Raw genomic sequence first — 57,671 nt, 5'->3', positions numbered from 1 at the left:
CAGCGAAATGGCGCGTAACAAGATCGCACTCATTGGTTCTGGTATGATTGGTGGCACGCTGGCGCATCTCGCCGGCCTGAAGGAGCTGGGCGATATCGTCCTCTTCGACATCGCCGACGGCATCCCCCAGGGCAAGGGTCTCGACATCGCACAGTCCTCTCCGGTCGAAGGTTTCGACGCCAATCTGACCGGCGCCAGCGACTATTCGGCGATCGAAGGCGCTGACGTCTGCATCGTCACCGCCGGGGTCCCGCGCAAGCCGGGAATGAGCCGCGACGATCTTCTCGGCATCAACCTTAAGGTCATGGAGCAGGTCGGCGCCGGCATCAAGAAATATGCGCCTAACGCTTTCGTCATCTGCATCACCAACCCGCTCGACGCCATGGTCTGGGCGCTGCAAAAGTTTTCCGGCCTCCCGGCGAACAAGGTCGTCGGCATGGCAGGCGTTCTCGATTCCTCGCGCTTCCGTCTCTTCCTCGCCAAGGAATTCAACGTCTCCGTTCAGGACGTGACGGCCTTCGTTCTCGGCGGCCACGGCGACACGATGGTGCCGCTCGCCCGTTACTCGACGGTCGGCGGCATTCCGCTCACCGACCTCGTCACCATGGGCTGGGTCACCAAGGAGCGCCTCGAAGAGATCATCCAGCGCACCCGTGACGGCGGCGCCGAAATCGTCGGCCTCCTGAAGACCGGCTCGGCCTATTATGCGCCGGCCGCCTCGGCGATCGAAATGGCCGAATCCTACCTCAAGGACAAGAAGCGCGTCCTGCCTTGCGCTGCTCATCTCACTGGCCAATACGGCGTCAAGGACATGTATGTCGGCGTTCCCACCGTCATCGGCGCCGGCGGCGTCGAGCGCGTCATCGAGATCGACCTCAACAAGACCGAGAAGGAGGCCTTCGACAAGTCGGTTGCCGCCGTCGCCGGTCTCTGCGAGGCCTGCATCAACATCGCGCCTGCCCTGAAGTAATTGGCGCTGAAGTAATCGAAACAGGGATAGACCCATGAACATTCATGAATATCAGGCCAAGGCTCTGCTGAAGGGCTATGGCGCGCCAGTTGCCGAGGGTGTGGCAATTCTCAAGGTTGAAGAAGCGGAAGCGGCCGCCAAGTCGCTTCCCGGCCCGCTTTACGTAGTCAAGAGCCAGATCCATGCGGGTGGCCGCGGCAAGGGCAAGTTCAAGGAACTGTCGGCGGAAGCCAAGGGCGGCGTACGTCTCGCCAAGTCGATCGAAGACGTTGTTGCCAACGTCAAGGAGATGCTCGGCAACACGCTGGTGACCGCGCAGACCGGTGAAGCCGGCAAGCAGGTCAACCGCCTCTATATCGAGGACGGCGCCGACATCGAGCGCGAACTCTACTGCTCGCTGCTGGTCGATCGCTCGGTCGGCAAGGTCGCCTTCGTGGTCTCCACCGAAGGCGGGATGGACATCGAAGCTGTCGCCCACGATACGCCCGAGAAGATCCAGACGATCGCCATCGATCCGGAAGCCGGCGTGACGGCGGCCGACGTCGCCAGGATCTCCGCCGCCCTCGAGCTCGAAGGTGCAGCCACAGAAGACGCCAAGTCGCTCTTCCCGCTGCTCTACAAGGCCTTCAACGAGAAGGACATGTCTCTTCTCGAAATCAACCCGCTGATCGTCATGAAGAATGGACATCTGCGCGTCCTCGACGCCAAGATGTCGTTCGATGGCAATGCGCTCTTCCGTCACGACGACGTCAAGGCGCTGCGCGACGAGACCGAGGAGGACGCCAAGGAAATCGAGGCCTCCAAGTGGGATCTCGCCTATGTCGCGCTCGACGGCAATATCGGCTGCATGGTCAACGGTGCCGGCCTCGCCATGGCGACGATGGACATCATCAAGCTGTACGGCAAGGAGCCGGCCAACTTCTGCGACGTCGGCGGCGGCGCCGGCAAGGAGAAGGTCGCTGCGGCCTTCAAGATCATCACCGCCGACCCCAAGGTCGAAGGCATCCTCGTCAACATCTTCGGCGGCATCATGAAGTGCGACGTCATTGCCGAGGGCGTCATTGCCGCGGTCAAGGAAGTCGGTCTCAAGGTTCCGCTGGTCGTGCGCCTTGAAGGCACCAATGTCGAGCTCGGCAAGAAGATCCTGAACGAGTCGGGTCTCGCGATCACGGCGGCTGACGACTTGGACGATGCGGCCAAGAAGATCGTCGCAGCGATCAACGGCTAATTTGAGGGATCGAAAGAATGTCCATTCTCGTCAATAAAGACACCAGGGTCCTCGTTCAGGGTCTGACCGGCAAGACCGGAACCTTCCACACCGAACAGGCGCTCGCTTATTACGGCACCCAGATGGTCGGCGGCATCCACCCGAAGAAGGGCGGAGAAACCTGGACCGGCTCCAAGGGCGAAAGCCTGCCCATCTTTGCAACCGTTGCAGAAGGCAAGGAAAAAACCGGCGCCGACGCGACCGTCATCTACGTTCCGCCGGCCGGCGCCGCCGACGCGATCATCGAGGCGATCGACGCCGAGATCCCGTTTATCACCTGCATCACCGAAGGCATCCCCGTCATGGACATGGTGCGCGTCAAGGCTCGCCTCGACCGTTCCAAGTCGCGCCTGCTTGGGCCCAACTGCCCGGGCATCCTGACGCCGGAGGAATGCAAGATCGGCATCATGCCGGGCTCGATCTTCCGCAAGGGTTCGGTCGGCATCGTGTCCCGCTCGGGCACGCTGACCTATGAAGCCGTTTTCCAGACCTCCAATGAAGGCCTCGGCCAGACGACGGCTGTCGGCATCGGCGGCGACCCGGTCAAGGGCACCGAGTTCATCGACGTGCTGGAGATGTTCCTCGCCGACGAAGCCACGACCTCGATCATCATGATCGGCGAAATCGGCGGCTCCGCCGAAGAAGACGCAGCCCAGTTCCTCAAGGACGAGGCCAAGAAGGGCCGCAAGAAGCCGATGGCCGGCTTCATCGCCGGCCGTACGGCACCGAAGGGCCGCACCATGGGCCATGCCGGCGCCGTGGTATCGGGCGGCAAGGGCGACGCTGAATCGAAGATTGCGGCGATGGAATCGGCAGGCATCAAGGTGTCGCCGTCTCCGGCTCGCTTGGGCAAGACGCTGGTTGAAGTCCTGAAGGGCTAAAACCACCTATGGACCGGGCGGAGGAACGGCATCTGCGCCTTCCGCCCGGCTCGCATACGAGACCAGCAGATGCGTCGCGGACAGGCGGCGATCGGAATGCGGCGGCCGGCAATCGATCCGGCAAATTCATCAAAGTCAGGAGGCGGACCGAAGCGTCCGCATATCACCATGGCACGGCAAGAAGCCAACGAGCAATTTCAGATCACCTCGTTTCTGGATGGCGCCAACGCGGCCTATATCGAGCAGCTCTATGCGCGCTACGAAGAGGATCCGGCGTCGGTCGACGATCAATGGCGCACCTTCTTCAAGGCGCTGGAAGACGATCCGAGCGACGTGAAGAAAGCGGCCAAGGGTGCTTCCTGGCGCAAGAAGAACTGGCCGCTTCCGGCCGGCGGCGACCTGGTGTCGGCTCTCGACGGCGACTGGGGTATCGTCGAGAAGGTGATCGAGACCAAGGTGAAGGCCAAGGCCGAGGCTCAGGGCAAGCCCGCCGACACCACCGACGTGCTGCAGGCGACGCGCGATTCCGTGCGCGCCATCATGATGATCCGCGCCTATCGCATGCGCGGCCATCTGCACGCCAAGCTCGACCCCCTCGGCATCGCCGCTGCCGTCGACGACTATCGCGAGCTGTCGCCGGAAAATTACGGCTTCACCGCTGCCGATTACGATCGCAAGATCTTCATCGACAACGTGCTCGGCCTGGAATATGCGACCCTTCGCGAGATGATCGAGATTCTCGAGCGCACCTATTGCTCGACGCTCGGCGTCGAGTTCATGCATATCTCCAATCCTGAGGAGAAGGCGTGGATACAGGAACGCATCGAAGGTCCGGACAAGGGTGTGGCCTTCACGCCTGAAGGAAAGAAGGCGATCCTTTCCAAACTCGTCGAAGCCGAAGGCTACGAACAGTTCCTAGACGTCAAGTTCAAGGGCACGAAGCGTTTCGGCCTCGACGGCGGTGAATCACTGATCCCCGCATTGGAGCAGATCCTGAAGCGCGGCGGCCATCTCGGTCTCAAGGAGGCGGTGTTCGGCATGGCCCATCGCGGCCGCCTGAACGTGCTCTCCCAGGTCATGGGCAAGCCGCACCGCGCGATCTTCCATGAGTTCAAGGGCGGCTCCTACGCCCCTGACGAAGTCGAAGGCTCGGGCGACGTCAAGTACCATCTCGGCGCTTCCTCCGACCGCGAATTCGACGGCAACAAGGTGCACGTCTCGCTGACGGCGAACCCGTCGCATCTTGAAATCGTCGATCCCGTCGTCATGGGCAAGGCCCGCGCCAAGCAGGACATGAGCGCCACCGTCTGGGAAGGCGACATCATTCCGCTTTCCGAACGCGCAAAGGTTCTGCCGCTGCTGATCCATGGCGACGCGGCCTTTGCCGGCCAGGGTGTCATTGCCGAAATCCTCGGCCTGTCGGGTCTGCGCGGCCATCGCGTTGCCGGCACCATGCACGTCATCATCAACAACCAGATCGGCTTCACCACCAATCCGGCCTTCTCGCGCTCGTCACCCTATCCGTCCGACGTCGCCAAGATGATCGAGGCGCCGATCCTGCACGTCAACGGCGACGATCCCGAAGCTGTGGTCTATGCGGCCAAGGTCGCGACCGAATTCCGCATGAAGTTCCACAAGCCAGTGGTGCTCGACATGTTCTGCTATCGCCGCTACGGCCACAATGAAGGCGACGAGCCGTCCTTCACGCAGCCGAAGATGTACAAGGTGATCCGCGGCCACAAGACCGTGCTGCAGCTCTATGCGGCGCGCCTGGTCGCCGAAGGCTTGGTCACCGAAGGCGAAGTGGAGAAGATGAAGGCCGATTGGCGCGCGCATCTCGAGCAGGAATTCGACGCCGGCCAGCACTACAAGCCGAATAAGGCCGACTGGCTGGACGGCGAGTGGTCGGGCCTGCGCACCGCCGACAATGCAGACGAACAGCGCCGCGGCAAGACTGCAGTGCCGATGAAGACGCTGAAGGATATCGGCCGCAAGCTCTCGGAAATCCCCGCTGGCTTCAATGCGCACCGCACGATCCAGCGTTTCATGGAAAACCGGGCCAATATGATCGCCACCGGCGAGGGCCTCGACTGGGCGATGGCCGAAGCGCTCGCTTTCGGCGCGCTTTGCCTAGAAGGCCACAAGATCCGCCTGTCCGGTCAGGATTGCGAACGCGGCACCTTCTCGCAGCGTCATTCGGTTCTCTACGATCAGGAAACCGAGGAACGTTATATACCGCTCGCCAATCTTTCACCGACGCAGGCCCGCTACGAAGTCATCAATTCGATGCTTTCGGAAGAGGCTGTGCTTGGCTTCGAATATGGCTACTCGCTGGCCCGCCCGAATGCGCTGACGCTCTGGGAAGCGCAGTTCGGCGATTTCGCAAATGGAGCACAGGTGGTCTTCGACCAGTTCATCTCGTCGGGCGAACGCAAGTGGCTGCGCATGTCCGGCCTCGTCTGCCTGCTGCCGCACGGCTATGAAGGCCAGGGTCCGGAGCACTCTTCGGCTCGCCTGGAGCGCTTCCTACAGCTTTGCGCGGAAGACAACATGCAGGTCGCCAATGTCACGACGCCGGCGAACTACTTCCATATCCTGCGCCGTCAGCTGAAGCGCGACTTCCGCAAGCCGCTGATCCTGATGACGCCGAAGTCGCTGCTGCGTCACAAGCGGGCGGTTTCGACGCTTGCCGAATTGGCCGGCGAATCGGCTTTCCATCGCCTGCTGTGGGACGATGCCGAGGTGATCAAGGACGGCCCGATCAAGCTGCAGAAGGACAACAAGATCCGCCGTGTCGTCATGTGCTCCGGCAAGGTCTATTACGATCTTCTGGAGGAGCGTGAAAAGCGCGGCATCGACGACATCTATCTCCTGCGCGTCGAGCAGCTCTATCCGTTCCCGGCAAAGGCGCTCATCAACGAGCTGTCGCGCTTCCGCAACGCCGAGATGGTCTGGTGCCAGGAAGAGCCCAAGAACATGGGCGCATGGTCGTTCATCGACCCCTTCCTCGAGTGGGTGCTTGCCCATATCGACGCGAAGTACCAGCGTGTCCGCTATACCGGCCGTCCGGCCGCCGCCTCGCCGGCGACGGGCCTGATGTCGAAGCATTTGTCACAGCTCGCCGCATTCCTCGAGGACGCATTGGGCGGCTGAAATCAAGGGGGGCGCAATGGCTTACTTCTTTATGAGACTGCTGCCGCCGCGCCCCACTTTCCCGCATGATGGGACGGGGGAGGAAATCGCGGCGATGAAACGCCACGTCGAATACTGGCATCGGCACGCCCTTGCGGGATCGGCAATCGTCGTCGGTCCGGTGTTCGAAGGGGAAGGCGCTTTCGGCATGGCAGTGGTCGAGGTCGAAGATCAGGCGGCGGCGCAAGCTCTTGCCGACGGCGATCCGATCATCGCTTCCGGTCTCGGGTTCCGTTTCGATGTCCTGCAGATGCCCTCAATCATTTTGCGGCCGCCCGCCGTCTGAAACGCATAAACGAAAACACACGAAATCAGGATTTGAACAATGGCCACAGAAATCCGCGTTCCAACTCTCGGTGAATCCGTCAGCGAGGCAACCGTCGGCACCTGGTTCAAGAAGGTCGGCGACGCCATCAAGGCCGACGAGCCGATTCTGGAGCTTGAAACCGACAAGGTGACCATCGAAGTTCCCGCACCCGCTTCCGGCACGCTTTCGGAAATCGTCGCCGCTGCCGGCGAGACCGTCGGCCTCGGCGCGCTGCTTGGCCAGATCGCCGAAGGCGCCGGCGCAGCCGCCGCACCGGCAGCAGCTGCACCGGCCGCCGCTCCCGCTCAACCGGCCCCGGCTGCTGCCGCCCAGCCGGCTGCCGCTGCTGCTGCATCGTCGTCGAGCGCCTCCGTCTCCACCATGCCGCCGGCACCGGCGGCTGCGAAGATGCTGGCTGAAAGCAATCTTTCCGCCGATCAGGTCGACGGCAGCGGCAAACGCGGCCAGGTGCTGAAGGGCGATGTCATTGCCGCCGTCGCCAAGGGCATTTCCGCTCCCACCGCGGCACCGGCTGCAGCGCCTGCGGCTGCGCGCGGGCCTTCGACGGTCGAGGATGCCTCGCGCGAAGAGCGCGTGAAGATGACGCGCCTGCGCCAGACGATCGCCAAGCGCCTCAAGGACGCCCAGAACACCGCCGCCATGTTGACCACCTATAACGAGGTGGACATGAAGGCGGTCATGGATCTGCGCAACAAGTACAAGGACGTTTTCGAGAAGAAGCACGGCGTGAAGCTCGGCTTCATGGGCTTCTTCACCAAGGCTGTGACGCATGCGCTGAAGGAACTGCCGGCGGTCAATGCCGAGATCGACGGCACCGACATCATCTACAAGAACTACTGCCACATCGGCGTCGCGGTCGGCACGGACAAGGGTCTCGTGGTTCCGATCGTTCGCGACGCCGACCAGATGTCCATCGCCGAGATCGAAAAGGAAATCGGCCGCCTGGGCAAGGCAGCCCGCGACGGTCAGCTCTCGATGGCCGACATGCAGGGTGGCACCTTCACCATCTCGAACGGCGGCGTCTACGGTTCGCTGATGTCCTCGCCGATCCTCAACGCGCCGCAGTCTGGCATCCTCGGCATGCACAAGATCCAGGAGCGGCCGGTCGCGATCGGCGGCCAGGTGGTCATCCGTCCGATGATGTATCTGGCGCTGTCCTACGATCACCGCATCGTCGACGGCAAGGAAGCGGTGACCTTCCTCGTGCGCGTCAAGGAGAGCCTGGAAGATCCGGAACGCCTGGTTCTCGATCTCTAAGGGAGCTTTTCGATGCGGAAGCGGATCATGCGAGCGGCGCGCCTTCTCCTTTGCGCTGCCGCCGCGCATGCCCCGGTCCTCGCATCGGCCGCCGGCTGGGATGTCAGCAAGGCCAGCAGCAATTTCGAACTGGTGACGCTTGATGATGCCGAACTCTCCAGCCGGTCGATCGACGTGGTCCATATGGGCGATGTCGAGCTGACCTCGGGGCGCATTGTCGCCGCTGATCCGCTTGCCCAGCCGGATCGTCCGGCGCTGGCAAGAACAGTTGCGCCGGGCGACTATCCGGTGACGCTCTACCGTGCCTTCGGGCGCATCGCGGCGGCCAGCATGCGGTTTGCCGAGGGCAAGCCCGATCACTGGGAACTGGCCGTCCTCCCCGGCCAGGACCCGGCGACACTGAAGGACGACGAGATCTTCGGCTATCCGGTCGATGCCGGCGTCGGCTGCTACATGGACGCCGATACGCTGGGGCGGATCGATGAGCGCGAAGCGCAGGTCCAAGCGCAGAAGCCGGATGCCGATATCAATTATTACGATGACGTGCTGGCGTCGGAGCTTGACGCCAATAAGCGCCACTATGCACTGCACCGGCCGGTTGCCGGCAAGAAGGGCAATGTTGCGGTGTTCTGGAGCGGTTGGGGCGACGGTTTCTATCCTGTCTTCTGGGGCCTCGACAAGGATGGCCACCCGCTGGTTCTGTTGACGGATTTTGGTGTGATCGAGAATGCCGACGGGCGGCGAGAGCCGAAGGTGCAATGAGCGGGGCGGTCGGGATCATGGCAGGATGGAGTGGCGTGGCTGCGATTGCAGCTGCCGCGTTTTTCGCAGTTCCGGTCGCCGCGTTCGCCGTCGATTGCAAACAGGAGCAGGCCGTCTACGTCGACCGTGACGGCGCCTATGAACTGCGTTTTGCACCGCTGAATTCTCCCTCGGCTGCCGCCAGCAATCAGTTCAAGGTCAGTGCGCTCAAGACATCCGTGGTCATGGAAGGCTATGTGATGCCATCGGAAGATCCGGTGCGCGCGATCGGCATCCTGATGTTCAACTGCCCGGAGGGAGACGCGACCGGCGCCGATCTCGATGCCTGCACCGTCTGGCAGGGCGCCGTCTACGGCATGAATGTCAAAGGCGAGGTCGACAATCTGCAGCCGGAGGGTGCCGCGGCGGCCGAAAAGATCGTACTTCCCGGCCTTGGTCCCGCCATCCGTGAATCGAGCGCCTGGGGAGAGGGCAAGGCTTCGGTGGCGCCTTGGGACGTGCTGACTTTCAAGGAGTGTGCGACATGAATGATGCACCTGTTGTTCTCGTGACCGGCGGCAGCCGGGGTATTGGCGCCGCGGTCTGCCGGCTCGCCGCGCGGCAGGGCTGGCGCGTGGCGGTTAATTATGCCTCCAGCCGACAGGCGGCCGAGGCTGTCGTCGCGGCGATTGCCGGAGAGGGCGGCGAGGCGGTGGCCATCCAGGGCGATGTAGGCAAGGCTGCCGACATCGCTGCGATGTTTGCCGCGGTCGATCGCCATTTCGGCCGGCTCGACGGGCTCGTCAACAATGCCGGCATCGTCGACTATCCGCAGCGGGTCGACGAGATGTCGATGGAGCGGATCGAAAGGATGCTGCGCGTCAATGTGACGGGCTCCATCCTCTGTGCGGGGGAGGCCGTTCGCCGCATGTCGAGCCGTCACGGCGGACAGGGCGGTGCGATCGTCAACATCTCCTCAATGGCCGCGATCCTCGGCTCGGCGACGCAATATGTCGATTATGCCGCCTCGAAGGCCGCTATCGACACATTCACGGTCGGGCTTGCGCGCGAGGTCGCAGCCGAGGGCATTCGCGTGAATGCCGTCAGACCCGGGATCATCGAAACCGATCTGCATGCTTCGGGCGGACTGCCGGACCGGGCGCGCGAAATGGCGCCGTCGGTCCCGATGCAGCGTCCGGGCACAGCCGAGGAGGTGGCGGACGCTATCCTCTATCTTCTTTCTCCTTCCGCCTCCTATGTAACGGGCGCGATCCTCAACGTGAGCGGCGGTCGCTAGAAGGACACGGCGAAAAACAGCATGCCATATATTCTCGAATTCCTCGGCCTGATGGCTCTCGCGCTGTCGCGCGCAGCCGCCTAAACGAAAAATCCAAAGGGAAAGAAGCAATGTCTTACGATGTGATCATTATCGGAACCGGCCCGGGCGGCTATGTCTGCGCCGTCAAGGCGGCCCAGCTCGGCCTTAAGGTCGCCGTCGTCGAAAAGCGCGCGACCTATGGCGGCACCTGCCTGAACGTCGGCTGCATTCCGTCGAAGGCGCTGCTGCATGCTTCCGAAATGTTCCATCAGGCGGGCCACGGGTTGAGTGCGCTCGGCATCGACGTTCCCGCGCCGACGCTGAACCTTGGCAATATGATGGCCCACAAGGATGCGACGGTGAAGGCGAATGTCGACGGCGTCGCCTTCCTGTTCAAGAAGAACAAGATCGATACCTTCCAGGGCACCGGCAAGGTCGTTTCGGCAGGCAAGGTTTCCATTGCCGCCGAGGACGGAACGGCGCAGGAGATCGACGGCAAGAACATCGTCATCGCCACCGGTTCGGATGTCGCCGGCATTCCCGGCGTGCAGGTCGAAATCGATGAGAAGACCATCATCTCGTCGACCGGCGGCATTGCGCTGGAAAAGGTGCCGGAAACGCTGATCGTCGTCGGCGGCGGCGTCATCGGCCTTGAACTCGGCTCCGTCTGGTCGCGTCTTGGCGCAAAGGTCACCGTCGTCGAATATCTCGACACCATCCTCGGCGGCATGGACGGCGAAGTCGCAAAGCAGTTCCAGCGCATGCTCGCCAAGCAGGGCATCGATTTCAACCTTAGCGCCAAGGTCACCGGCGTCGAGAAGGGCGGCAAGGGCGCCAAGGTGACGTTCGAGCCTGTTAAGGGCGGCGACAAGGTGACGCTCGACGCTGAAGTCGTGCTGATCGCCACCGGCCGCAAGCCCTACACCGCAGGCCTCGGCCTGGAAGAGGCGGGCGTGGCGCTCGACAATCGCGGCCGCGTCGAGATCGACGGCCACTTCAGGACCAATGTCGCCGGCATCTATGCGATCGGCGATGTGGTCAAGGGCCCGATGCTGGCCCACAAGGCGGAAGACGAGGGTGTCGCGCTTGCCGAAATCCTCGCGGGGCAGCATGGCCACGTCAATTACGACGTGATTCCGAGTGTCGTCTATACCCAGCCGGAAGTCGCTTCGGTCGGCAAGACCGAGGAGGAACTGAAGGCGGCAGGCGTCGCCTATAAGGTCGGCAAGTTTCCGTTCACCGCGAACGGCCGCGCCCGCGCCATGCTGGCGACCGACGGCTTCGTCAAGATCCTCGCCGACAAGGAGACCGACCGCGTGCTCGGCGGCCACATCGTCGGTTTCGGCGCCGGCGAGATGATCCACGAGATCGCCGTGCTGATGGAATTCGGCGGATCGTCGGAAGATCTCGGCCGCACCTGCCATGCACATCCGACGATGTCGGAAGCGGTCAAGGAGGCCGCGCTCGCAACTTTCTTCAAGCCGATCCATATGTAGGTTGTCGGCAGCCCTACGAAAATGCGCAGCCGCTTGCCGCGAGGCGAGCGGCTATTTTATTTGCCGCGCATCGGTCCTTTTCCGAGTAGCCTAATTGACAGCGGTCACCGTAAAACCCTGCTTGCGCAGCAGCTCGATGACGCCGTCCTTGCCGGGCAGGTGCAGGGCGCCGACGGCCATGAAGACATTGCCGCCGTCGAGGATCGGGACGGCACGCTCGGCCATCACCTTGTTGCGATCGAGAATGACGCGCTGTTCGAATGCGGCGTAGTCGCTGGTCTCGTCGACAGTTGCCGGCGTCACTGTCTTCAGCATCGGCATGGTCATGCCGATATCGCCGGAGAGGTAGAGATCGGTCATCGTTTCGACGACGTCGTTCATCTTGGCTCCGAGTTCCAGCGTCTCGATCAGCGACTTCATATGAAATTCGACCGGCAGATCGGCCATGGCCTGGATCTGCTCGGCAAGGGTTTCCAGCCCCTTGACCTCCTTGCCTTCGGCAACGGCGTCGCTGGCGATTTTCTGGTCGAGAAATTGCACGCCTTTGGCCTTGCGGGCGAGCTCGCAGGCCGGAAGAGCGACGGCGCTGGAGATCATCCATGGTCGCATCCGGGAAACGGCGCTGAGCGGGATACCACGCTGCTTCAGGCCGGCTTCCAGGCGCTTGTAATCGTCGGCAGAGAGCAGCTTGTCGATCGTCGTGCCGTCGGTGAACATCGTCAGTTCCGGTCGTGCGAGCAGGGCGGCGGTCGCCTTGCGCTCATCGAGGATCTCGTCGGATTCGATGATGATCGTATTGGCTGTGTCATGGGCGATCTGGGCGCGCGACGGCAGAGCAAGCACACGGGGATCGGTCACATGCATGCTGCCCAGCAGCCATGAAGGGGCAAGTCCAGGCTTCTCGATCTTCCAGAAGATGCCCTTGCCGTTCGGCGTTGCCTCGGCTTCCTTTAGCGCCTCGGCATATCGGGCGGGGTCGTTCTGCTGCAAATCGACCATGAGATTGCGGCCGGTGCAGGCTGCGTCCTCGGCCGCCGCCGGCCTTGCAGCCAGGAAGGCGACAAACAGCGCTGCAACAAGCAGCATGTGGAAGGCTGCAATCAGCCAGAGCAGCAGATTGCCGGGTACTGCGAGGAAAAAAGCCCGGCGGCCGATTGAAGTCGTCATCTTGATGTTCCGGTCAAATGCCCTATCGCTTCTGCTCTACGCCTGGCTTGCGCATAATCCTTTAAGAGAATGCGTTAACGAACACTTAGCGCATCTCATCGGGGCGGATTCATGGGCGCTGAGGATGTCGGATGCCGTCGTCACATGCGCTGCACATTCTGCACGAGATGCATCAGGCGCGCGGATGGGCTCGGTCATACACCTCGAGCAGCCGGGAAGCATCGACGCCGGTATAGACCTGCGTTGTGGAAAGGCTGGCGTGGCCGAGCAGTTCCTGAATCGTGCGGAGATCGCCGCCGCCGGCAAGCAGATGGGTGGCGAAGGAGTGGCGGAGCGCATGCGGCGTTGCCGTCTCCGGCAGGCCGAAGGCGCCGCGTAGCTTCTGCATTGCGCGTTGGATGATCGCCGCCTGCAGCTTGCCGCCGCGGGCGCCGCGAAACAGCGGCTCACCGCTTTCGAGATCATATGGGCAGAGCGCGCGATATTTCTCGACCGCGTCGAAAACCACGGGCAGAAGCGGCACGAGCCGCGTCTTGTTGCCTTTGCCGGTGATGCGCAGCGCTGTGGCGCTCTTCGGCAAGTCGGCGGGAACGAGATTCAGCGCCTCGGAAATGCGCAGGCCGCAGCCGTAGAGCAACGTCATGACAGCTGCATCGCGCGCGGCGATCCAGGGTTCGTCATGCAGTTGGGCTTCATCGCTGACGATGGTGATCGCCTGCGTGTCCGACAACGGCTTGGGTAGCGACTTCGGCTGTTTCGGCGAACGGATCGCCCCGGCGCCGGCGGCATTGACCAAGCCCTTCTTTTCGAGGTGGCGCAACAGGGAACGAAGGCCGGCGAGATTGCGGCCGAGCGAACGGGCGCCGGAGCCTTGCCTGCGCCGGGCGGCCAGGAAGGCGCGGAAATCGGCGGGGCGCAATTCCCTGATATCGGCGAGGGTCGCCGGGCCGGCGAGATGACCGGTCAGGAAAGTCAGAAACTGGCGGGTGTCGCGCTCATAGGCATCGAGCGTATGTTCGGAAAGACGGCGTTCGCGAGCGAGGTTTTCGAGCCACGCAGCGCGTTCCGCCATCAGGCGCGGGTCGGCGATTACAAGCAGTTCATTCACGTCGCTGGCCTTGAATTTGCCTTTAAGTCCGCCAATTTGAAGCAGGAACGGTTATGGAATTGCTAATGCCGGCAAGCCTTTGTCACGCTTCGATCATATTGTACTGCGATAGCTTATAGCCCACAGACAGGATCTTTCATGGCCCGGCGCGATTCCATGACGGCTTTCGGACAACTCGCGGAAGCGATCGCACTTGTTTCACAGGGAAAGCCCGGTCATATCGTCGATACGCTGATTGCCGAACGCGGCCAGAGGATCGTAAAAAATCCATTCTGGCCGGTCATGCGGCCGTTCCTCTACACGCTTCTGCGCTACAACAAGGCGATCGAATTCGCCAATGCGGTTGCCAACATGCCGGGTTTCCAGTCGTTCGAATATCTGAGCGGCGTACTGAAGCTCGACATCGGCGTCGCCAACGGCGAACGCATCCCTGATAGCGGCGGTTTCATCCTCGTGAGCAATCACCCCACAGGCATTGCCGACGGCGTCGCTGTATTCGACCTCCTGAAAACACGCCGGCCCGATATGATGTTCTTTGCCAATCGCGATGCGATCCGCGTCAACCCGCGTTTTGCCGAGATGGTCATCCCGGTCGAATGGCGGGAGGAGCACAAGAGCAAGCTGAAGGCGCGCGAGACGCTGCAATTGACGAACCACGCGGTGCGGGAAGGCAAGGCGACGGTACTCTTTCCATCAGGCCGGATCGCCTATTGGGCGAACGGCCGGCTCAACGAACGTCCCTGGAAGACCTCGGCGGTCGGGCTGGCGCGCAAGTATAATCTGCCGATCCTTCCCGTCCACATGAGGGCGCGCAATTCAGGCCTTTTCTACTGGCTGGCGAAGTGGTCGACGGAGCTTCGCGACATGACGGTATTCCACGAACTCTTGAACAAGCGTGGCGACCGCTTCGATTTCGTGATCGGCAATCTCATTCCCGCCGAACATCTGGACGGCGACCTCTACGAGGTGACGAAGGCGCTGGAGAAACATACGGTGCACGACATGGCGCGCGATGGCGACACGATTTTCATACCGGTCGGCGGCCCAACCGCGGCGACGCCGCGCGAGATACCGGTTCTTGCCGTCTAGTTGCGTTGACATCGCCGTGACGATCTAAATCCGCAACTTCCGTGACCGTTTGCCGGAGGCGATGGCGGGGCTTGCGCGCGACGCCCGGCAGGAAGGTTATTTCCATATCGGCCGGCTTATCGATGAGTGGGCAGTTGGCGATATCCGTTTCGCGCGTGACGGCGAAAGGCTGCTCGGCGCCTTTGCGGGCGCAGCACTCGTTGCTGTCGGCGGCATGACCATCGAACCCGCCATGCGGGAAGCGTTGCGGATGCGGCGTTTCTACGTTCGCCCTGGGATGCGCGGTCGCGGCGTCGGCCGGATGCTTGCCCTGGCTCTTCTGGATCACGCGCGGCTCTTCTGCCGCTGTGTCACCGTGCACGCGGGAAATGATGGTGCAATGAAGTTCTGGGAGTCGCTTGGGTTTCGTCCCGTTAAACAGGATAGCTATACCCATGTTCTCGAGCTGCGCGGTTGAGGCCAGATGGTACGTCATCATTGGTAGTCCTCGGCAATCATGCTTGCCGCCTTCGATCCGATCGCCATTGCCGGTGCGTTAGTATTGCCTGACGGGATAAAGGGAATGATGGAGCAATCGATCACCCTCAGCCCGTCCACGCCGCGCACGCGCAGCCTGCCGTCGACGACCGACATGGGATCCGTCTCCGGTCCCATCCTCAGGCTGCCGGCAGGATGGTAATTCGTCTTGACCGTCTGGCCGGCGAATTTCGTGAGCGACGCCTCGTCCTGGAGCGATCGTCCCGGGAGGATTTCCTCGGCGATCTTGCCCTTGAAAGGTTCCGTCTCCAACAGCCGGCGTGCCGTCTTCAGAGAGGCGAGCGTCAGGCGCAGGTCGTCGGGATCACCGAAGAAATTGCAATCGACGAGCGGTTGGTCTGCGGGGTTCGGCGAGCGCAGCTTCACACTGCCACGCGCCTTCGGTCTCAGCAGGCAGGATGTGAACGTCACTCCGTAGGTCGACTTGGCCGATGAGACGTCGCGGTCGAGATAGACGATCGGCGCGCAATAAAGCTGGATCGTCGGGCGGTCGCCGCCATCTGGATCGTAGAAGAGGCAGGATTCGATGCCCGTCGTGGTGACGGGACCGGTATTGAACAAGAGATATTGCAGGCCGTTTCGGATCATCGGCCAGCCGCGATCCTCGCCGAAATAGCCGGATTTCGATTTCGTCGAGGCGATGACGGGCACTTCGTGATGGTCCTGGAGATTGGCGCCGACACCGGGAAGATCGGCGGCAACGGCGATGCCGTGTTCGCGAAGGTGGTCGGCCGGGCCGATGCCGGACAGCATCATCAGCTTGGCGCTGTTGTAGGTGCCGGCGGCGACGAGCACCTCGCGTGTGGCCAATACCCTGCGGCTCTCGCCATTGCTGGTGTAAACGACGCCGACGGCCCGTCCGCTTTCGATCAGGATGCGATCGACACGGGCCCGCGTCACGATCTTCAGTCGGCTGTCGCCGCCAAGAGGATCGAGAAAGGCTTTCTTGGCATCCGATCGCTCGATGCGCCTGCCCCATGACGCAAAGGTGTGCTGCATGATGCCGACGCCGTTCTGCCGCGCGCCGTTGAAGTCCGGATTATACGGATGGCCAAGTCCCTGGGCCGCCAGGATGAAATCTTCCGTCGTATCGGAGATATGGCGCGGCTCCGATACACGCAGGTTGCCCGAAATTCCGTGATAACGGTTGTTGAAGCGGCTATTGGCCTCGATGCCCTTGAAGTGGGGGAGCATGTCCTCGTAGGACCATTCACTTCCATTGCCGAGATGGGCGGCCCAGCCGTCGTAATCTTCCTTCTGGCCGCGCATATAGACCATGGCGTTGACAGCGCTGCCGCCGCCGAGAGCGCTGGCGACCGGCACGATCGGCCCCCGCCCGCCGAGCTGGGGTTGCGGCACCGTATGGTGCATCTCGAGAAAATCGTCGCGGGCGAGATATTTCATATAGCCGGCGGGAAAGGACATCAGCCTTGCCGTATCGCGCGGTCCGCGCTCGATGATAAGAACGGAAAAGCCGAAGTCGCGCACCAGCCGCATGGCGGCAACGCATGCCGCGGATCCGCCGCCTGCTATGACGAAGTCGAAATTCCTGTCGGCCGTCATGCGCCGATCTCCTTGAGATGGACGGCCTGGCGCGCCAAAAGGCGCTCGACATCGGCAATGTCGAGCGCCGAAAGCCTGGGGCCCGGCTTCCGCAAGGCGGGGGACTTGATGACGCCGCGCTTGGCAAGGACATATTTGCGGCAGGCAAGACCTATGCCTTGCTGCTGTTCGTAGCGGGCGAGCGGCAGATAGGCATCGAAGATTTCGTGGGCGCGATCGGGATTGCCGGCGCCATAGGCCTCGACGACGCCGACCATCATCTCGGGATAGCAGAAGCCGGTCATGGCGCCGTCGGCGCCGCGGCCCATCTCCTCCGGCAGGAAAAGTCCGCCATTGCCGCAGAGGATGGAGATGCGCCGCATGCTGCCTTTGTCGCTGGCCGCGCGAAGCCTGGTGATTTTCGACAGGCCCGGCCAATCCTCATGCTTGAGCATGACGCAATTGGGCACCTCCCTGACCACGCGCTCGATGACCGCGGGTGCGATCGTCACATTGGTGGTGAGCGGATAGTCCTGCAGCACGAAAGGCGTATCACCTAGGGTTTCACCAACCGACTGGTAGAAGGCGAAGACCTGGTCGTCGGTTCTGACGGTCCAGGGCGGGGCAACCATGACGCCGGCAGCACCTTCGCCCATGACGGCTTTGGCGAGCTCGCCCATCGGAGCAAGTCCGGGCGCCGACACGCCGACGACCACCGGCAGGCGCCCGTCAAGGCGCTTCAGCACACGCTCGACCACGGTTCGCGATTCCTCGGCGGTCAGCTTTGGTGCCTCGCCGAGTTGGCCGAGCACCGTCAGGCCGGTGACGCCGGCGCCTTCATAGAAATCGACCATGCTGTCGATGCTTTCGAGATCGAGCGCGCCGTCATCGGCAAAGGGAGTTACGGCGATAACGTAAACGCCCTTGGCGTCCTCGGTCAGTCTGGCCATTCGTGCTCTCCGATTCAGCTGTCGAACAAATCTTCCGGCAATCTATGCGGCCAATCGCTTGCCCGGCAACCTTTTCGTCAAGGCGTGGCCCAAATTGGCGAGTCTTCGCAATCCACATTCCCGGCCGATCGGCCACCACGTCTTTGCGGTTCCAATTCCATCGATTTGCGGGCATGGTCTCGCGCGATGAGCATAGATTCGTCCGATCTCTTTGGCGCCCTTTTTGAAGCACCGCCCGCGAACCGAACGGTTCCGGTGCTGGTGCCGATGCCGGCGCCGAAACCCTATTCCTACTCGGTGCCGGAGGGCATGGCGGTCGAGCCCGGCTCGGTCGTGCAGGTGCCGCTTGGGCCGCGGCAGGTGATCGGCGTCGTTTGGGACGGCGGCGAAGATGGCGTCGATCCGAAGAAGCTTCGGCCGATCAGTCATGTCTTCGATTGCCCGCCGCTTTCCAAGGAGATGCGGGATTTCATCGATTGGGTGGCGAGCTATACGCTCTCCCCGCCCGGCCTCGTGGCGCGCATGGCGCTCAGGGCGCCGAACGCCTTCGAGCCGGAGCCGATGGTGGAGGGGCTGAAACTCGCTGGCGGCGAACCGGAGCGGATGACGCCGGCGCGCGCGCGCGTGCTCGCGGCCGCTTCAGACGGCCTGTCCTGGACGCGCAGCGGTCTGGCGCATGCGGCAGGCGTTTCGACCAGCGTCGTCGACGGACTGATCACGCTCGGCATTTTCGAGACGGTGTTTCTGCCGCCGCCGCCCGTTGTGGCGATGCCAGATCCTGACTTTGCCGCCGCACGCCTCGAAGGACCGCAGAAAGAGGCGGCGGCGGAGATCGTCTCCGACATCCGCAGGGGCGAATTTTCGGTGTCTCTGATCGATGGTGTGACCGGCTCCGGCAAGACCGAAGTCTATTTCGAGGCGATCGCCGAGACGCTGAAACGGGGCAAGCAGGTGCTGATCCTGCTGCCGGAGATCGCGCTGACGGCGAGTTTCCTGGAGCGGTTTCAGGATCGCTTCGGGGCAAAGCCCGCCGAATGGCATTCCGACCTCGCCCCGCGCATGCGCGAAAAGGTCTGGCGCCAGGCGGTGACCGGCGAAGTGCGGGTCGTGGCTGGGGCCCGCTCGGCGCTCTTCCTGCCTTTTGAAGATCTTGGCCTCATCATCGTCGACGAGGAGCACGATCCTGCCTACAAGCAGGAGGATCGCGTTTTCTACAATGCCCGTGACATGGCCGTGGTGCGTGGCCGCATCGGCGATTTTCCCGTCATCCTGGTCTCTGCGACACCGTCAGTTGAAAGCCAGGTCAACGGGCAGATCGGGCGCTACAGCACCCGCCACCTGCCCACGCGTTTCGGCGACGCGGCGCTGCCGGACCTGCATCTCATCGATATGCGCCGGCACGCGCCGGAGCGCGGCGGCTTCCTGTCGCCGGTGCTGATCCGGGCGATCGGAAAGACCGTGGAGAGGCGCGAGCAGGCGCTGCTCTTTCTCAATCGTCGCGGATATGCGCCGCTGACGCTCTGCCGGGTCTGCGGTCACCGCTTCCAATGCCCGCAATGTTCGAGCTGGCTGGTCGAGCATCGCTTCCGCAAGCAGCTGCAGTGCCATCAATGCGGCCATGCGGAGCGCACACCGGAGGCGTGCCCGGAATGCGGGACGCTTGACCATCTGGTCGCCTGCGGGCCCGGCGTCGAGCGTATCGCCGAAGAGGTGGAGCGGCATTTCCCGGAGGCGCGGACGATCGTCCTCTCCTCGGATATGTTGGGTGGGGTGAAGCGGCTGCGGCTGGAACTGGATGCGATCGCCAAGGGTGAGGCCGATATCGTCATCGGTACCCAGCTCGTTGCCAAGGGCCATAATTTTCCGCTGATGACGCTGGTCGGCATCGTCGATGCCGATCTCGGCCTTGCCAATGGCGATCCGCGCGCGGCCGAGCGCACCTTCCAGCTTCTGTCGCAGGTGACGGGGCGCGCCGGGCGCACCGGTCTCAAGAGCCATGGGCTGCTGCAGACCTACCAGCCGCAGCATCCGGTCATGCAGGCGATTGTATCCGGCGATTCCGACGCCTTCTACGAGCGTGAAATCACCGAGCGCGAAAGCGCGGCATTGCCGCCATTCGGCCGGCTCGCCTCCATCATCGTTTCGGCCGAAACGCGCCACGACGCGGAAAATCATGCGCGCGGCATGCGCAACGCGGCACCCCAGGTCTCCGGCATCTCAGTGCTCGGCCCGGCGGAAGCGCCGCTTGCCCTGGTGCGCGGCCGCCACCGCTTCCGCCTTTTGGTCCACGGACGGCGCAACTCCGACATGCAGGGGTTTCTGCGGGCGATGTTGTCGCAGTCGCCGAAGGAGCGCGGATCGGTGCAGGTACAGCTCGACATCGATCCCCAGAGTTTTCTCTAATGGCGCCATTTCCTCCTTTTCCGGCCCATGTCATAAAACACCGATTCTTCGGGGTGATTTGAGGCTGATGCATGGAGTTTTATTTTCCGACCGAGCTCGGCGAGCAGCTGGCTTTCTGCTCTGCCGCTTTTACGGCGCTGGCCGGCTTCATCATGATGTTTGCGCCGGGCCACGCCTTCCGTCTTCTTGGCCTGCAGGTGCAGGAGGGGCGGCCGGAAGGATATGGCGAGGGGCGGTCGATGGGCGGCTTCTATCTCGGCTTCGGCCTTTCGGCGATCCTGCTTGCACAGGACTGGATCTATATGGCGCTCGGCGCCTCTTTCAGCATGGCTGCCTTTGCGAGGATCATATCCATCCTGTCCGATAAGGGGAGCAATTTGGTCAACTACTTACTTCTGGTTGTGCAAGTCGCGCTGGCTGCGCTGCCGATGCTCTATGTTTTCGGCTTCATTCAAACGTGAGTTTCACCGGCGGCGGACGGCTTGCTCGGCCTGTCCGCAAGCCGTTGCGCAATTTTGCGGACAGAAATTCATGTGAAAGGCGTATTCGGGCATTACGCGTGTTGCGAGTCCGAACATCCTATGTTAGACGGACCCCGAATTTCGGAAGAAGCAAGAGGCTTCTCTTGTGATTTCTGGGGGAAATCAAAACGAATTCAAGATCATAGGTTCGGCGCCCGCCGAAAGCCGGATTTTGGATTGAAATCAGGGAAATTTGTGCCAGTGGCAGACACGTCCCAGCTTACTTCTGGTGTTGCAGAGCGCTATGCCTCGTCGCTTTTCGAGCTGGCGCTCGAAGAGAACGCCGTCGGTACCGTCGCTGCAGACCTTGACCGTTTCCAGACGATGCTGGATGAGAGCGACGACCTGAAGCGCTTCATCCTGAGCCCTGTTTTCTCTGCCGAGGACCAGTTGAAGGCGATTATCGCCATCAGCGAGAAGGCAGGCATTTCGGGCTTCTTCGCCAATTTCCTGAAGGTCGTGGCGCGTAACCGCCGCCTGTTTGCCCTGCCGGGCATGATCAAGGCCTTCCGGCTGATCGCCGCCAATCATCGCGGCGAAATCTCCGCCGATGTCACCTCGGCCCACGCTCTCTCCGCAGAGCAGGAAAATGAATTGAAGGTGGCGCTGAAGGGCGTCACCGGCAAAGACGTGGCGATTGCCGTCACGGTTGATCCGTCAATTCTTGGTGGTCTGATCGTCAAGGTCGGGTCCCGTCAGATTGATACGTCTCTTCGTACCAAACTCTCTACCCTTAAGCTTGCATTGAAAGAGGTCGGCTGATGGATATCCGCGCCGCGGAAATTTCCGCAATTCTCAAAGACCAGATCAAAAATTTCGGCAAAGAGGCAGAAGTCTCGGAAGTCGGCCAGGTTCTCTCCGTCGGTGACGGTATTGCTCGCGTTTACGGCCTGGACAATGTCCAGGCCGGTGAAATGGTCGAGTTTCCCGGCGGCATCCGCGGCATGGCCCTGAACCTTGAATCCGACAATGTCGGTGTCGTTATTTTCGGCTCCGACCGCGACATCAAGGAAGGCGACACCGTCAAGCGGACCGGCGCCATCGTCGACGTTCCGGTCGGTCCGGAACTGCTCGGCCGCGTCGTCGACGCTCTCGGCAATCCGATCGATGGTAAGGGCCCGATCAATGCGACCCGCCGTTCGCGCGTCGACGTCAAGGCCCCGGGCATTATTCCGCGCAAGTCGGTTCATGAGCCGATGTCGACCGGTCTCAAGGCAATCGACGCGCTGATCCCGGTCGGCCGCGGCCAGCGCGAGCTTGTCATCGGCGACCGCCAGACCGGCAAGACCGCCATCCTGCTCGATGCCTTCCTCAACCAGAAGGCCATTCACGACAACGGTCCCGAAGGCGAGAAGCTTTACTGCGTCTACGTCGCCGTGGGCCAGAAGCGCTCCACCGTCGCTCAGTTCGTCAAGGTGCTCGAAGAGCGCGGCGCACTGAAGTATTCGATCATCGTTGCGGCTACCGCTTCCGATCCGGCGCCGATGCAGTTCCTGGCCCCGTTTGCCGGCTGCGCCATGGGCGAATATTTCCGCGACAACGGGATGCACGCGCTGATCGGTTACGACGACCTGTCCAAGCAGGCCGTGTCCTACCGCCAGATGTCGCTGCTGCTGCGCCGTCCGCCGGGCCGCGAAGCCTATCCGGGCGACGTTTTCTACCTGCATTCGCGTCTCCTCGAGCGCGCAGCGAAGATGAACGACGACAAGGGCGCCGGTTCGCTGACCGCTCTGCCGGTCATCGAAACGCAGGGCAACGACGTGTCGGCCTTCATTCCGACCAACGTGATCTCGATCACCGACGGCCAGATCTTCCTTGAGACCGACCTGTTTTATCAGGGTATCCGCCCGGCCGTTAACGTCGGTCTCTCGGTTTCCCGCGTCGGCTCTTCGGCGCAGATCAAGGCGATGAAGCAGGTCGCCGGCTCGATCAAGGGCGAACTTGCTCAGTATCGCGAGATGGCCGCTTTCGCTCAGTTCGGTTCGGACCTCGACGCCGCAACGCAGCGTCTCTTGAACCGCGGTGCACGCTTGACCGAACTCCTGAAGCAGCCGCAGTTCTCGCCGCTGAAGACGGAAGAGCAGGTCGCCGTGATCTTCGCCGGCGTCAACGGCTACCTCGACAAGCTGCAGGTCGCTCAGGTCGGCAAATTCGAGCAGGGCCTGTTGTCCTATCTGCGTTCGGAAGGCTCCGCCATCCTCGATGCGATCCGCACGGAAAAGGCTATCAGCGACGATACCAAGGGCAAGCTTACGGCTGCTCTCGATAGCTTCGCCAAGTCTTTCCAGTAATCGGGCCCTAAGTTAGGACGGATCACGGATGCCTTCACTCAAGGATCTGAAAAACCGGATCGCCTCCGTCAAGGCGACGCAGAAGATCACCAAGGCGATGAAAATGGTCGCCGCGGCGAAGCTTCGGCGTGCGCAGGAGGCGGCCGAGGCCGCCCGGCCTTACTCGCAGCGCATGGGTGCGGTTCTGGCGAACATTGCCAAGGCCGTCACCGATGCGGATGGCGCACCGGCGCTGATGACCGGCACCGGCCAGGACAAGGTCCATCTTCTGGTGGTCTGCACGGCCGAACGCGGTCTCTGCGGCGGTTTCAATTCGCAGATTGCCCGCTTTGCCCGCGACCATATCCGCAAGCTGCAGGCCGAAGGCAAGACGGTGAAGATCTTCACCGTCGGCAAGAAGGGTTACGACATCCTGCGCCGTGAATACGCGTCGCTGATCATCGAGCGCAAGGAATTGCGCGAAGTCAAGAAGATCGGTTTCGAGAATGCCGACCAGATCGGCAAGCGCATCATCGAGATGTTTTCCGCCGGCGAGTTCGACGTCTGCACGCTGTTCTACTCCGAATTCAAGTCGGTGATCAGCCAGGTTCCGACCGCGCAGCAGTTGATCCCGGCCAGGGCTCCGGAAGCCGTCGCCGAAGATGCCGCCCATGCCGGCGCCGTCTACGAATACGAGCCGGATCCGGCGTCGATCCTCGGCGATCTGATCCCGCGCAACATCTCCGTCCAGGTCTTCCGCGCGCTCCTTGAGAACGTCGCAGGCGAGATGGGCGCCAAAATGAGCGCCATGGACAATGCGACGCGCAATGCCGGTGAGATGATCAACAAGCTGACGCTGAACTACAACCGTCAGCGTCAGGCTCAGATCACCAAGGAACTGATTGAAATCATTTCGGGCGCGGAAGCGCTCTGAGTTAGGGAAAGAGGGTAAGAAAATGGCTGAGGCAGCTACCCGCTCTGTCGGCAAAGTCACCCAGGTTATCGGCGCCGTCGTCGACGTTGCTTTCGAAGGCGAACTGCCGGCGATTTTGAACGCGCTTGAAACCGACAACAACGGCAACCGCCTGGTTCTCGAAGTCGCTCAGCATCTGGGCGAGAACGAAGTGCGCACGATCGCGATGGATTCGAGCGAAGGTCTCGTTCGTGGCCAGCAGGTTATCGATACCGGCGCTCCGATCTCGGTTCCGGTCGGCGATGAAACGCTCGGCCGCATCATGAACGTCATCGGCGAGCCGGTCGACGAAGCTGGCCCGCTGAACACCGCTCACAAGCGCGCCATCCACCAGGACGCTCCAGCTTACGTCGAGCAGTCTACCGAAGCGCAGATCCTCGTCACCGGCATCAAGGTCGTCGACCTTCTCGCCCCTTATGCGAAGGGCGGCAAGATCGGTCTGTTCGGCGGCGCCGGCGTCGGCAAGACCGTTCTGATCATGGAACTGATCAACAACGTCGCCAAGGCGCACGGTGGTTACTCGGTGTTCGCAGGCGTGGGTGAGCGTACCCGCGAAGGCAACGACCTTTACCACGAAATGATCGAATCGGGCGTCAACAAGCACGGCGGCGGCGAAGGCTCCAAGGCTGCGCTCGTTTACGGCCAGATGAACGAACCGCCGGGCGCCCGCGCTCGCGTCGCCCTGACCGGTCTGACCGTCGCTGAGCATTTCCGCGATCAGGGTCAGGACGTTCTGTTCTTCGTCGACAACATCTTCCGCTTTACCCAGGCTGGTTCGGAAGTGTCGGCTCTGCTCGGCCGTATTCCTTCGGCCGTGGGTTATCAGCCGACGCTCGCAACCGACATGGGTCAGATGCAGGAACGCATCACCACGACGACGACCGGCTCGATCACTTCGGTCCAGGCTATTTACGTTCCGGCCGACGACTTGACCGACCCGGCGCCGGCAACCTCGTTCGCCCACTTGGACGCAACGACCGTTCTGTCGCGCTCGATCGCTGAAAAGGGCATCTATCCGGCCGTCGACCCGCTTGACTCCACCTCGCGCATGCTCGACCCGATGGTCGTCGGCGAAGAGCACTACGAAGTGGCCCGTAAGGTTCAGTCGACACTGCAGCGCTACAAGGCCCTGCAGGACATCATCGCCATTCTCGGCATGGATGAATTGTCCGAAGAGGACAAGCTGGCGGTTGCCCGCGCCCGTAAGATTGAGCGCTTCCTGTCGCAGCCGTTTTTCGTTGCCGAAGTCTTCACTGGTTCGCCGGGCAAGCTCGTCGCCCTCGAAGACACGATCAAGGGCTTCAAGGGTCTCGTTAACGGCGAATACGACCACCTGCCGGAAGCCGCCTTCTACATGGTCGGCTCGATGGACGAAGCTATCGAAAAGGCCAAGAAGCTCGCTGCTGCTTGATGAGCGATGCTCAGGACGAGATATTCTGCTGCGACTCCCTCAAAGGGATCGTGGCAGAACTTCCGGAACCGGCCGCGCCGACTGTCTATCGTGCCGATAACGGCGTGCTGATGATGGTTGTCGGATTGGTTCAGACGGAGGAAGGCATCGGATATCTCGACCAGGCGATACTGCACTGCCCGTTCTGCGGGACAAAATTGCAAGATGCAAAAGCCATAGCCGAGAAGGTAAGTCACTGATGGCTGACAATTTCAACTTTGAGCTCGTTTCACCGGAGCGTCTGCTTCTGTCGGAGATGGTGACGGAGGTCGTCATTCCCGCGACCGAGGGCGAGATGACCGTCATGGCGCACCACGCGCCTACAATGACGACGATCAAGCCGGGCGTGGTGAGCGTGCGTTCGGCTTCCGGCAAGAAGCAGGACTATGTGGTGTTCGGCGGTTTTGCCGATATTCTGCCGACGGGCTGCACATTGCTCGCCGAATCCGCCGTTCCGGTCGAGGAACTCCATAAGGACGAACTGACCCGCCGCATCGAAGCTGCCCGCAAGGAGCTCGAACATGCCGAGCTGCACGAGCACAAGTCGAAGCTGGAGCACTTCATCATGGAACTGACGCACCTTCGCGGCATCGTCCAGCAGGATTGATCAGACCGACAGCATCAATGAAAGGCGGCCTCGAGGGCCGCTTTTTTGTTTCTCCTGTCTTCCAGCGAAGGTCGAAGCGGCGTCGAGCAGGCGCTGCCGTGAAGAACATTTCCCAATTGCATCCCTCTTCCTGGCGACTCAGGATCAGTGATGCACCACCGCCCCCAGGGACCGCACATCTAGAGCTTTTCCTGGTTAGATCGAATCATTCTGTTAGCTCAAACGAGTCGAATGGTTGACCGGCCGGCGCGCGCCGTAGCGCAGCTCTACGGCCAGCCGGCCCGGTCGTTCAGGCGAACCGTTTCAGCCAGCCTTCCCGCAGATGTGCCTGCAAATCTGCAAGCCGAATCGCCGGACGCACTTATCGCTTCGCCACGGAGTCGCGGTGCGGCCGGTGGGCCGGGCATGTCTGGTCAGCATCAAAGGCGATCGGCTCGGACGTACCATGGGGCATGCCCGTCGCCAATCGTCGCCTTTGCCCTGACGAAAACCTGCTCCGTCAGAATGCTTCCATCTAACCGAAAAGCTCTAGAAGCCGGTGCCGCCGCGTAGCTCGATGACCAGCGTCTTCAACAGGATCTTAAAGTCGAGCAGCAGGCTGAAATTTCTGACATAATAGATATCGCAGGCGATGCGGGCCCGGGCTTGCAATGGCCTTGCCGTTGGTCCGCGCCAGCCGCGTGTCTGCGCGAGGCCGGTGATGCCGGGGCGCATGATGTGTCGATGGTGGTAGTTCGGCACCAATTCTTCGTATAGCCTGCCGGCCGCGCGCATGTTGATGGCGTGGCAGCGTGGGCCGACCAAGGACATGTCGCCCTTGAGGACGTTCAGAAGCTGCGGCAGTTCGTCAATGTTGGTCCTACGGAGCAGAGCGCCGATGCCGGTCACCCGGCTGTCGCCCTTGATAGTCTGTTGAACGCCGCTCGGATCGCAAGCGTCCGTGTGCATCGAGCGAAACTTGAAGACGGTGATCTTCCGGCCGTTCAGGCCCCAGCGGATCTGACGGAAGAACACAGGACCGCCATCATCGAATTTGATGAAGAGAGCGATTGCCAGGAAAAGCGGGGCCAGCACGAGGAGAGCGCTCGCCGAGATGACGATGTCGATCAGCCGCTTTGCGGCCAGACGCAGAGCCGTCGTTCCTTCGACATCGAAAAAGCTGTCCGGCTGGCGAATGTTGGAGTTCGCTACAACCAGGGTCCTGGTTTTGTCTTGACGCTGAGACGGATCGAAGCGTGAACTCGTCTTCGAAGTAAAAGCATTCATTACTCAAGGCCCAAAAAGTTTAGATGCGATATTGAAGTGCAGCGAGACAGATACATGCTCGCGCATGGTTTGTCATCGTTATAAATAAGAAATCGGTAATCATAAAGACGCCAAAAAAGGGAGTATTTCCCGTTAACCTTAACGCCTCTAGTTGAGGTGCAGTCGAAATTATACTTTGAAAGGAGTAGCCCGATCAGGTGGGCTTGATGTCAAGCGATTGCCGAAGTCGATCGCCGGCCGTTCCAACAGATAATAACTCAGGCTTGCCACCAGAAAGACGAGCGCGACCGTCAATCCGCAGGATTGCAGCCAACCGGTGACGACATTGGCCGAGGCGGCGCCGAACGAGTTGGGATCAAGTCTCTGAATCAATGTGAGGATAATCTCCTGCCAGATATAAATGCCGAAGGAGATCTTGGCGATGTAGCGGACGGGAGCGTTGTCGAGCAGCCTGCCAAGGTATTGGGAATGGCTGAGCGAAACGAGCGCCGTTGCGACTGCCAGCGGAAAGACGGGAAATCCGTAAGGGATGTCAAGCCAGCCATAACCTTCGGCCGAGCCGCCAGGCGATATCAGGAGGCGGAAACCGGCAGTCGCAAGGGCCAGGAGTGCCATTGCATCGAACCAGGAGGAGCGCCTTGCGGGCAACATGATTTCGATGCCGGCGGCAAGGGCGCCGAGCGCGAAAACGGCGAAGAAGCCGATCGGATTATACTTGGGCATCCATTCCTTCGCCCCACCCTGCAGGCCATATGCCCAGCCGCGGCCGATATCGTCGAGCGCAAAAAGGCTCAGAATCGCCAAATGGACAAGGAGTACGACGACAATGACGCAGAGCCAGGCGAAGCGGGCGAGGAACGGGCGCTGCCGCAGCGGGGGCCAGCGAAACAGCAGGAGAAAGCAGGCCGGCAGGAGCACGTAGCTGGTCGCTTCGAAGGGAATGGACCAGAGCGGCCCATTAGCTTCGACAGGAAAGAGCGTGCGCCAATGCCACTGGCTCATGAACAGCAGTCCGGAGACGTAGCGGACGACGAGCTCCGGCGTCACCGGCAGGGCAAGCAGGGTCAGGCCGAGAACGAAGCCGACGCTGGCCGCGACCCAGAAGCCCGGAGCGATGCGCGCCGACCTGCGGATGGCGTAGTGCCTGAGGCTCGGCATGGCGCCGCCGGCGTCGAGCGCGCGCCAGAAGGGGCGGGCAAGCAGAAAGCCGCTGAGCACGAAGAAGATCGCGACGCCGAAATTGCCGAAGCGGAGGACATTTGCCGTCGTCGCCAGTTCGTCCGGAATTCTGCGCATATCCAGCCGGAGCGCGAGATGATGAGCAAGCACCAACAAGCAGGCCATCGCGCGCAGAAAGTCGGCTCCGGCCAGCCTGTCCTGTGATCGCATTTCGTTCCCCGCCCTGCCCGATTCGGCTCAAACCGTTCAAGCTCAAAGCATTGCCGCGGAAGGCCGCGTCGGCAAGACCGGAGCGGGATCAGCCGAGGAGTTCGTTGGTATAATAGGCGGAAAAGTCCGGCTTTTCCTTGAGAACGGTGCCATTCGCATCGACCAGGATGCCGTTCTCGACCAGGAAGCCGCCGATGGCCTCGGCCTTTGCCGGGTCAAGCGTGCCGATCACACCGGCCTCGGATCTCAGGAAATGGCCTTCGATCAACGCCTTCTGAGATGCTCTTACCAGTTCCGTGTTCATCAGAGCACCGTTACTTCCGGCAATCAGCAAGTCGCAGGCTTCGTCGGGATGGTCGATGGAGTAGACATAGCCTTGACGCGTCGCCTGGATGAAGGCGCGGGCGTGTTCTCGACTTGCCGAGAGATAGGCGTCGCTGGAAACGATGACCGTCGTCTGCTCGTCTGGAATGCCATAATCAGAATAGTGGAAGCGGCCGATCTTCCGGTTTTCCAGTTCGGCGGCGATGCCTTCCCAGGTGTAGATCTCCAGCGTGAAGTCAATCGAGCCATTGTCCAGCGCCTCATAGGCGGAGGTGCCGAGGGTGACGGTCTTGACGTCCCCCTTGCCGCCGTCATTGCGGATCATCGCCGAGACCAACGCGCTCTCCCAGGTGCCACCGAAGCCGCCATAGGTCTTGCCGTCGAGATCTCGAGGCCTCTTGATGTCGTCGCGCCCGCCCTTGAAGATCAGGCGTGCGGTTTCCGTCTGGACGACGCCGTAGACCATCTTCACGTCACCGCCGCCGGCACGCTGCGTTAGGGCCTCGATCTCGCTGCTGATGCCGAAGTCGGCAACTCCGTTCGACACCAGCGTGCCGGCGCTGGTGTCGGTAAAGGGTAGAATCTCGACATCGAGGCCGGCGGCCGCATAAAAGCCCTTCTCCTTGGCGACGTAAATGCCGATATGGTTCGTGTTGGGCGTCCAGTCGAGCGCGATGCGAACCTTTGCCGGCGCCGATTGAGCAAAGGCGGCGCGGCCGGCGAGGCTTGTTGCGATAGCGGCGAGAATCGTCTGTCGACGGGTGAGCAGCAGCATGGTGACCTCCTCAGGTCTCTAGAGATGATGCCGAAAATTGTGATCGGTTTTCGGACGACATCAGGCTCTAACTCTTTAAATCAGAACAGGATTCAGATTTTAGGCCGACGGCCTAAAATCATCCTGTTCTAGCGGATGAAGCAGGGTTTGCAGGATTTCGGTCTCTATCGCCTGGGCCGCCGGCGAGCCGAGGTCGGCGATGCTTCTCGGGCGGGGCAGGGGAACGCGGAATTCGCGGATGACGCGCGCCGGACGGGCAGACAGCACGTAGATCCGATCGGAGAGAAAAACGGCCTCACGGACATCGTGGGTGATCAGCAGCGCCGTCCAGCGATGTTCGGTCCACATGCCTTGCAGCCACTCCTGGATCTGCGTGCGGGTCAGCGCATCGAGCGCGCCGAAGGGCTCGTCGAGCAGAAGCATGTCCTGTTTCTGGATGACGGTGCGCAGCAGCGCAGCACGCTGGCGCATGCCGCCGGAAAGGGAGGCGGGGTAGTGATGTTCGAAGCCGGCGAGGCCGAACCGATCGAAGAGCGGCGCAACAGCGGCGCGGGCGGCCCGCCGGCTCATGCCCTTCACTTCCAGCCCGAGGGCGGCATTGTCGATGATCCGGCGCCAGGGCATCAGCGCATCGCGTTGCGGCATGAAGGCAAAGGAATGTGGCGTCTCTTCCAATGCCGCACCATTGAAAAACATGTTGCCGGAATCGGGCCGCAGCGCCTGCGTCAGCAGTCTCAGAACGGTCGATTTTCCGGAACCGGATGGGCCGACGATCGAGACGAACTCGCCGTTTGCGACAGCCAGCGAAATGTCGCCCAAAACCTTCATGCCGTCGAAGGATTTCGAGATGTTGCGCAGTTCAAGCATCTGACCGGTCATCGGCGTCGTTCCTGGGATGGCTGCCAGGGCATGACGAAACGCTGGATCAACAACGTCAGCGCGAAGAGGCAGAGCGTCAACAGAGCGCTGACGATAACGGCGGCAAGCACCAGATCGGGACGGAAATTGTTCTTGGCGTTGAGGATATAGATGCCGAGGCCGCGCGCGGCACCGGCATATTCGGCGAAAATTGCGCCGACGACGGCATAGGTGATCGAGATCCTGAGGCCGGCGAAGAAATAGGGCAGCGAGGAGGGAAGCCGCGCCAGGCGGAAAATGCGCCAGCGGCTCGCTTTCATCGAGTTCAAGAGCTCGGCAATGTCACGGTCGGTCGCCTCATAGCCCTGAAGCAGAGCGACGAGCAGCGGGAAGAAGGTGACGAGCGCCACCAGCAATATTTTCGGCAAGAGGCCGAAACCGAACCACAGAACGACAAGAGGTGCGATCGCCACCAGCGGCAAGGTCTGGCTGGCGATGAAGATCGGCAGCAATGCGCGGCGCATGAAGGGCATGAAGTCCATCAGGATGGAAGAGACGAAGGCGAAGGCGAGTGACAGCGCGAAACCGCCGAGCGTGGCACCGAGCGTCGGCCAAGTGTTTGATATCAGTGCCTCTCGGTTCAGCCAGCCCTGGATAAGGATGCGCGAAGGTGCCGGCAGGATGGAAGGTTTTATGCCGGAAAGATCGACGTAAAGTTCCCATGCCGCGAGAAAGGCAAAGCCTGCGAGCAAGGCGGGCATCGCGCGATAGATGGCGAGGCGGAGCGTCGCAAGACGCGAATCCGATGGTCGTGGCGATGTCATCGGCGTTCGATTTCAGGCTTTCGTCGGGCCGTTCGTGGCAACTTGTCGACGGCATCGGTCTCGATGCGCGGCCGCACCCGCTTGAGGGCGATTGCCATGACGGTAGCGATAATGATGCAGGCGGAACTGCCGGACGTGGGGTAAAGTGACACTTGCGCGCCGGAAAACATTTGGACCTCGCTCCGCTGGCATTACCCAGATCAGCTTAGAAGGGTCCGGAGACTTGCACCTCGCATCTCAGCCCCGGCGACACGGAGCTCCCCTGTTATTGCAGCGAAAACTATCATTCGGGTCTTCCTGCCGCAACCGCAAAATTGCAAAGCAGTCCGTCTGGCCGGATGGGACCGCAGATAAAAAACACCCGGACGGAGGTCCTGTCCGGGTGTTTTCCGAGGTTCCGTACCTGCCGGGAACGGAACCGAGCGCTCACCTCTCAGGCGGCTATTCGGCAGGGGTGATCGGTATGGCGGCAAGCGTCGATGTCGTCATTTCACCTGTATCGATCGACGGTCTCACCGTCGCTCTTTCCTGCGCCGCGGCTTCACGGCCGAGGGAGGAGGGGTTATAAAACCTCAACCAATGTTGAGGTCAATAGGAATGAATACGGTTTCTGCAACGCCGCTCGGAAGGCTTCTGACGGTCGGAGAAGTGGCGCAACGCAGTGGTCTTGCCGTATCGGCGCTGCATTTCTATGAGGCCAAGGGGCTGATCTCGAGTATCCGCACGCGCGGCAACCAGCGGCGCTACGGACGCGATGTGCTTCGCCGGCTCGGCATCATCAAGGTGGCGCAACGTGTCGGCATTCCGCTTTCGGAAATCCAGACGGCATTTGCCTCCCTGCCGCAGGGACGCACGCCGACAGTCGCCGACTGGCAGACGCTGTCGGCGCGCTGGAAGAATGAACTCGATGCGCGAATCAGGCAGCTCAGCCTGCTGCGAGACCGCCTGACCGGCTGCATCGGCTGCGGCTGCCTGTCGATCGAAAGCTGCCCTTTGCGCAATCCCTTCGATCGACTCGGCGAGGAAGGGCCGGGCGCGCGGCTGCTGGAGGCCGAAAACGAAGTATGAGCTTTCAGGGGAGAGCCCTAGCCTCTCGCGGAAAGATGATGCCTGCCTTTCTTTCGGCGGGCGCGCTCATATGTTAAGGGCGAATGGCGCAACAGGCGGCATTGTCCGCGAGGAGGACGGCTTCGTGTTCCATCCGAGACTATTCGAAAATCGCAATGTCGTCGTGACCGGCGCCGGGCGGGGCATCGGCCTCGAAGTGGCGCGGCAGTTTCTGGACTGCGGCGCGAAAGTGATCGTCCATACCGGTCGCAAACCCGAACGGGACCTGCCGGATTTTCTGCTGACGGCTGAATCGGAAAGGCGGGCGCTGCTGTTGCACGCCGATTTCACCGCCGTCGGCGGTGCTGCGCAATTTGCTGAAAATGCGCTCGCCTTTTTCGACAAGGTGCATGTGCTGGTCAACAACGCCGGCACCATGCTCGGCCGTTTTCCGGCTGCGACACTGACTGACGCAGATTATGAAACGATCGTCCGCTTGAACCAGACGTCGGTGGTGGCGCTGACGCGTGCGTTGCTGCCGGCATTGAAAGCCGCGCAAGGCGCTGCCATCGTCAACACCGTTTCAATTTCCGCGCTCACCGGCGGCAGTCCCGGTTCTTCGATTTATTCTGCCTCGAAAGCCTTCGTTTCAACCTATTCCAAGGCGCTTGCCCGCGAACTTGCGCCGGATGGCATCCGCGTCAATTGCGTCTCGCCCGGAACGATCGAGACGGATTTCCATGAGCGCTATTCCTCCCGCGAGAAGCTGGAGCAGACGAGAAAGTCCATTCCCTTGCAGCGGCTGGGCACAGCGGAGGATTGCGCTCCGGCCTATCTGTTCCTGGCGGCACCCTCCCTCTCCGGGTACATTACCGGCCAGGTCCTCGAGATCAACGGCGGCCAGCTTATCTGCTGATTTAGTTAGACCTTTTTTGACATTTCATCACTTTTGGCAAATTCGCGTGTGCGAATATGCTATTGTGCTGATCCGCCTTTTCGCTTCCCTTCCGAGATGTCGAATGCCATTGCCCAAACCCGTGCCGGGAATGTCCGGTCAGGAACTGCACAAACTCGCTGGAAGCGCCCGTGAGGCGAGCGATCTGCTGAAGGCGCTGGCACACCAGACCCGGCTTCTGATCCTCTGCATACTCACCACCGAGGAGCGGACGGTCGGAGAAATCGAAAACATTCTCGGCATTCAGCAGGCGATGGTCTCGCAGCAGCTCGCGCGTTTGAGGCTCGAAGGCCTCGTCAATACGCGCCGTCAGGGCAGGCTGGTCTATTACAGTATCGGCAATGCCAGCGTGGCTGTCTTCCTAGAATCACTGTTCGATCTTTTTCCGGCTGCTGAAAACAATTAGTACGCGCTCTTGCGGAGCACGGTTGCTGCGTCGAAGATAGGCTGATCCGGATGGTTCCACGCCGGATCGGGAGACCGGATGATCGACAAGCTGGAATTTTTCATCGCCCTTGCCAACGAAAAGCACTTCGGCCGAGCCGCGGAGGAATGCGGGATATCCCAACCGACGCTCTCGGCCGCCATCAGGCAGCTTGAAGATCAGCTTGGTGTAATGCTGGTGCAGCGCGGCTCACGATTTCAAGGGCTGACGCCGGAGGGGCAGCGCGTGCTTGAATGGGCGCGGCGCATCGTCGGCGATGCCCGCACCATGCGCGAGGAGATGCGCGCAGCGCGTCGCGGTCTTTCCGGCCACATTCGCCTCGCCGCCATTCCGACCGCGCTCGCCATGCTTTCGCGCATCACCACGCCCTTTCAGGAACGACATCCGGGAGTGACCTTCTCGATCGTCTCGCGAAACTCGCTGCAGGTGCTCAGCATGCTCGAAAATCTCGAAATCGACGCCGGCATCACCTATCTCGAAAACGAACCGCTTGGCCGCGTGACGACCGTGCCCCTTTATGCCGAGCGTTATAACCTCATCACGGCCGCAGGGAGCCCGCTGTCCGATCGCGACAAAGTGACCTGGCGGGAGGTCGGCGATCTTCGGCTTTGTCTATTGACTGCCGATATGCAAAACCGGCGCATCATCAATCGGCACCTGACGGAAGCAGGCGCCACTGTCCATCCGACTCTCGAATCCAATTCGATGATCGTGCTGTTCTCACATGTCAGGACCGGACGCTGGGCGAGCATCATGCCGCGGAATGTCGCCAAATCCTTTGGTTTTCCGGTTGAAATCCGGATGATTCCAATTGTCGAGCCGGAGGCCCATCATCTGGTCGGCCTCGTCGCACCCTATCGCGAGCCCTTCACCCCGCTCGTATCGGCCTTGTTGCACGAAGCGAGAGTGCTCGTGCAGGATGAGGAACTCTGATAGGAAAAACCTATTAATCCACAAGACAGCTTTATTGATCGTCATTGGCTTCCCTGAGATGCTGTCTCGGTGATGGCACTCGGCTGGGGGAGGTCGGCCATCCCGAAAGAGCAAGCCACTGGGAGGGCTGCCTGATGACCATTCATATCGCCGGAGGCGATATCGCAGCGCGTACGCGTACCATCGTCGCGGACCTTCGCTTCCTTGAGGGGCCGCTGCTTCCCATTCTGCACGAGGTTCAACGAGAATTCGGTTATGTGCCGCAGGAAGCTGTGCCTGTGATCGCGGAGGAGCTGAACCTCTCACGCGCCGAAGTGCACGGGGTGATGACATTCTATCACGACTATCGCGACCATCCCGCCGGCCGGCATGTGCTGAAGCTGTGTCGCGCCGAGGCTTGTCAGTCGATGGGCGGCGACGCGCTGGCTGAACGCGTCAAGACGTTGCTCGGGATCGATTTTCATCAGACGACCCCCGACGGCGCCGTAACGCTGGAGCCGGTCTACTGTCTCGGCCTCTGCGCCTGCGCCCCGTCGGCGATGCTCGACGGCGAGGTTTATGGCCGGGTAGACGGTCAGATGGCGGCGGAGCTCGTTGCGGAGGCACGTCGATGACAGTCAAGATTTATGTTCCGCGCGATGCCGCTGCGCTGGCGCTCGGAGCCGAAAAGGTGGCAAAGGCGATTGCCCAGGAGATCGCCGCCCGCGGCCTCGATGCAGAGATCGTGCGCAACGGCTCGCGCGGAATGTTCTGGCTGGAACCACTTGTCGAAGTTGAAGTCGCCGGCAAGCGCATCGGCTACGGGCCGGTGAAGGCAAGAGATGTGCCTGCCCTGCTTGACGCGGAAATGCTGAACGGGGGCGATCATCCGCTCTGTCTCGGGGAGGTTGAAGACCTCCCGTTCCTCAAGGAACAGACCCGCCTGACCTTCGCCCGTTGTGGCATCATCGATCCCCTTTCGCTCGGCGATTACGAGGCGCATGGCGGCCTTGCCGGCCTCCGCCGCGCCGTTTCGATGAGATCGGTCGATATTGTCAAGGAAGTCACAGATTCCGGCCTGCGCGGACGCGGCGGTGCGGGCTTTCCTACAGGCATCAAGTGGAAAACCGTTCTCGATGCCGCCGGCGAGCGCAAATATATTGTTTGCAACGCCGATGAGGGCGATAGCGGCACCTTTGCCGATCGCATGATCATGGAGGGCGATCCCTTCGTGCTGATCGAAGGCATGGCGATTTCAGGCCTTGCCACCGGAGCCACGAAGGGCTTCATCTATACGCGTTCGGAATATCCGCACGCGATCGCGGTGATGAGCGAGGCCATCGGCATTGCCCGGCAGGCCGGGATTCTCGGCCCGTCTGTGCTTGGCTCGGGCCGCGGCTTCGATATTGAGGTGCGTACCGGGGCCGGCGCCTATGTCTGCGGTGAAGAGACCGCTTTGCTGAACAGTCTCGAAGGCAAGCGCGGTGTCGTGCGCGCCAAGCCGCCGCTGCCGGCGCATAAGGGGCTGTTTGACTGTCCGACCGTCATCAACAATGTGATTTCGCTCGCCTCCGTGCCTGTGATCATGGAGAAGGGTGCTGCCTTCTACCGCGATTTCGGCATGGGGCGCTCGCGCGGCACCATTCCGCTTCAAATCGCCGGCAATGTCCGATACGCCGGACTCTATGAAACCGCCTTCGGTCTGTCGCTCGGCGATATCGTCGACAGGATAGGCGGCGGTACGAGGACCGGCCGACCGGTCAAGGCGGTTCAGGTCGGCGGGCCGCTCGGAGCCTATTTCCCGCGGGCGCTGTTCGACACGCCGTTCGATTACGAAGCCTTCGCCGCCAAGGACGGACTTATCGGCCACGCCGGCATCGTCGTCTTCGACGATACGGCTGATATGCTGAAACAGGCGCGTTTCGCCATGGAATTCTGCGCGGTCGAAAGCTGCGGCAAGTGCACGCCCTGCCGCATCGGCTCGACACGCGGCGTGGAGACGGTAGACAAGATTGCGCACGGTATCGAGCCGGAGAAGAACCGGGTGTTGCTTGCCGACCTTTGCAACACGATGAAATTCGGCTCGCTCTGCGCGCTCGGCGGCTTCACACCCTATCCCGTCATGAGCGCCATGACGCATTTCCCGGAGGATTTTTCGCCGGCGCCGATAGTGGAGGCGGCCGAGTGATGACCTTCCAAGTTACATCTGCACGCCCTGACTTGCTCAATTCCGTTTCCGTACAGGAGGCCGACCATGTCTCTCATCCATGAAATCGACTACGGCACTCCCGCTTCGAAATCCGAAACCATGGTAACGCTCACCATTGATGGGCAGCAGATCAGCGTGCCGGAAGGCACCTCGATCATGCGCGCATCGATGGAAGCCGGCATAGAGGTGCCGAAGCTCTGCGCCACCGACATGGTCGATGCCTTCGGCTCCTGCCGGCTCTGCCTCGTCGAGATCGAGGGCCGCGCCGGCACTCCAGCCTCCTGCACGACGCCGGTGGCGGCAAACATGGTGGTGCACACGCAGACGGGGCGATTGAAGGACATTCGCCGCGGTGTAATGGAACTCTATATCTCCGACCATCCGCTCGACTGTCTCACCTGCGCCGCCAATGGCGACTGCCAATTGCAGGACATGGCGGGTGCCGTCGGGTTGCGCGACGTACGCTACGGCTATGAGGGTGACAACCACGTCAAAGCGCGCAACAACGGCGATATCAATCTGAAATGGATGCCGAAGGACGCGTCCAACCCCTATTTCACTTACGATCCCTCCAAATGCATCGTCTGTTCGCTTTGCGTGCGCGCCTGCGAGGAAGTGCAGGGCACCTTCGCGCTGACAATCGAAGGGCGGGGTTTCGGCTCCCGCGTCTCACCCGGCATGCATGAGAGTTTCATGGATTCCGAATGCGTCTCCTGCGGCGCCTGCGTTCAGGCCTGTCCGACGGCGACGCTCACGGAGAAATCGGTGATCGAGATCGGCCAGCCAGAGCACTCGGCCGTCACCACCTGCGCCTATTGCGGCGTCGGCTGCTCCTTCAAGGCGGAGATGCGCGGCGAGGAACTGGTGCGCATGGTGCCGTGGAAGGACGGACAGGCCAATCGCGGGCATTCCTGCGTCAAAGGCCGCTTCGCCTACGGCTATTCCACGCATAAGGACCGTGTTCTCAACCCGATGATCCGTGAAAAGGTCAGCGATCCCTGGCGGGAGGTAAGCTGGGACGAGGCATTCGCGCATGTGGCGTCGGAGTTCCGCCGCATCCAGTATCAATATGGCCGCGACTCGATCGGCGGCATCACCTCCTCACGCTGCACCAATGAGGAAACCTATCTGGTGCAGAAGCTGGTCCGCGCCGGTTTCGGCAACAACAATGTCGATACATGCGCCCGCGTCTGCCATTCGCCGACCGGTTACGGTCTCGGCCAGACATTCGGGACCTCGGCCGGCACACAGGATTTCGACAGCGTCGAACATTCGGATGTTGTCGTAATCATCGGCGCAAACCCGACCGATGGCCATCCGGTGTTTGCCTCGCGACTGAAGAAGCGGCTGCGCCAGGGGGCGAAGCTCATCGTCATTGATCCCCGCCGTACAGATATCGTCCGGTCGCCACATGTCGAGGCTTCCTACCACCTGCCGCTGAAACCGGGCACCAATGTCGCGGTCATGACGGCGCTGGCCCATGTAATCGTCAGCGAAGGGCTCTATGACGAGACATTCATCCGCGAGCGCTGCGACTGGTCGGAGTTCGAGGATTGGGCGGCTTTCGTCGCCGAACCGCAGCATAGTCCGGAAGAGACGGAGATTTTCACCGGCGTGCCGGCCGCGGATCTGCGCGGTGCAGCAAGGCTCTATGCCACGGGCGGCAACGGCGCGATCTACTACGGCCTCGGTGTCACCGAACACAGCCAGGGTTCGACCACCGTCATCGCGATCGCCAACCTGGCGATGGCAACAGGCAATATCGGCCGTCCCGGTGTCGGCGTGAACCCGTTGCGTGGCCAGAACAATGTGCAGGGCTCCTGTGACATGGGCTCGTTCCCGCACGAGCTGCCAGGTTACCGGCATATTTCCGACGATGCGACGCGCGACATTTTCGAAAAGCTCTGGGGCGTGAAGCTCAACAACGAGCCGGGCTTGCGTATTCCGAACATGCTGGACGCAGCGGTCGACGGTTCGTTCAAGGGCATCTATATTCAGGGGGAGGATATCCTCCAATCCGATCCCGATACGAAACACGTCGCGGCCGGGCTTGCCGCAATGGAATGCGTCGTCGTGCAGGACCTGTTCCTCAACGAGACCGCCAACTACGCCCATGTCTTTCTGCCGGGCTCGACCTTCCTCGAGAAGGACGGCACATTTACCAATGCCGAGCGGCGCATCAACCGCGTTCGCAAGGTGATGACGCCGCGCAACGGCTATGGCGACTGGGAGGTGACGCAGAAGCTTGCCCAGACCATGGGGCTCGACTGGAATTACGCCCATCCGTCGGAGATCATGGACGAGATCGCCGCGACAACGCCGAGTTTCGCGCTTGTTTCCTACGATTACCTGGAGAAGATGGGCTCGGTGCAGTGGCCCTGCAACGAGAAGAACCCACTCGGCTCGCCGATCATGCATGTCAACGGTTTCGTCCGCGGCAAGGGCAAGTTCATCCGCACTGAATATGTGGCGACCGACGAGCGCACCGGCCCGCGCTTCCCGCTGCTGCTCACCACCGGCCGCATTCTCAGCCAGTATAATGTCGGAGCGCAGACACGCCGGACCGAGAACCTCGTCTGGCACGCGGAAGACCGGCTGGAGATCCATCCGCACGATGCCGAACAGCGCGGCATCCGCGATGGCGATTTAGTGAAGCTCGCCAGCCGCTCCGGCGACACCACGCTCCGGGCGCTGATCACCGAGCGCGTCGCGCCGGGCGTCGTCTATACGACCTTCCATCACCCGAATACGCAGGCCAACGTCATCACCACCGACTTTTCCGACTGGGCGACCAACTGCCCGGAATACAAGGTGACGGCGGTGCAGGTCTCGCCCTCCAACGGGCCGAGCGAGTGGCAACTCGAATACGACGAGCAGGCACGGCAATCACGCCGCATCGCCGGCAAGCTGGAAGCGGCGGAGTGACGATGCGAGGCGGTCTGGTGTTGCCGAAGAGGGAGCGTGCGGCATGACTTTCTCCACGACCGCCCGTGCTCCCGAAACCGCCCGACGCAACGGCATCATGCAGAGCGGTTCTCGTATCGTGCCGGAGGAAGTGCCGATCGCCTTTTCCTATGGCGGCAGCTCGCATGCGGTGATGATGGCGACACCCGCGGATCTTGAGGATTTCGCCGTCGGCTTCAGTCTGACCGAAGGGATTATCGCCAAGCCGGTGGAAATAACAGCCATTGAGATACTTGAGGGCGAGCAGGGCATCGACGTTCAGGTCAGCCTTGCCGACGACGTCGCCGATCGGTTGCGGGCGCGCCGCCGCAGCATGGCCGGGCCGGTCGGCTGCGGGCTCTGCGGCATCGAATCGATCGAACAGGCAGTGCGGCCGGTGCCCGATGTCTCCACATCGCCGTTGACCCTGTCTCATGCGGATATCGTTCGGGCCGTTTCGCTTTTGAACGAGGCGCAGCCGCTGCATCGGGAGACGCGGGCCGTACATGGCGCTGGATTCTACCTTCCCGGCAGCGGGCTCATTGCGGTCCGTGAAGATGTCGGCCGGCACAACGCGCTGGACAAACTTTGCGGCGCCGTCATCCGCGCCGGCGAAAGCGGCGGAAACGGTGCAGTCGTCGTGACCAGCCGGCTGTCGGTCGAGATGGTGCAGAAGGCGGCGATCCTCGGCAGCCCCGTGCTCATCGCCATTTCAGCGCCGACGGCCCTCGCGATCCGCACGGCCGAAGAGGCAGGCATGACGCTCGTCGCGCTGGTGCGCGGGGAGGATTTCGAGATTTTCACACACCCGCACCGCATCTCGCCCGGAAGCATCGCCGATGTCGCATGATACCAAGACCAAGCTTGTCTACATGGCAAACCAGATCGCCACCTTTTTCAAAAGCCAACCGGAAAGCGAGGCTGCGCAAGGGGTCGCCTTGCACATCAATAAGTTCTGGGAGCCGCGCATGCGGCGGCAATTATTCGAAATTCTCGAAAAGGAGGAAAACGGTCTGGATGCTCTGGTGCTTCAGGCCGCTCCCATGATCCGCAAGCCGGAAGCGAAAACGAACCAGGTCCGGTAATCATAAGAGGTGCCGTGCGCGAGGAGGCAGCAGTTCACTGCCTGCACAAACGCCGCTGATTAATTAATCGATTTAAGGATGAGATGATGCAGCAATCCAAAATGTCACAGTGTCCTTGGCGCGTCTGAAAAGACGGGCGGCACTGGATTTTATAGCGAGGTCTGAAACAAGGAGGAGTTGTTCATGACTGCAGCGGAAACACGTACGGACGGAGCGTTGGCGGGCTCGGGCCTGCTTGATCGCGAAAGGATTATCGCAAGGCCTGGTTTCAACAGGTGGCTGGTGCCGCCGGCGGCGCTTGCGATCCATCTCTGCATTGGCATGGCCTATGGCTTCAGTGTGTTCTGGCTGCCGCTTTCCAAGTCGCTCGGGATCACCGCCTCGACGGCTTGCCCGGACCTGACGCTCGCCTCCGCGCTCTTCACCACGACCTGCGACTGGCGCATTGCCGATCTCGGCTGGATCTATACGCTGTTCTTCGTTCTGCTCGGCTCGTCCGCCGCGATCTGGGGCGGCTGGCTGGAAAGGGCCGGCCCGCGCAAGGCCGGCGTCGTTTCCGCCTGCTGCTGGTGCGGCGGCATCGTGCTTGCCGCCTTCGGCGTCATTACTCATCAGCTCTGGTTGATGTGGCTCGGCGCCGGCGTCATTGGCGGCATTGGTCTCGGCCTCGGCTACATCTCGCCCGTCTCGACGCTGATCAAGTGGTTTCCCGACCGGCGCGGCATGGCAACCGGCATGGCGATCATGGGCTTCGGCGGCGGCGCGATGATCGGTGCTCCGCTTGCCAATCTGCTGATGAATGCCTTCAAGACCGACACGTCGGTCGGCGTCTGGCAGACCTTCATCGTCATGGCGGCGATCTACTTCGCCTTCATGATGGGCGGCGCCTTCGGCTATCGCATTCCGCCGACCGGCTGGCGCCCTGATGGTTGGACGCCGCCGGCGGCCAAAAGCACCATGATCACAACCAAGCACGTGCAGCTGCGCAACGCCCACAAGACCAAGCAGTTCTGGCTGATCTGGGCCGTGCTTTGCCTCAACGTCTCGGCTGGCATCGGTGTTCTCGGCATGGCCTCGCCGATGCTGCAGGAAATCTTCGCCGGTTCGTTGATCGGCTTGCCGGATGTTGCCTTCGCGCAGCTCGACGCCGGGCATAAGGCATCGATCGCCACGATCGCCGCCGGCTTCGCCGGGCTTCTTTCGCTCTTCAACATCGGCGGCCGGTTCTTCTGGGCGTCATTGTCGGACAAGATCGGCCGCAAGAATACCTATTACAGCTTCTTCATCATCGGCATCGCGCTCTATGCGCTGGCGCCGACCTTCGCCGGCATGGGCAACAAGGCGCTGTTCGTTCTCTCCTTTGGGATCATCCTGTCGATGTATGGCGGCGGCTTCGCAACGATCCCGGCCTATCTTGCCGATATCTTTGGCACCCAATTCGTCGGCGCCATCCACGGCCGGCTGCTGACGGCCTGGGCAACGGCGGGCATCGTCGGACCTGTCGTCGTGAACTATATCCGCGAAGCCCAGATCGCCGCCGGCGTCGCACCCGGGCCGACACTTTATACCGGGACCATGTATATCCTCGCCGGCATGCTGGCGCTCGGCCTCATCGCCAATGCGTTGGTCAGGCCGCTTCCGGACAAATGGTTCATGTCGGATGATGAGGTCGCTGCGCTGCAGGCGAAATCGGCGGCCGTCAATGCCGGGCCGACAGGCTCCTTCGGCATCGGCACAGGCGGAGCTGGATGCCAAGGCGATGCTCGCCTGGGCCGTCGTTGGCATTCCGCTGCTCTGGGGCGTCTGGGTGACGCTTAAGGCGACTTTCGCTCTCTTCGGATAAGCACTCGAACGCGCCGGCTTCGAGGCGGCGCGTTTCCGTCCGGCTGAAGGGAAGGTGGCGGAATCAGAACTCTTCCCAGCTCTGCGAATTTGCTGCGGCAGCGGCATGGGTCTTTGCTACCCGTGCGACGAGGTGGAGGGCCGGCGAACCCATCGGCCTTGCCTCGGGCTTGCTGAAGGTCTGGGCCTGACCCGGGAGGCGGAACTTCGCCAGCAGGACGCGCAGCGTTTCGGCTTCCCTGGCAAGGCTGTGGCTGGCAGCGGTGCTTTCCTCGACCATCGCCGCGTTCTGCTGCGTCGCCTGGTCCATGGTATTGACCGCCTGGTTTATTTCCTTGAGGCCAATCGCCTGTTCCTTCGTTGCTCTGACGATCGCTTCGACATTGCCATCGATGTCGCCGACCTGCGCGACGATTTCCTCAAGCGCCTGTCCGGTCTGGCCCACGAGACCGACGCCATTTCTGACGAGCTCGCTCGACGTATTGATCAGTGCTTTGATCTCCTTGGCCGCTTTGGCGGAGCGCTGGGCGAGCTCGCGAACCTCCTGGGCAACGACGGCGAAACCCTTGCCGGCTTCCCCGGCGCGCGCCGCCTCTACGCCGGCATTCAGCGCCAGGAGATTGGTCTGGAAGGCAATGTCGTCGATGACGCCGATGATGTTGTTGATCTCGCGAGAGGACTGTTCGATCTGATCCATGGCCGCGACGGCATTGCGGACGACGACGCCGGATTGCTCAGCGCCTCGCTTCGTCTTGGTGACGAGCCGGCCGGCTTCCTCGGCACGACGGCTGGAATCATTGACCGTCGTGGTAATCTCTTCCAGCGCGGCCGCCGTCTCTTCGATCGAAGCAGCCTGCTGTTCCGTCCTCTTGGAGAAGGTGTCGGCTGATGCACCGATTTCGCGCGAGCCGGCGGCAATCGCATTGGCGTTTTCGCCGATCGTCTTCATGGTTCGGGCGAGGTCGCTGATCGCCGTGTTGAAATCGTGACGCAACTGCTCCATCGACGGAACGAAAGACGTATCCACGGTCCGTGTGAGATTGCCCTCGGAGAGGTCGCGCATGGCGGTGCCGAGCAGGGCAATGGCGCTCATCCGCTCCGTGACGTCGGTAGCGAACTTTACTACCTTGTAGACTTTGCCGTTTGCATCGAGGATCGGATTATAGGCCGCCTGTATCCAGATTTGCCGGCCGCCCTTGCCGAACCGGACAAATTCGTTGGCAATGAATTCGCCGCGCGCCAGCCGCTTCCAGAAATTGGCGTAGTCCTCGGTCCGAGCGTAGGCGGGATCGCAGAACATGCTGTGGTGCTTGCCGGCGATGTCGGTGAGCGAGTAGCCCATGGCGCTGCAGAAATTGTCGTTGGCGGTCAGAATCTCGCCTGTCGGCGTGAATTCGATTACCGCCTGCGAGCGTGAGATCGCCTCCAGTTTGCCGGCATCCTCGACCGCCTTTCTTTTCACAGCGGTGATATCGGCTGCGAATTTCACGATCTTGAACGGCTTTCCGCCCTTCAAAACAGGATTGTAGGAAGCCTGGATCCAAATTTCCCTGTTGCCCTTGGCGAAGCGCTTGTAGGCACCAGCGTCATATTCGCCGCGTCCGAGCCGCGCCCAGAACTCGCGGTAGGTATCCGTTGCCGTGTAGGCGGGCTCGCAGAACATGCTGTGATGCTTGCCGAGGATCTCGCTCAGGCCGTAACCAAGCGCAGCGCAGAAGTTTTCGTTGGCCGCAAGGATATTTCCCTTGAGATCGAATTCGATGATCGCCTGCGATTTGGAGATGGCGTCAAGAATGTATTTCGAATCGGAGGATAGACCAAACATTCCCGTCCCTCTGAAGTCCACAGCTCCTGCTGCTTCGGCCTGATAGAAGCGAAGCGGGGCATTCCGTGGACCGGAGACGTGTCAACCGTAGGCTTCGTAAACCATAGTGCTGAAGCATAGTTAAAATTGCGTATAGAAGCTATTACTAACGTTTGAGTATAGTGGCTGCCGCAAGCTCAGATCGGCTATAACGGGCAATAAAAAACCGCCGGAGAGCGGCGGTTTTTCAAGTCCCTATTGTTCTGACAGGTCAGGCCGCCAGCTCATCTGTCTCGTTTTCCTTGAACATCTTGGCGAGGTTCAGGAAGCAGATCATACCGTTTTCCGACGCGATGATGCCTTCGCAGAAAGCGCGGTCGAAGGAGGCGGTTACTTCAGGCACCGGCTGAACCTGGCTCGAGGAGATGGTGAGAATATCCGAGACGCGGTCGACGAGCATGCCGATGACCATGCTATGCACTTCAGCCACCACGATGGCGCTGCGTTCGTTGGCGACCGTGCTCTTCATGCCGAGCTTATAGGCGAGATCGATGATCGGGATGACCGAACCGCGCAGGTTCATGACACCTATGACATCGGCCGGCGAATGCGGGATCGGGGTCGAAGGCGCCCAGCCGCGGATTTCGCGTATGGTCGTGGTCTTGACGCAGAATTCCTGATCATGCAGGCGGAAGGCAATGATCTCGAGCGTATCGCCGCTGAAGCTAGTGGAATTGATCGTGGCCATTAGAATTCTTCCCAACTATCGTAAGTCAAAGCAGAAGCGGGTGCGCCACCATTGGCGCCGACGAGCTTTGCCTTCACACCCGCGATGTCTTTGCACACTCAAAGCATCGTTACGGCTAGCGACGACATTAACGGAAGAGTGTTGCCCAAATCTAAATCGGGAACGGGATTGCGAAGGTTTTCGGCCTCGATCTACTTCAACTGATGGTCTTTTCAATCTGCGAGACGGCCCAATCGACCTGCTCCCTCGTTATAACAAGTGGCGGAGCGAGACGAATCGTGTGGTCATGGGTATCCTTGGCGAGAAGGCCGCGCTCCTTCAGCACATGGCAATATTGCCGCGCGCCACCGGCCTCGGGCTCCAGCTCAATCGCCATCATCAGGCCACGGCCGCGAACGTCTCTGACGATGTTGGAGCGGATCGACCTCAAGCCTTCGAGGAAATAATCGCCCATCGCGGCGGCATTCTCGATCATGCCTTCCTCCACTAGCACCTTGAGGGCCGTGCGCGCCACCGCACAGGCGAGCGGATTGCCGCCGAAGGTCGAGCCGTGCTGGCCGGGCTTCAGCACGCCCAGCACCTCGGAATTCGAAAGCACAGCGGACACGGGGTAGAAGCCGCCGGACAGCGCCTTGCCGATCAGCGTCACATCGGCCTCGATGCCTTCGTGCTCCTCAGCCAGCAGCTTGCCGGTGCGGCCGAGGCCGGTCTGGATCTCATCGAGGATCAGGGTGACGTTGTTTGCGGTGCAGAGCTCCCGGATGCGGGTGAAATAACCGGCCGCAGGGATGATGACGCCGGCTTCGCCCTGGATCGGCTCAATCAGAGCCGCCACGGTATTGCCGTTGATCGCGGCCTCGAATGCCTCGGCATCGCCGAAGGGAATGATGCGGAAGCCCGGTGTATAGGGTCCGAAGCCGGTGCGAGCGTCGGGGTCAGTGGAGAAACTGATGATGCTCAGCGTGCGGCCATGGAAATTGTCGGCGCAGACGATGATCTCCGCCTTCCCCTCCGGCACGCCCTTGACCTCGTATCCCCATTTGCGCACAGCCTTGATGGCGGTTTCCACGGCTTCGGCGCCGGAGTTCATCGGCAGGATCTTGTGCGAACCGGTCAGCGCCGCGAGCTCTTCGTAGAGATGAGCGAGCTGGTCGTTGCGGAAGGCTCGAGAAGTGAGCGTCAACCGCCCCGCCTGCTCGACCATGGCGGCAAGGATCTTCGGATGGCAGTGGCCCTGATTGACTGCGGAATAGGCAGAGAGACAATCGAGATAACGATTGCCGTCCGTATCCCAGACATACACGCCTTCGCCGCGTGTGAGCACCACATCGAGCGGCTTATAATTGTTGGCGCCGAGCCGCTGTTCCGTCGCGATCAGTTTTTCCGAAGTGTTCATGGCGCTGCTCCCTCAGCCTTGTCTATGCGGCGCGTGTCGGACGATCGAAGATGCGGCGGCCGAACAGGCTTGCCGTCAGTTCCACCAGTATGCGGGCGCTCTTGCCGCGATCATCGAGAAACGGATTGAGTTCGACAAGATCGAGCGACGAAACGAGGCCGCTGTCCGAAAGCATTTCCATGACAAGATGCGCCTCGCGGAAGGTTGCTCCGCCGGGCACCGTCGTACCGACGCCGGGGGCGATGTCGGGATCGAGAAAATCGACATCGAGGCTGACATGCAGCAGGCCATTGGTCCTGGCGACGGCGTCGAGAATCTCCCGCATGATGGCGCCGATGCCCTGCTCGTCTATCGCGCGCATATCGAAGACGTTGACGCCGTGTTCGTGAATTTCTTCGCGCTCGCGCGCATCGACTGAGCGAATGCCGACCTGGAAGACGTTCCTCGGATCGACGAAGGGACGGTCCTTCGGAAGAATTTCGGCGAACTCCGCCTCGCCGCAGAAGAAGGCGACGGGCATGCCGTGAATATTGCCGGAGGGCGACGTCGCCGGAGAGTTGAAATCGGCATGGGCATCGAGCCAGAGCACGAAGAGCGGGCGTCCCTTGCTGGCGGCATAGCGTGCCATGCCGGAGACGCTGCCCATCGACAGGCTGTGATCGCCGCCAAGAATCAGCGGAAAGCGGCCTGAAGCGGCGACGTCATAGACGCTGCTTTCCAACGCCCGCGTAAAGGCACCGACGATTCTAAGATTGTGGGCTTTCGGGTGATTCGGCAGATCCATAGCCGGCACGATGCAGAGATCGCCGATATCGGCAACGTCGTGGCCGAGATCGATCAGCGTCTGGTCGACGCCGGCAATCCGCAACGCCGCGGGGCCCATGGCGGCACCTCGGCGACCGGAGCCTTCTTCCAAAGGTGCGCCGATGAGGGTGACAGGTCGCGATTGCGCATTCATTCGAGGGCTCCGTGTTGAGGCCTGTTTCGGCCGATATTGGGATAAAGGGCCGGCGGCAAAAAGATGGAAAAGTGTCAGAAATGGGTTATGATTGCGCAGATTGATAAAGCTATTTTGACAAAGTGTTCGACGTGGACGATCTCGATACGGAACTTCTGAGTGCGCTTCGCCACAATGCTCGCATGTCCATCTCCTCGCTGGCGGCAATGACCGGTGCATCGCGGGCAACGATCGCTGCCCGTATCGACCGGCTGGTCGCCAGCGGCACCATCGTCGGCTTCACCATCCGCACCGGTCACGAGACGCGGTCCGCCGGTGTGCGCGCCATCGTCATGATCGAGGTGCTCGGCAAGCTCGCAGACAGGGTGGCCGACCAGCTCAGGGGGCTGCCGCAGGTGCGCGCGCTTCACAGCACCAATGGCAAATGGGACTTCGTCGCCGAGCTGGAGGATCGCGACCTTGCCTCCTTTGACGAGACGTTGCGCCGAATCAGGTTGATCAACGGCATCAATTCGACCGAGACCAACATTCTGCTCAAAACGAGCAAGACGGGCTTTTAAGCCGCTTTAATATTCCCGTTCATAGACGATCCCTGCTTCGCCGGCGCCGTTACCGCCAGCGGCTCCCCGCAACTTCACGCCGCGGCCGACGTCGAGATTGATAATTGCCTTGGCGCCGGCCGAGCCACCCTGCTGCAGTTCGAAATACGTGCGATCGTTGAGGTAGCGGCCGACGCTGACACTCGTCTGGCCCTTCTCGTCGGTGCTGACGTCGAAATCGTCGACGCCGAGCTGGTTGCGCAGGCCTTCGAAAAGCGATGTGGAGCGGTTGCCGGCCAGCTGGCTGACGGCATCGGCGAGCTGGGCTATCTGCACCGGCGAGAGCTTCGACATCGACTGGCCGAAGATCAACTGCGCCAGCACCTCGTCCTGCGGCAGTTGCGGCGAGGAGGAGAAGGTGATCGAAGGATCGGTAGCAAGGCCTGAGACATCGACCGTCAGGGTCGTCGTGCCGGAGGTGGAGGTCGCTTCCATGTCGAGCGCCGGCGTCAGGTCACCGGCGAAGGTGATTTTGCTCTTGTCGGAGAAATTGAGGCGACGATTGAGAATGGTCAGCCGGCCGCGGCGCATCGTAAAGCCGCCGGTGACTATGGGTGCTGCCGCCGTTCCGCGGATCGTCACGCGGCCTCCAAGCTCGGCATCGATGCCGCGGCCGCGCACGAAGATCTGCGAGGGCGCATCGATTTCGAGGTCGAGCGTCAAAACGGAGGATTTCTCGCCCGGCTTTCGCTCGCCTTCATCGCGAAGCTGCGCAAGCACTGCCCGCGGTGCATTCTTATGCCGGATGTCGATTTGGCTGAGGGAGGTCGGCAATTTTTCCGGGACGGTGATCGAGGTCTTGTCCAGCCGTAATCTACCGCTCAGCGTCGCACTCATGATCGGCCCGCGCAGGCCGAGTGTCCCGTTAACTGTCGAGACGACAAGCGTTCCGTCGACATAGACCGCCTTGTCGAGCTTGATCGAAATGTCGGCGGGGAAACCACCGGCCGGCTGGATGCCGATGGTGCCGCTTACTGAAATCGTGCCGCCGCCGCCAAGATTGCCGTTGAGGCGCGATATGACGGCTTGCTTACCATTGAAGGTGACGGTGGCTGCGAGATTGTTGACGGCAAGATTGCGCCTGACGTCGACGAGCTTTGCGCCGGATGTCGAGACAGTGCCGTTGATGACGGGGGCTGCGGCCGTTCCGCCAATCTCAAGATCAACCTTGGCGACGCCGTCGGCGACCAAGCCTTGCTGCGCGAGCGGGGCACCAAGCACGGCGAAGGGAACATTGCCGTTGAAGCGCATGTCGATGGCGCGGTTGCCCGATATCACCACGCTGCCGCCGCCCTTCAGCGACATGCCGGCGTCACCGGCAAGGCTGGTGTCGAGCGTCAGCCTGCCGCCGGCGAGCTTGCCGGATGCTCCGACGCTGAGTGGCGCCAGGCCGGCGCCTTTCGTCTGGCTGGTCGCGGCATTCTTCCAGTCAACCTTGAAGTCGACGACGGGCGAGGACAGCGCGCCTGTCGCCTTGGCCGTCGCCGAGATCGTGCCTTCGGCTCCGATGCCAGGTACAAAACCGTTGGCGATGGCGGCCGGGACATTGGCCGCGTTCGCGGTGACATCGATCGATCGGATCGTTGTGCCTGCAATGGAAAGATTACCGGCGGCTTTCAGCGAAATGCCGCCGCTGCCGCTGACGTCGGCATCGAAATCCAGCCGGTCGCCGGCATATTTTCCCGTCGCCGCCAAGGCAAGGCGGGAGAGGCCGGCGGCCTTGGTGTGGCTGGTCGCGGCATCTTTCCAGTTCAGCTTGAAATCGACGATAGGGTCTGCCGGCGTTCCCGAAGTCTGGGCGCTTGCCGACAGAGTGCCTTCGGCACCGAGGCCGGGAACAAAGGCATTGGCGATACTGGCCGGCAGCGCGGGAATATCGGCATTGACCGAGAGGTCCCGGATGGCGTTTCCGGCAATCACGGCCCCACCCGTCGCCTTGGCCACCACGCCGTCCTTGCCGGCAAGACTGGCATCGAAGTCGACCCTGTCATTGGCGAACTTACCGGAGGCCGCGGCACTCAAGCCTGACAAGCCGCTGCTTCTGGTCTGGGCGGTGGAGGCATTCTTCCAATCGAGCTTGAAATCGACGGCGGGCTTGGGAAGCGCCCCCGAGGCGGATGCCGTTCCCGACACCATGCCCTCCGCGCCAAGACCCGGAACAAAGCCGTTGGCAAGGGCTGCGGGCAGATTGGCGAGATCAGCTTTGACGTCAAGGTTGCGGACCGAGACGCCCGATATCGCGACATTGCCTACGGCATTTAGCGAGAGGCCGTCCTGGCCGCCGAGATTGGCGTTGAAGTCGAGCTTGTTGTCGGCCAGATGCCCCGATGCGACAAGCGCGAGGCCCGAAAGATGCGCGCTTCTGGTGTGGCTGGTTGCGGCATCCGTCCAGGAGAGTTTGAAATCGGCCTGCGGCGCAGCGGGTGTTCCGGCCGCAGACACTGTGCCTGATATCGTGCCACCGGCTGCCAGATCGGGGACGAAGGCGTTGGCGAGAGCAGCCGGAAGCTTGGCGACTTCGGCATCGACCTTCACGCTGTCGATTGCCGTACCGGCGAGAGCGACATTGCCGATGGCATTTAACGAGAGACCTTGATCGCCACTGGCTGCCGCGTTGAAATCCAGCTTGTTATCGATAAATTTCCCCGCCGCGGTTATGCCGAGAGCGGCAAGGCCGGCACGCTTCGTATGGCTCGTCGCAGCGTCTTTCCAGTTAAGGTCAAAATTGGCAGTCGGCGCGGACAGCGAACCCGCAGCCGAGACCTTGCCGGAGACGGCCCCCTCGGCGGCAAGACCGGCGACGAAGCCGTTTGCGAGGCTTGCCGGGATATCTGAGAGCGTCGCATCGGCCGCGACGGTGCTGATTGCCGTGCCGGTAATGGCGAGATTGCCGTTCGCCTTGAGCGAGAGGCTGTCGCCGCCGGCGACGGCGGCGTCGAAATCGAGCTTGTTGTCGGCGAAGTTTCCGGACGCGGTGACGCCGAGGCCGGCGAGGCCGGCGCGCTTCGTGTGGCTCGTTGCGGCGTTTTGCCAATGGAGATCGAAATCGGCGGTCGGAGCTGCAAGCGATCCGCTGACCGCGACCGTTCCGGAGAGCGCGCCTTCCGCTGCAAGATCGGGGACGAAGCCGTTGGCAATAGCCGCGGGGATATTGGTCAGCGTTGCGTCAACCCTAACCGCACCGATCGTCGTTCCGGTGATGTCCACGTTGCCGTTCGCTTTAAGCGAGAGGTTGCCGGCGCCGCTGGCCGCAGCGTCGAAATCGAGCTTGTTGTCCGCGAATTTGCCGGAGGCAGCCACGTCAAGACCGGCGAGGCCGGCGCGCTTCGTGTGGTTCGTCGCAGCACTTTTCCAGGCGAGATCAAAATTGGCGGTCGGAGCCTTAGGGGAACCGGAAGCGGTCACCTTCCCCGTGATCGCGCCTTCGGCGGCGAGATCGGAAACGAAACCATTGGCGACATGCGCAGGCAGATTAAGGATATCGGCGTCGATATCGAACACCGGTGCCGTCGGATCAGCGAGCGCGACGTCGCCGGCAGCCTTGAGTGAAAGGCCGTCGGCCCCGCCGATCGTCGTATCGAAATCGAGCTTCTTGTCGGCAAATTTGCCGCTGGCGACGATGCCGAGCGGTGCGAGGCCCGCGCCCTTGGTCTGCCCTGTCGTCGCATCCTTCCAGTCGAGTTTGAAATCGGCGATGGGTGCTGCCGGCGTTCCCGTCACAGCAACCGTTCCCGAGATGGTGCCGCCGGCCGAAAGATTTGGCACGAAACCATTGGCGAGTGCCGCCGGCAGCTCCTTGATGACGGCGTCGAGCTTCAGCGTCTCGCCGGCCGTACCCGTAACGCTTACCGTGCCGGTGCCGGTGCGAACCGTCAGCCCATTCAGATTGGCGACACCGCCGCCGATTGTGACCTGTGTCGGTGCGGCAAGCTCGACACTGATGTTGCGGGGGCTGGCCGAAAAACGATCGAGATTGAGATCGACCGCGCCGCCCCCCGGCTCGATATTGCCGGCTGCCAGTACGGGATTGCCATCATAGGTCGCATCAAGATCGAAGTCGGTCCGGTCCTGCTGCTTGGAAAAGCTGAGCGACAGTCCGCCAAGCTTGTTTGCGCCGGCAGCCAGCTCTTCGGCACGGACCGTGCCATTTGCCGCAAGGGCGCTGAGATCGCTGACCGTGAGATCGATATCCGGCTTGACGATCGCAAGCGTATCGCGGCGGATCGAGGCGCCTGATGCAATGAGCTTGACCGCAATCCTGCCGCCGTCGCTGTCGATCCCGATTGAACCCTTGAGATCTCCTTCGGCTTTCTGTCCGCCGAGGGCTGCCAGCAGGCCGATCCTGGGGAAATCGAAGGTCAACGCGCCCGAGGGCGTCAGTGAGGGTGAAAGCTCCAGATTGCCGGTCAGGCGGTTGCCGCCGATATCGGCGGTCAGTGCGGGAATGGTCGTCCTGCCGTTCGCAGAGCGGATGTCGCCGTTGATGCCGATCGGTTGGCCGTCGATCGTGCCAGTCGCCGCAAACTTCCCCTGCGGCGCCTTGGGATCGGCGACACCCGACAGATCGATATTGAGGTTGACGAACCGCCGATCGGCTATTTCAAGGCTGGGAGTTTTGACATTGGCGGTCACTGAGACCGCCGGCAGTTCGCCTCCGACCCTCAGCGCATAACCCGCTCCGCCGCTCGCGCCCGCAACCAGCTTGCCGATATCGGGCAGCCGACCTGAAAGATCAGCGTTGAGCATCGTGCCATCAAGCGCGACATTGCCGGCGGCTTCAAGCGTGCCGGATTTCAGGACGAGGTTGGACAGCGCGAATCTCGACGGGATGGTGCCGGTCACCTGGCTTTCGAGGGAGATCGGCTGGTCGAACCTGCTCGTTGCCGCGGCCGGCAGGGCCGTCGGTTCGATGATCACCTTCACATTGCCGGTCAGCGCGCGGTCCGCCAGCCGGTAAGAGCCGTTGAGGCTGCCGTTGATATTGGCGCTTTCGACAGTGGTGCCGTTGAAACCGATGCCGCCGGGCGAAATCTGGAGCGGCGAGGCGATCGTGATAGGCCCTTGGACTGCACGATTGAGATTCGGTTCGGCAAAGGTCGCGTCCCCGGCTACGAGGCGCAGCTGGACGCTGCCGGAGCGGGAGGCGAGGTTGAAGGAGTCGCTCTTTGCCGTCAGCTTCACGTTGCCGATATCGGCCTGCGGAAGAGTTGCGCTGTCGAGCGAGCCGCTGACGTTCAGCCGGGCGGTCTGCGCGTCACCAGTGAGGGCTAGATTAAGGCCGGATATCAGGAAGCGCGCTTCGCCCTCGGCGAGCGGCCAGCGAAAATCGACGGGTCCGGACGTGCCGAGCAGATTGGCGTTCAGGCTGTTGTTGCCGGCCGGATCAAGCGCTCCCGATGCGGCGATGACGACGCTGCCGGTGGCGATATTGCCGGTCTGGATATCAATCTTGCCACGATCGTCGAAGGTGGCGGCAAGGTCGATATTGGTTTGCCCGGCGAAAAGCGGCCGGAATGCCGCGGGCAGAAGCGAGCTCAGGTCACCGCCGCCCTTGAGGTCGAGATGGTGCAGCCCGTCTGGAGCAATCGAATGCCGACCCTCTATCGCAGCGCGCTGTTGTCCGTCAAGCGCCGCCTGCATTTTTCCTGTCCAGTCCGATATCGGTCCCTGGCCGTCGAGGTCGATGTTGACGGCCGGATTGCCAGGCAGGCCGAGGAAGCCCGCCAGAAGCCCGCCCTTCGGCTCGGCAAGCTGCGCCTTCAGCTGCAGCCGGTTTTCGGCCGGCGCGTAGGCGATATCGGCGGTAAGCCGCGCATCCGGGACCGCGTGGCGGCTGACATTGATCATCGCTTCGCCGCCGTCGCCATCCGCCGACAGGCTGCCTTCGGCGGCGAGCGCGAAAGCGCGCCCGGCAAAGGATTCGGCCAGTTTGATATCGGGCAGGGCCACGCGGTCGACATCGATCTTGACCGGAAGAGTGAAGCCGCCGGAATTCTCGGCGCTGGGCCGCGAGGGCAGGGTGCGCACCGGCTTTCGCAGCACGTTGATCGTCTCGATCTGGAACCGCTCGGCGTGGAATGTTCCCGTTAGCAGCGCAAGCGGGTTCCAGTCGATCGTCACACCGTGAATTTCCGCAAAAACGCCTCTCGTGTCGGAAAGGGAGATTTCGGCAGCGCGTAGCCCGCCGGTCAAAAGCCCTTCCGGTTCGCGTACCTCGATCGTCATGTCGCGGTTGGAGAGGGTGGAGGCGATTCTCTCCGTGACGATGCGGGCCCCAAAGGAGGTGAAGCCGAAGATCGCAAGTGCCGCGACGGCGAGAATCAAAATGGCGCCTACGGCATAGGCGGTGACCCGCACGATCCAATTGACGATTTTTGCCAGCGTTTGCATCGCGCGGACTACCCCGTTTTCATGCGGCCCATCGATCGGAAGGAGCCGGAATCGGCAATCCTAGAAGGATTGGCCAATGCCGGCATAAATTCCATAATCTGTGCCATCTTCGTACTTGTTCAGCGGCACGGCAAAATCAAGCCGCAGCGGGCCGAAAGGTGTGGCATATCGTATTCCCGCGCCGGCGCCGGCGCGGATATCGGAAAAATCCGGGAAGGTGCTGTCGGATACGGTGCCGACATCGATGAAGGGCACGAGGCCGATTGTATCTGTGATCTGGATGCGGGCCTCTAGCGAGCCGGTCACATAGGAGCGGCCGCCGGTGGCCTCGCCATTGTCGTTGTAAGGCGAAATCTCCTGATAGCTGTATCCGCGCACCGAACCGCCACCGCCGGCAAAAAAGCGCTGCGTTGCAGGAATATCCTCGATTCCGCCGCCGCCGATCAGCACGCCGGCGGCGACCTTGCCGGCAAGCACGAGGCGATCCTCGGCGCCGAACGGCAGATAACCTGAGATCGAGCCTTCGAACGCCGCATAGGGTGTGCCATTGAAAATCTCGTAGCCTGGCTTTGCCGACACGGTCGCGCGATAGCCTTCGGTCGGATTGAACTTATCGTCGCGGGCGTCACGATCATATTGGAGCGGCAGGGCGATGGTCAGATAGTCATTGGTGCCGAAGGCGTCGTCATCGCGCTCCCAGCTGACTTCGCCGCTCGCAGACACCGTATCCTTGTCGGTCAATTCATAGGAAATGCCCAGCGAGGCGGTGACGAGCGTCGCGTTATAAGCGTCGGGATTCTGGGTCTTGGCGACGATGCCGGCCTTCAGCGTGGCGGCGGGGAAGAAGGCGCCGGGCTTAGTGAAGAGAATGCCGGCGGAATAGTCGAGGCTGCCGACATCGGTAGTTTCGCCGAGCCGCGAGACCGAGCCCTCGATCCTCAGCGTCTCGGCTTCGCCGAACAGGTTGCGGTGGCCCCAATAGCCCTGGACGCCGAAGCCGTCGGTGGTGGAATATTGCGCGCCGACGCCGAAATAGCGCCGCTTGCCTTCGGAAACTTCGATCGTCATCGGCAAGGTGCCGTCCGGTGCCAGCGCATCGCCTTCGTGGATGGTGACGCTCGAAAAGACGCCGAGCGCGCGAAGCCGCTCGCCGGCCTTCTTCAGCCTTTCCGGGGAATAGGCGTCCCCTTTGTTCAGCCGGGAATAGCGCTGGATGAAACCTGGCCGAACGGTTTTTTCGCCGGTGACACCGACATCGCCGATAGGGGCGACAGGCCCGCCCTCGGCAGCAAGCACGATGTCGACCGTGTCGCTCCTGTGATCGGCGACGACCTTGCGTTCGGTCAATTTGGCGAAAGGCCGGCCTTCGCTTTTCAACTGCTCAACTATTCTGTCGCCGGCTTTGATGATGGCGAGCGAGCCGGCCTCGGCACCTGGGGCGAGGTCGTAATCGGCGGGATTGCGATCCGCGGCGTCGCCGCCGAATTGCACCTCTCTGACCCTGAAAACGGGGCCGGGTGTTATATCGACGGTAACGGGGATCGGCCCGGAGCGGTCGAATGTCGGGTTGGGCGGCAGGTCGTCGATGTTCCTGCCATCGATGGTGATCGTCACCACGCCGCCGTAACGCGCCTTTTCGTACAAGGCGGCGATCAGCCGCTCGCGATCATCACGCGCCTTAACGACGATGCCGAGATCGCCGGAGACGGGCTGTTTCTGATCGCTGACGAGACGAGAGCTATTTTCCAGCGCTTCCCTAAGATCAGGATCGGCGGTGTCGGCCTTGAGCTCCACTTGGTAGCGCACAGGATCGGGCACCTGTTCGCTCTCGTCCTCTTCCTTGCCGAAGATGGTGATGCCGAAAAGCTTGAAGGCGTAAGCATCGCCGATCAGGACCGGTGAGAAAGCAGCTGCCGCTGCGACCACCATCATGGTGCCTGTTCGCCGATACGCAGTACCTGTTTTCGGGCCTATCCCTCTAATCCGCATCCGCTGCTTTTGGTTACGCCTACATGAAGCTTCGTTGCCCAGCCGTGAACAGCTTAGCGGCAAAATCGCGCAGGGTGTACCATTTTAAATTGCCCACGCGCTAATTCAGCACAAAAAATCCCGGATGTGTGTCCGGGATTTCCTGTTTTTGCCGTTTGTGAGCGCTCTCAGCGCGGGCAAGCGTCGATGTAACGGCGGCCATAGCGGTCGCGATAGTAGCACTGGCCGGGCTGTTCGGCGACGCTGCCGATGAGGGCGCCCGACACGCCGCCGATAGCGGCACCGACCGCCGCGCCACGGACATTGCCGGTGACTGCACCGCCAATGACGGCGCCGGATGCAGCGCCGATACCGGCGCCTTGCTGGGTGGGCGTGCAGCTTGCGACCGACAGGCCGATCAGTGCGAGTATGACAGCTTTTTTCATCTCTTTTCTCCTGGGTTGTCGCCCAATGGGCATAGGCCGTCCCTATTGTTTTTTTTAGGCTAGCTCAAAAACTATGTCGGAAGAAAGGGTTGTCCACTGTTGGATTGATTTTTTTGCAATGAGGACCTGGTTGCGCGCCCGAGCGGTCTACGCGATTTTCCACCGCTTTCGGCTGCATCGATCCACTCGCTCGCGCCTCGCAGATTTTTTATCTGGAATCATTCGAAAAACTGCGCCTTTTGCCGCAGTTGATGTTAAAGCAGAAGGTAAGCATTGACGCGCGGACGGTCGGTCGGCAAGAACGGCCGCGCGATACTGGAGCAAATGATGGATTTCGAAGCGTTTTTCAAAAACGAGCTGGACGGGCTTCATGCCGAGGGCCGCTACCGCGTTTTTGCCGATCTCGAACGTCACCGCGGCA

At 61.6% G+C, this 57,671-nt stretch carries 46 protein-coding genes, 3 pseudogenes and 1 riboswitch; of the genes and pseudogenes, 33 read left to right on the top strand and 16 right to left on the bottom strand.

The features are described from left to right. Window positions 1-7 precede the first annotated feature (7 nt). From mdh to lpdA, 10 genes are all read left to right on the top strand, one after another. Window positions 8-970 carry a malate dehydrogenase gene (mdh, locus tag FFR93_RS33425; protein WP_004679265.1) on the top strand — a complete coding sequence of 321 codons (963 nt, stop codon included), beginning with the start codon at window positions 8-10 and terminating at the stop codon, window positions 968-970. 34 nt (window positions 971-1,004) lie between these two features. After that, on the top strand, window positions 1,005-2,198 hold the full coding sequence (gene sucC, locus FFR93_RS33420) for an ADP-forming succinate--CoA ligase subunit beta (protein ID WP_138396341.1): 1,194 nt from the start codon (window positions 1,005-1,007) through the stop codon (window positions 2,196-2,198). Between the two features lie 17 nt (window positions 2,199-2,215). Continuing rightward, window positions 2,216-3,118, top strand: coding sequence for a succinate--CoA ligase subunit alpha (sucD, locus tag FFR93_RS33415; RefSeq protein WP_138396340.1), 903 nt, complete (start codon window positions 2,216-2,218; stop codon window positions 3,116-3,118). A 168-nt stretch (window positions 3,119-3,286) separates the two neighbouring features. Beyond that, on the top strand, window positions 3,287-6,271 hold the full coding sequence (locus FFR93_RS33410) for a 2-oxoglutarate dehydrogenase E1 component (protein ID WP_064708218.1): 2,985 nt from the start codon (window positions 3,287-3,289) through the stop codon (window positions 6,269-6,271). Between the two features lie 16 nt (window positions 6,272-6,287). Beyond that, a complete protein-coding gene (locus tag FFR93_RS33405; RefSeq protein ID WP_138396339.1) occupies window positions 6,288-6,596 on the top strand; it encodes a YciI family protein in 309 nt (102 codons plus the stop codon). Window positions 6,597-6,635: 39 nt separating this feature from the next. Continuing rightward, a complete protein-coding gene (gene odhB, locus FFR93_RS33400) occupies window positions 6,636-7,895 on the top strand; it encodes a 2-oxoglutarate dehydrogenase complex dihydrolipoyllysine-residue succinyltransferase (protein WP_064707970.1) in 1,260 nt (419 codons plus the stop codon). Window positions 7,896-7,907: 12 nt separating this feature from the next. Continuing rightward, on the top strand, window positions 7,908-8,657 hold the full coding sequence (locus FFR93_RS33395) for a DUF4241 domain-containing protein (protein WP_138396338.1): 750 nt from the start codon (window positions 7,908-7,910) through the stop codon (window positions 8,655-8,657). Then, window positions 8,654-9,184: a hypothetical protein gene (locus FFR93_RS33390; RefSeq protein ID WP_138396337.1), complete on the top strand. Its 531-nt coding sequence runs from the start codon at window positions 8,654-8,656 to the stop codon at window positions 9,182-9,184. The genes FFR93_RS33395 and FFR93_RS33390 overlap by 4 nt, the downstream gene beginning before the upstream one ends. Beyond that, complete coding sequence (locus tag FFR93_RS33385; protein ID WP_064712561.1) at window positions 9,181-9,933, top strand: SDR family oxidoreductase; 753 nt, start codon at window positions 9,181-9,183, stop codon at window positions 9,931-9,933. The genes FFR93_RS33390 and FFR93_RS33385 overlap by 4 nt, the downstream gene beginning before the upstream one ends. A gap of 110 nt (window positions 9,934-10,043) precedes the next feature. After that, window positions 10,044-11,450, top strand: a complete 1,407-nt coding sequence (lpdA, locus tag FFR93_RS33380; RefSeq protein WP_138396336.1) for a dihydrolipoyl dehydrogenase — start codon at window positions 10,044-10,046, stop codon at window positions 11,448-11,450. 90 nt (window positions 11,451-11,540) lie between these two features. Here lpdA and FFR93_RS33375 read toward each other — a convergent pair whose 3' ends face one another. Together FFR93_RS33375 and FFR93_RS33370 are read right to left on the bottom strand one after the other, a co-directional pair. Beyond that, entirely contained in the window at window positions 11,541-12,617 is a 1,077-nt protein-coding gene (locus FFR93_RS33375) for a TraB/GumN family protein (protein WP_138396335.1), read from the bottom strand. Window positions 12,618-12,789: 172 nt separating this feature from the next. Next, window positions 12,790-13,725: a tyrosine recombinase XerC gene (locus FFR93_RS33370; RefSeq protein WP_138396334.1), complete on the bottom strand. Its 936-nt coding sequence runs from the start codon at window positions 13,723-13,725 to the stop codon at window positions 12,790-12,792. 138 nt (window positions 13,726-13,863) lie between these two features. Here FFR93_RS33370 and FFR93_RS33365 point away from each other — a divergent pair, with 138 nt between their 5' ends. After that, window positions 13,864-14,814 (top strand): GNAT family N-acetyltransferase, encoded by a 951-nt coding sequence (locus FFR93_RS33365; RefSeq protein WP_138396333.1) that lies wholly within the window; start codon window positions 13,864-13,866, stop codon window positions 14,812-14,814. A 61-nt stretch (window positions 14,815-14,875) separates the two neighbouring features. Next, window positions 14,876-15,271: a GNAT family N-acetyltransferase gene (locus FFR93_RS33360; RefSeq protein ID WP_221094465.1), complete on the top strand. Its 396-nt coding sequence runs from the start codon at window positions 14,876-14,878 to the stop codon at window positions 15,269-15,271. A gap of 17 nt (window positions 15,272-15,288) precedes the next feature. Here the strand turns inward: FFR93_RS33360 and FFR93_RS33355 are convergent, their stop codons facing one another. Together FFR93_RS33355 and FFR93_RS33350 are read right to left on the bottom strand one after the other, a co-directional pair. Then, the gene (locus tag FFR93_RS33355; RefSeq protein ID WP_138396332.1) at window positions 15,289-16,914 is read right to left on the bottom strand and encodes a GMC family oxidoreductase N-terminal domain-containing protein; all 1,626 of its coding nucleotides are present in this window, start codon (window positions 16,912-16,914) and stop codon (window positions 15,289-15,291) included. Next, the gene (locus tag FFR93_RS33350) at window positions 16,911-17,843 is read right to left on the bottom strand and encodes a dihydrodipicolinate synthase family protein (protein ID WP_138396331.1); all 933 of its coding nucleotides are present in this window, start codon (window positions 17,841-17,843) and stop codon (window positions 16,911-16,913) included. Before FFR93_RS33350 ends, FFR93_RS33355 begins: the two co-directional genes overlap by 4 nt. Window positions 17,844-18,029: 186 nt before the next feature. On the opposite strand from FFR93_RS33350, the gene FFR93_RS33345 reads away from it, so the two are divergent. The 8 genes from FFR93_RS33345 to FFR93_RS33310 all read left to right on the top strand — a co-directional run bounded on the left by FFR93_RS33345 (window position 18,030) and on the right by FFR93_RS33310 (window position 26,067). After that, window positions 18,030-20,246, top strand: coding sequence for a primosomal protein N' (locus FFR93_RS33345; RefSeq protein WP_138396330.1), 2,217 nt, complete (start codon window positions 18,030-18,032; stop codon window positions 20,244-20,246). Window positions 20,247-20,317: 71 nt separating this feature from the next. Then, window positions 20,318-20,707 (top strand): hypothetical protein, encoded by a 390-nt coding sequence (locus tag FFR93_RS33340; protein WP_064707959.1) that lies wholly within the window; start codon window positions 20,318-20,320, stop codon window positions 20,705-20,707. Window positions 20,708-20,962: 255 nt separating this feature from the next. Then, the gene (locus FFR93_RS33335) at window positions 20,963-21,529 is read left to right on the top strand and encodes a F0F1 ATP synthase subunit delta (protein ID WP_064707958.1); all 567 of its coding nucleotides are present in this window, start codon (window positions 20,963-20,965) and stop codon (window positions 21,527-21,529) included. Beyond that, window positions 21,529-23,058: a F0F1 ATP synthase subunit alpha gene (gene atpA, locus FFR93_RS33330; RefSeq protein WP_064707957.1), complete on the top strand. Its 1,530-nt coding sequence runs from the start codon at window positions 21,529-21,531 to the stop codon at window positions 23,056-23,058. The genes FFR93_RS33335 and atpA overlap by 1 nt, the downstream gene beginning before the upstream one ends. 28 nt (window positions 23,059-23,086) lie before the next feature. Then, window positions 23,087-23,971 (top strand): F0F1 ATP synthase subunit gamma, encoded by an 885-nt coding sequence (locus tag FFR93_RS33325; RefSeq protein ID WP_064707956.1) that lies wholly within the window; start codon window positions 23,087-23,089, stop codon window positions 23,969-23,971. Window positions 23,972-23,993: 22 nt separating this feature from the next. Continuing rightward, complete coding sequence (atpD, locus tag FFR93_RS33320; RefSeq protein ID WP_064707955.1) at window positions 23,994-25,421, top strand: F0F1 ATP synthase subunit beta; 1,428 nt, start codon at window positions 23,994-23,996, stop codon at window positions 25,419-25,421. Then, window positions 25,421-25,660: a hypothetical protein gene (locus FFR93_RS33315; protein ID WP_064707954.1), complete on the top strand. Its 240-nt coding sequence runs from the start codon at window positions 25,421-25,423 to the stop codon at window positions 25,658-25,660. Before atpD ends, FFR93_RS33315 begins: the two co-directional genes overlap by 1 nt. Beyond that, complete coding sequence (locus FFR93_RS33310; protein WP_010053653.1) at window positions 25,660-26,067, top strand: F0F1 ATP synthase subunit epsilon; 408 nt, start codon at window positions 25,660-25,662, stop codon at window positions 26,065-26,067. Before FFR93_RS33315 ends, FFR93_RS33310 begins: the two co-directional genes overlap by 1 nt. A gap of 528 nt (window positions 26,068-26,595) precedes the next feature. Here the strand turns inward: FFR93_RS33310 and FFR93_RS33300 are convergent. The 5 genes and pseudogenes from FFR93_RS33300 to FFR93_RS33280 all read right to left on the bottom strand — a co-directional run bounded on the left by FFR93_RS33300 (window position 26,596) and on the right by FFR93_RS33280 (window position 31,503). Beyond that, on the bottom strand, window positions 26,596-27,333 hold the full coding sequence (locus tag FFR93_RS33300; protein ID WP_064707953.1) for a sugar transferase: 738 nt from the start codon (window positions 27,331-27,333) through the stop codon (window positions 26,596-26,598). A 168-nt stretch (window positions 27,334-27,501) separates the two neighbouring features. Further along, entirely contained in the window at window positions 27,502-28,722 is a 1,221-nt protein-coding gene (locus FFR93_RS33295) for an acyltransferase (protein ID WP_138396329.1), read from the bottom strand. 88 nt (window positions 28,723-28,810) lie between these two features. After that, window positions 28,811-29,821: an ABC transporter substrate-binding protein gene (locus FFR93_RS33290; RefSeq protein ID WP_064707951.1), complete on the bottom strand. Its 1,011-nt coding sequence runs from the start codon at window positions 29,819-29,821 to the stop codon at window positions 28,811-28,813. Between the two features lie 67 nt (window positions 29,822-29,888). Then, window positions 29,889-30,700, bottom strand: a pseudogene (locus FFR93_RS33285) (ABC transporter ATP-binding protein). Continuing rightward, the gene (locus FFR93_RS33280; protein WP_138396327.1) at window positions 30,697-31,503 is read right to left on the bottom strand and encodes an ABC transporter permease; all 807 of its coding nucleotides are present in this window, start codon (window positions 31,501-31,503) and stop codon (window positions 30,697-30,699) included. The pseudogene FFR93_RS33285 and the gene FFR93_RS33280 overlap by 4 nt, the downstream one beginning before the upstream one ends. Before the next feature lie 160 nt (window positions 31,504-31,663). Then, window positions 31,664-31,777, bottom strand: a riboswitch (TPP riboswitch). 108 nt (window positions 31,778-31,885) lie between these two features. Between FFR93_RS33280 and FFR93_RS33275 the strand changes: the two genes are divergently transcribed. From FFR93_RS33275 to FFR93_RS33225, 11 genes and pseudogenes are all read left to right on the top strand, one after another. Continuing rightward, window positions 31,886-32,071, top strand: coding sequence for a hypothetical protein (locus tag FFR93_RS33275; protein WP_138396326.1), 186 nt, complete (start codon window positions 31,886-31,888; stop codon window positions 32,069-32,071). Window positions 32,072-32,100: 29 nt separating this feature from the next. After that, window positions 32,101-32,571 (top strand): redox-sensitive transcriptional activator SoxR, encoded by a 471-nt coding sequence (soxR, locus tag FFR93_RS33270; RefSeq protein WP_064707949.1) that lies wholly within the window; start codon window positions 32,101-32,103, stop codon window positions 32,569-32,571. Between the two features lie 124 nt (window positions 32,572-32,695). Further along, window positions 32,696-33,466, top strand: coding sequence for an SDR family oxidoreductase (locus tag FFR93_RS33265; RefSeq protein ID WP_138396413.1), 771 nt, complete (start codon window positions 32,696-32,698; stop codon window positions 33,464-33,466). Between the two features lie 103 nt (window positions 33,467-33,569). Then, window positions 33,570-33,911, top strand: coding sequence for a metalloregulator ArsR/SmtB family transcription factor (locus FFR93_RS33260; RefSeq protein ID WP_138396325.1), 342 nt, complete (start codon window positions 33,570-33,572; stop codon window positions 33,909-33,911). 78 nt (window positions 33,912-33,989) lie between these two features. Continuing rightward, window positions 33,990-34,883 carry a LysR family transcriptional regulator gene (locus FFR93_RS33255; protein WP_064707947.1) on the top strand — a complete coding sequence of 298 codons (894 nt, stop codon included), beginning with the start codon at window positions 33,990-33,992 and terminating at the stop codon, window positions 34,881-34,883. 134 nt (window positions 34,884-35,017) lie between these two features. Then, window positions 35,018-35,497, top strand: a complete 480-nt coding sequence (locus FFR93_RS33250) for a formate dehydrogenase subunit gamma (protein WP_064707946.1) — start codon at window positions 35,018-35,020, stop codon at window positions 35,495-35,497. Then, on the top strand, window positions 35,494-37,050 hold the full coding sequence (locus tag FFR93_RS33245; protein ID WP_138396324.1) for an NADH-quinone oxidoreductase subunit NuoF: 1,557 nt from the start codon (window positions 35,494-35,496) through the stop codon (window positions 37,048-37,050). The genes FFR93_RS33250 and FFR93_RS33245 overlap by 4 nt, the downstream gene beginning before the upstream one ends. Window positions 37,051-37,116: 66 nt before the next feature. Next, a complete protein-coding gene (gene fdhF, locus FFR93_RS33240; RefSeq protein WP_138396323.1) occupies window positions 37,117-39,996 on the top strand; it encodes a formate dehydrogenase subunit alpha in 2,880 nt (959 codons plus the stop codon). Window positions 39,997-40,039: 43 nt separating this feature from the next. Continuing rightward, entirely contained in the window at window positions 40,040-40,864 is an 825-nt protein-coding gene (gene fdhD / locus FFR93_RS33235; protein WP_064707943.1) for a formate dehydrogenase accessory sulfurtransferase FdhD, read from the top strand. Next, entirely contained in the window at window positions 40,854-41,099 is a 246-nt protein-coding gene (locus tag FFR93_RS33230; protein WP_138396322.1) for a formate dehydrogenase subunit delta, read from the top strand. The genes fdhD and FFR93_RS33230 overlap by 11 nt, the downstream gene beginning before the upstream one ends. A 183-nt stretch (window positions 41,100-41,282) precedes the next feature. Continuing rightward, window positions 41,283-42,942, top strand: a pseudogene (locus tag FFR93_RS33225) (OFA family MFS transporter). A gap of 63 nt (window positions 42,943-43,005) precedes the next feature. Here FFR93_RS33225 and FFR93_RS33220 read toward each other — a convergent pair. From FFR93_RS33220 to rocF, 4 genes are all read right to left on the bottom strand, one after another. Further along, the gene (locus tag FFR93_RS33220; RefSeq protein WP_138396321.1) at window positions 43,006-44,766 is read right to left on the bottom strand and encodes a PAS domain-containing methyl-accepting chemotaxis protein; all 1,761 of its coding nucleotides are present in this window, start codon (window positions 44,764-44,766) and stop codon (window positions 43,006-43,008) included. 250 nt (window positions 44,767-45,016) lie between these two features. After that, window positions 45,017-45,493: a chemotaxis protein CheW gene (locus FFR93_RS33215; protein ID WP_064707940.1), complete on the bottom strand. Its 477-nt coding sequence runs from the start codon at window positions 45,491-45,493 to the stop codon at window positions 45,017-45,019. A gap of 196 nt (window positions 45,494-45,689) precedes the next feature. Next, window positions 45,690-46,889, bottom strand: a complete 1,200-nt coding sequence (rocD, locus tag FFR93_RS33210) for an ornithine--oxo-acid transaminase (protein WP_138396320.1) — start codon at window positions 46,887-46,889, stop codon at window positions 45,690-45,692. A 22-nt stretch (window positions 46,890-46,911) separates the two neighbouring features. Continuing rightward, window positions 46,912-47,847, bottom strand: coding sequence for an arginase (gene rocF, locus FFR93_RS33205; protein ID WP_138396319.1), 936 nt, complete (start codon window positions 47,845-47,847; stop codon window positions 46,912-46,914). Between the two features lie 122 nt (window positions 47,848-47,969). On the opposite strand from rocF, the gene FFR93_RS33200 reads away from it, so the two are divergent. Then, entirely contained in the window at window positions 47,970-48,407 is a 438-nt protein-coding gene (locus FFR93_RS33200; RefSeq protein ID WP_171049295.1) for an Lrp/AsnC family transcriptional regulator, read from the top strand. Between the two features lie 6 nt (window positions 48,408-48,413). Here FFR93_RS33200 and FFR93_RS33195 read toward each other — a convergent pair whose 3' ends face one another. The 3 genes from FFR93_RS33195 to FFR93_RS33185 all read right to left on the bottom strand — a co-directional run bounded on the left by FFR93_RS33195 (window position 48,414) and on the right by FFR93_RS33185 (window position 57,250). After that, window positions 48,414-54,836 carry a translocation/assembly module TamB domain-containing protein gene (locus FFR93_RS33195; RefSeq protein ID WP_138396318.1) on the bottom strand — a complete coding sequence of 2,141 codons (6,423 nt, stop codon included), beginning with the start codon at window positions 54,834-54,836 and terminating at the stop codon, window positions 48,414-48,416. Between the two features lie 60 nt (window positions 54,837-54,896). Beyond that, on the bottom strand, window positions 54,897-56,825 hold the full coding sequence (locus FFR93_RS33190) for an autotransporter assembly complex family protein (RefSeq protein ID WP_171049294.1): 1,929 nt from the start codon (window positions 56,823-56,825) through the stop codon (window positions 54,897-54,899). A gap of 167 nt (window positions 56,826-56,992) precedes the next feature. After that, a complete protein-coding gene (locus FFR93_RS33185; RefSeq protein WP_011427043.1) occupies window positions 56,993-57,250 on the bottom strand; it encodes a YMGG-like glycine zipper-containing protein in 258 nt (85 codons plus the stop codon). 273 nt (window positions 57,251-57,523) lie between these two features. On the opposite strand from FFR93_RS33185, the pseudogene FFR93_RS41660 reads away from it, so the two are divergent. After that, window positions 57,524-57,671: pseudogene (locus tag FFR93_RS41660) on the top strand (5-aminolevulinate synthase); the annotation flags it as partial.

This window comes from Rhizobium sp. MHM7A, from assembly GCF_005862215.1.
GTDB classification, from domain to species: domain Bacteria; phylum Pseudomonadota; class Alphaproteobacteria; order Rhizobiales; family Rhizobiaceae; genus Rhizobium; species Rhizobium bangladeshense.
This window is presented reverse-complemented; position numbering and strand designations above follow the sequence as displayed.

Coding starts and splice junctions, on each gene's coding strand:
- mdh (WP_004679265.1), top strand. CDS start 8: ATGGCGCGTAACAAGATCGCACTCATTGGTTCTGGTATGATTGGTGGC.
- sucC (WP_138396341.1), top strand. CDS start 1,005: ATGAACATTCATGAATATCAGGCCAAGGCTCTGCTGAAGGGCTATGGC.
- sucD (WP_138396340.1), top strand. CDS start 2,216: ATGTCCATTCTCGTCAATAAAGACACCAGGGTCCTCGTTCAGGGTCTG.
- FFR93_RS33410 (WP_064708218.1), top strand. CDS start 3,287: ATGGCACGGCAAGAAGCCAACGAGCAATTTCAGATCACCTCGTTTCTG.
- FFR93_RS33405 (WP_138396339.1), top strand. CDS start 6,288: ATGGCTTACTTCTTTATGAGACTGCTGCCGCCGCGCCCCACTTTCCCG.
- odhB (WP_064707970.1), top strand. CDS start 6,636: ATGGCCACAGAAATCCGCGTTCCAACTCTCGGTGAATCCGTCAGCGAG.
- FFR93_RS33395 (WP_138396338.1), top strand. CDS start 7,908: ATGCGGAAGCGGATCATGCGAGCGGCGCGCCTTCTCCTTTGCGCTGCC.
- FFR93_RS33390 (WP_138396337.1), top strand. CDS start 8,654: ATGAGCGGGGCGGTCGGGATCATGGCAGGATGGAGTGGCGTGGCTGCG.
- FFR93_RS33385 (WP_064712561.1), top strand. CDS start 9,181: ATGAATGATGCACCTGTTGTTCTCGTGACCGGCGGCAGCCGGGGTATT.
- lpdA (WP_138396336.1), top strand. CDS start 10,044: ATGTCTTACGATGTGATCATTATCGGAACCGGCCCGGGCGGCTATGTC.
- FFR93_RS33375 (WP_138396335.1), bottom strand. CDS start 12,617: ATGACGACTTCAATCGGCCGCCGGGCTTTTTTCCTCGCAGTACCCGGC.
- FFR93_RS33365 (WP_138396333.1), top strand. CDS start 13,864: ATGGCCCGGCGCGATTCCATGACGGCTTTCGGACAACTCGCGGAAGCG.
- FFR93_RS33360 (WP_221094465.1), top strand. CDS start 14,876: ATGGCGGGGCTTGCGCGCGACGCCCGGCAGGAAGGTTATTTCCATATC.
- FFR93_RS33355 (WP_138396332.1), bottom strand. CDS start 16,914: ATGACGGCCGACAGGAATTTCGACTTCGTCATAGCAGGCGGCGGATCC.
- FFR93_RS33350 (WP_138396331.1), bottom strand. CDS start 17,843: ATGGCCAGACTGACCGAGGACGCCAAGGGCGTTTACGTTATCGCCGTA.
- FFR93_RS33345 (WP_138396330.1), top strand. CDS start 18,030: ATGAGCATAGATTCGTCCGATCTCTTTGGCGCCCTTTTTGAAGCACCG.
- FFR93_RS33340 (WP_064707959.1), top strand. CDS start 20,318: ATGGAGTTTTATTTTCCGACCGAGCTCGGCGAGCAGCTGGCTTTCTGC.
- atpA (WP_064707957.1), top strand. CDS start 21,529: ATGGATATCCGCGCCGCGGAAATTTCCGCAATTCTCAAAGACCAGATC.
- FFR93_RS33325 (WP_064707956.1), top strand. CDS start 23,087: ATGCCTTCACTCAAGGATCTGAAAAACCGGATCGCCTCCGTCAAGGCG.
- atpD (WP_064707955.1), top strand. CDS start 23,994: ATGGCTGAGGCAGCTACCCGCTCTGTCGGCAAAGTCACCCAGGTTATC.
- FFR93_RS33315 (WP_064707954.1), top strand. CDS start 25,421: ATGAGCGATGCTCAGGACGAGATATTCTGCTGCGACTCCCTCAAAGGG.
- FFR93_RS33310 (WP_010053653.1), top strand. CDS start 25,660: ATGGCTGACAATTTCAACTTTGAGCTCGTTTCACCGGAGCGTCTGCTT.
- FFR93_RS33300 (WP_064707953.1), bottom strand. CDS start 27,333: ATGAATGCTTTTACTTCGAAGACGAGTTCACGCTTCGATCCGTCTCAG.
- FFR93_RS33295 (WP_138396329.1), bottom strand. CDS start 28,722: ATGCGATCACAGGACAGGCTGGCCGGAGCCGACTTTCTGCGCGCGATG.
- FFR93_RS33290 (WP_064707951.1), bottom strand. CDS start 29,821: ATGCTGCTGCTCACCCGTCGACAGACGATTCTCGCCGCTATCGCAACA.
- FFR93_RS33280 (WP_138396327.1), bottom strand. CDS start 31,503: ATGACATCGCCACGACCATCGGATTCGCGTCTTGCGACGCTCCGCCTC.
- soxR (WP_064707949.1), top strand. CDS start 32,101: ATGAATACGGTTTCTGCAACGCCGCTCGGAAGGCTTCTGACGGTCGGA.
- FFR93_RS33260 (WP_138396325.1), top strand. CDS start 33,570: ATGCCATTGCCCAAACCCGTGCCGGGAATGTCCGGTCAGGAACTGCAC.
- FFR93_RS33255 (WP_064707947.1), top strand. CDS start 33,990: ATGATCGACAAGCTGGAATTTTTCATCGCCCTTGCCAACGAAAAGCAC.
- FFR93_RS33250 (WP_064707946.1), top strand. CDS start 35,018: ATGACCATTCATATCGCCGGAGGCGATATCGCAGCGCGTACGCGTACC.
- FFR93_RS33245 (WP_138396324.1), top strand. CDS start 35,494: ATGACAGTCAAGATTTATGTTCCGCGCGATGCCGCTGCGCTGGCGCTC.
- fdhF (WP_138396323.1), top strand. CDS start 37,117: ATGTCTCTCATCCATGAAATCGACTACGGCACTCCCGCTTCGAAATCC.
- fdhD (WP_064707943.1), top strand. CDS start 40,040: ATGACTTTCTCCACGACCGCCCGTGCTCCCGAAACCGCCCGACGCAAC.
- FFR93_RS33230 (WP_138396322.1), top strand. CDS start 40,854: ATGTCGCATGATACCAAGACCAAGCTTGTCTACATGGCAAACCAGATC.
- FFR93_RS33220 (WP_138396321.1), bottom strand. CDS start 44,766: ATGTTTGGTCTATCCTCCGATTCGAAATACATTCTTGACGCCATCTCC.
- FFR93_RS33215 (WP_064707940.1), bottom strand. CDS start 45,493: ATGGCCACGATCAATTCCACTAGCTTCAGCGGCGATACGCTCGAGATC.
- rocD (WP_138396320.1), bottom strand. CDS start 46,889: ATGAACACTTCGGAAAAACTGATCGCGACGGAACAGCGGCTCGGCGCC.
- rocF (WP_138396319.1), bottom strand. CDS start 47,847: ATGAATGCGCAATCGCGACCTGTCACCCTCATCGGCGCACCTTTGGAA.
- FFR93_RS33195 (WP_138396318.1), bottom strand. CDS start 54,836: ATGCAAACGCTGGCAAAAATCGTCAATTGGATCGTGCGGGTCACCGCC.
- FFR93_RS33190 (WP_171049294.1), bottom strand. CDS start 56,825: ATGCGGATTAGAGGGATAGGCCCGAAAACAGGTACTGCGTATCGGCGA.
- FFR93_RS33185 (WP_011427043.1), bottom strand. CDS start 57,250: ATGAAAAAAGCTGTCATACTCGCACTGATCGGCCTGTCGGTCGCAAGC.